Here is a 57,671-nt window from a genome sequence, read left to right on the forward strand (position 1 = left end):
GGCTGAAACCTGTTTCGTCCGCACCAACCACCATGGCTTCAGTTCGGACGGCAATGCCGAGATTTTCGAGCTGGCGTGCGGCGGCCGAGGAGACGGCTTCCGGGAAGGCCGGAAGGATACGCGGGCCGGTTTCGATCAGCACAGCGTTCAGCAGGGATTTGCGAACGGAGGGGCCGAGACCGCGGGCGTCGTCAATAGACTTGCACAGTTCGGCAATGAGCTGCACGCCAGTTGCACCGCCGCCAACGATGCCGATGGAGAGCTTTTCGCCTGCCGTCCGGGCTTTCTGGACGGCCTCGCGGAAGGTCGCGAACAGGGTGTCGGCGTCGTTCAGATTGTCGATGAACATGCAGTGATCGACGATTCCGGGAATGCCGAAATCATTCGCGCGCGAACCAAGCGCCACCACCAGATAGTCGTAGGGCAGCGTGGCACCGGTATCGAGCGAGACCGTCTTGTTGTCGCGGTTGACCGTCGTGGGGCTACCCTGAACGAAGGTGAAGCCGAATTTGGCTGCCGTCTCGGTGAAGGGGATGCAGTTGCCCTGATGCTGCATGGTGCCTGCAGCGAATTCGTGAAGGGCAGGCTTCCAGTAATGGACGGGGCTGCGATCAACGAGTGTCAGGGAAATATTCTGGTGACGGCCCAGAGCCGCAGCGGCTTCAAGCCCACCGACGCCACCGCCAAGAACAAGCACGCGAGCTGCAGCAGACATGGACATTTTCCTTATATCAGGTGCGAAACGGCACCCGGTTTTGCGAGCGCCTGAAGGAGATCAACGACAGATTTTGCTATCGACAGAGGCGGGGTCGCACAAGCCCCGCTCTCGCTGACGTGTTGGGAGCGTCTAGCTGCGGTAGGAGCCGTTGATGTCGATGTAGCCATGCGTCAGATCGCAGGTCCAGACGCGGGCCTCGCCGTCACCGAGGCCGAGATCGACGACGATTTCGATTTCCTGACCCTTCATATGGGCCACAACCGGGGCTTCGTCGTAATTTTCGACAACGCCACCCTCTTTGGCGATCCACGTTCCGCCGATGGCGACGGAAAGCCGGTCGCGGTCCGCAGGTTCGCCGCTTTTTCCAACGGCCATGACCACACGGCCCCAGTTGGCGTCCTCACCCGCGATGGCAGTTTTCACGAGGGGGGAATTGGCGATGCAGAGCGCAATGCGATGGGCGGAAAGATTGCTTTCAGCCCCCGTAACGCCGATGCGGACGAGCTTCGTCGCGCCCTCACCGTCGCGAACCACCATGAGCGCGAGCTCCAGCAGGAGGTCGTTCAGCGCAAGGGTAAACTCGGCGAGAGCGGGGTCGTTGATATCGTCGATCTCGGGATTGTCAGCCAGTCCGGTGGCGAACAGCATCAGCATGTCCGACGTGGAGGTGTCCGAATCGACGGTGATGGCGTTGAAACTCTGGGAACAGCCCGAGGACAGCAGAGACTGAAGAATGTTCTGCGGCAGCTTCGCGTCGGTTGCGACATAGGCCAGCATTGTAGCCATGTCGGGGGCGACCATGCCCGATCCTTTGGCGATGCCCTGAATGCGGACAGGCGTTCCGGCAATTTTTACATCGCGGCGTGCGGCCTTGGGGAAGGTGTCCGTCGTCATGATGGCGCGGGCGGCATCGGCCCAGCCGTTTTCGTCCAGACCAGCCTTGGCAGCGGGGAGGGCGCCGATAATGCGATCCTGAGGCAGTTTTTCGCCAATCACGCCTGTGGACGCGAGAAAGACATCCTGCGGGGGGCAGTCCAGAAGCTGTGCGGTGGCGTCAGCGCAGTCGGAACATGCCTGTATTCCGGCGCGACCGGTAAAGACGTTCGCGTTGCCTGCATTGACGAGCAGGGCGCGGGCATAAGGTGTTGTCAGAGCGGTCCGGCACCAGAGGACCGGAGCGCCGGGACAGGCGTTTTTAGTGTAGACGCCTGCCGCGACCGTACCGGGGACGAACTCCGCCAGCATCAGGTCCGTACGGCCCTGATAGCGGATGCCCGCGGCGACGGCGGAAAGCCGCACGCCCGCAATCGTTGCAAGGTCCGGCAGCGGACGAGCGAGCGGAGAGACGGGGAGCGGCTTTGCCATGGTAGTCTTACTTCTTTGCAGGTGCGGCAGCCGGAGCTGCGTCCGGGATAACCTTGCCCTGTGAGTCGTAGTGAACGACCTTCACCTGGGATTCGGCGTTCTGAACGATGTCACGGACCTTGTCGCGGATCAGCTCCTGACGGACCTGGTCGTGGACCTGATCGAAGGTCGGAATCGGGGCCGTGCGGGTCGCGAGAACCTGAATCACATGCCAGCCGTACTGGGTGTGAACCGGCGTCTGGGAGATCGTGTTCGGCTTCATGGCGAAGGCGGCAGCAGAGAAGGCCGGCAGCATGTCAGCCTTCTTGAACCAGCCGAGATCGCCGCCATTTGCGCCAGCGGAGCCCTTGTCCTTGGAAAGCTGTGCGGCGAGCTTGCCGAAATCAGCACCCTTGTTGAGCTGGGCAATGATGTCCTTGGCCTGCGCTTCGCTGTCCACGAGGATGTGGCGGGCGTGGATCTCTTCTTCCGGCTTCTTGTTCGCATAATGCGTCTGATAGAAGTCGTGCAGCGTGGAATCGGTGACCAGCGGGCCGACCTTTTCTTCCAGATAGGCGTTCTGCAGGGCGTTCGCAGAGGCAGCGTCCATGGCGGCCTTCACGTCCGGCTTGCGGCTCAGGCCTTCCTTATCGGCGGCGATCTGAACGGCCTTCTGGTCAACGAGCTGGTTGACGATCAGCGGGATCAGAACGGACGGCTGGATCTGGCGGGCCTGCGGCGGGAGGTTGCCAGCAGCGCGCTGCACGTCACCGAGCGTGATCTTCGAACCGTTGACGGTCGCGATCAGCATGTCCGGGTTGGCGGCGGGGGCTGCTGCAGGAGCCGTTGCGGCCGGGGCCGCTGCGGGAGCGGCAGCAGGAGCGGCGAAAGCCGTCGATGCCGTAACCGATGTGCCGGCCATGAGGACTGCGAGAGCGAAAGTGGAGCGGGAAAGCCGCATGTGGGACTACCTCGGATGTAACCTGAGAATAAGGATGGTCTGCACCATGACAAAGGCTGGTCCGCCCTGCAAGGGTGCGGTCCGTTACCATTCCTTCACGAGGGTGTCGGATGGGTGCGGTCTACGGGTTTGATGTGACACCGCGATGACAATCAGGACATTTCCTCAAGGTTCTCTGCGGCCTCTCCATTGACCCTACGCGGCCCCGGTCCTATTTCCAGCAGACGTGAAAATCCTGACGGCACGGTGTGCGGGTCTTTCCGCTTCTGGAAAGATCTGGCGTTCCGGGTCTTCGGCATCTCAAGGTTCAGCATGTTCGCACGCCTCGCCCGCGCCCTTTTCGGTTCTGCCAACGATCGCACGCTCAAGGCGTATCAGCGCCGTGTGCCCGAGATCAATGCACTGGAGCCTGCGGTCCAGGCACTCTCTGACGAACAGCTGCGGCACAAGACAGTCGAGTTCAGGGAGCGGCTTGAGAAGGGCGAAACCCTCGATGGCCTGCTGGCGGAAGCCTTTGCGGTCTGCCGCGAAGCATCGCGCCGGGTTCTGGGCAAGCGTCATTTCGATGTGCAGCTCATTGGCGGCATGGTTCTTCATGGCGGCCGGATCGCGGAGATGCGGACCGGCGAGGGCAAGACTCTTGTAGCAACGCTTGCAGTCTATCTGAATGCGCTGAGTGGCAAGGGTGTACATGTCGTCACGGTGAACGACTATCTTGCGCGACGTGATGCCGAGGAAATGTCCGTTCTGTACAGCTTTCTTGGGCTGACGACGGGTGTGATCATCCCGAACCTGTCTGATGGCGAGCGTCGTGACGCCTATGCGGCGGACATCACCTACGGCACGAACAATGAGTTCGGTTTCGACTATCTGCGCGACAATATGAAATATTCGCTCGCCGATATGGTGCAGCGTCCATTCAACCACGCGATCGTGGATGAGGTGGACAGCATCCTGATCGACGAGGCCCGGACGCCGCTCATTATTTCCGGCCCTGCGGATGACAGCTCCGACCTGTATCGCTCTGTCGATGATGTGGTCGTGAAGCTCGTTCAGGAGCCGGATGTTTACGACAAGGACGAGAAGCTGCGTTCGGTTACGCTGACCGAAGAAGGTTCGCACCGCGTCGAGGAACTTCTGGCGCAGGCCGGGGTGCTTCAGGAAGGTGGCCTTTACGACATTCACAACGTGGCTGTCGTTCATCACGTCCAGCAGTCCCTGCGGGCGCATACGCTGTTTACGCGGGATGTGGATTATATCGTGCGTGAGGGCAAGGTCGTCATTATCGACGAGTTTACCGGTCGTATGATGGATGGGCGCCGCTATTCGGATGGTCTGCATCAGGCGCTGGAAGCCAAGGAGCATGTGGAGATCCAGCAGGAGAACCAGACGCTCGCTTCCATCACCTTCCAGAATTATTTCCGTCTCTACCCGAAGCTTTCGGGCATGACCGGAACGGCCATGACCGAGGCCGACGAGTTCGCCGAAATCTATCATCTCGATGTGGTGGAAATCCCGACGAACCTGCCCGTCCAGCGGATCGACACGGATGACGAGGTCTATCTGACGGCTGCGGAAAAGTTCAATGCCGTGGCCGATCTGATCCGCGATATCCACAAGACGGGTCAGCCCATTCTCGTGGGCACGACGTCCATCGAGAAGAGCGAATATCTCTCCCATATCCTGACGCAGCGCGGCATTCCGCATAACGTGCTCAATGCCCGGCAGCATGAAAAGGAAGCCATCATCGTCGCGCAGGCGGGTGCGCCGGGTGCGATCACGATTGCGACCAACATGGCGGGCCGCGGAACCGACATCAAACTGGGCGGCAATATCGAGATGCTGGTGAAGGCTAGCATCGAGAACGTCGAAGACGAGGCGCAGCGCGAGGCTGTCGAGCAGGACATCCGGGCAAGCGTCGAGGAGCATCACGAGGAAGTTCATAACGCAGGCGGTCTGTATGTGATTGGCACGGAACGCCATGAAAGCCGCCGTGTGGACAACCAGTTGCGCGGCCGTTCTGGCCGTCAGGGCGATCCGGGAAATTCGCGTTTCTTCCTGTCGCTTGAAGACGATCTGATCCGCATTTTCGCCAGCGACCGCATGGGCGCGATGATGCAGAAAATGGGCCTGAAGGAAGGCGAAGCGATCGTTCATCCGTGGCTGAACAAGGCTCTGGAAAAGGCGCAGAAGCGGGTTGAAGCGCGCAATTTCGACATGCGCAAGAACACGCTCAAATATGACGACGTCATGAATGACCAGCGCAAGGAGGTTTACGCCCAACGCCGCGAGTACATGGCGACGGAAGACCTTTCGGGTGTGATCGCCGAACTGCGCGAACACACGATCGAAGATCTGGTCCATGCCCATATTCCCGAAAAATCCTTTGCTGAAGCGTGGGATACGGAAGGGCTGACCCGCGAGGTTTCCCGTATTCTGAACCTGGATCTTCCGATCGCAGACTGGGCGAAGGAAGACGGCATGGATTCTGAAAGCGTGATTGAGCGCATTCAGGCCGAAGCCGCGAAGGCGCAGGCGGCGCGGACGGCCAATATGGGCCCCGAACTGATGCGCCTGATTGAAAAGCAGGTCGTGCTGACGACGTTCGATGCCGTCTGGAAAGAGCATCTGCACGGGCTGGATCAGCTTCGTCAGGGTATTGGTCTGCGGGCGTATGGTCAGCGTGATCCGCTGAACGAGTATAAGCAGGAAGCCTTCCAGATGTTCACGGCGATGCTGGATGACATGCGGGTCCGCGTGACGGAGACGATGTGCCGCATTCAGGCTGTCTCCGAGCCGCCGCCGTTCCCTGTCATCAATACCGAGACGTCCGGCCCATCTGAGGAACCCGCGGGTCTGTTCGCGCAGGGTACGACGGGGTCGGAAATTCCAACGCCGGGTCCGGTGGCGTCTTTCTCGCCTGCAATGCCGTTTACGCCGCGCCCGCAGCCTGTTTCGGCAGGGCAGGAGCCTGATGCCGAGACGCTTCAGCGCTGGAATGCCGAGACGCCGCGTAATGCCCTTTGCCCGTGCGGGTCGGGTTTGAAGTTCAAACACTGTCATGGCAGGCTCGTCTGAGCCTCTGACACGACGATAGAGGAAGGAGCGACCGATGGCCGGTCATTCACAGTTCAAGAACATCATGCACCGCAAGGGTGCGCAGGATGCCAAGCGGGCCAAGCAGTTCGCCAAGGTTCTGCGTGAAATCACGGTTGCCGTGCGTTCGGGTCTGCCCGAAGCTGCGTCCAACCCGCGTCTGCGTGCGGCGCTGTCCATGGCGCGCGAAGTCAACATGCCCAAGGACAATGTCGAGCGCGCTATCAAGAAGGCATCCGGCACCGCGGGTGGCGACGATTACGTCGAAGTCCGTTACGAGGGCTATGGTCCGGCTGGCGTTGCGATCATCGTTGAAGGCCTGACGGATAACCGCAACCGCACGGCGGGCGAAGTGCGCGCAGCCTTCTCCAAGCATGGCGGGTCGATGGGTGAGACGAACTCCGTCTCGTTCATGTTCCAGCGTCTGGGCGTCATCAGCTATCCGCTCGATGTGGCGTCCGAAGACGAGATGCTGGAAGCCGCGATTGAAGCCGGGGCGGACAATGCCGTGACCACCGAAGACGGTCATGAAGTCACCTGCGAGATGGAAAATTTCTTCGCTGTCCGCGATGCGCTCGAAAGCCGTTTTGGCGAGCCGAAGTCGTCCAAGCTCGACTGGCGTCCGGAAAACAGCGTGACGCTGGACGAGGACAAGGCGCGTTCGGTCATGAAGCTGATCGACGTGCTGGAAGACAATGACGACGTTCAGGCCGTCTACGCGAACTTCGACATTCCTGACGACGTGGCCGAGGCGCTGGCTGCTTGATCCGTCTGATGGGCATTGACCCCGGCCTGCGTTTCATGGGCTGGGGCATCATCGACGTGGACGGCAATCACCTGAAGCATGTGGCGTCGGGTGTCATCGGGACCGATGGGTCCGAATCCGTGCCGCTGCGCCTGTGCGAGCTGCACGGGGCGCTGAAGAAGCTGATCCGCGAATATGCGCCAGCGGAAGCCGCCGTTGAAGAAACCTACGTCAACCGTAATGGCTCCTCGACGCTCAAGCTCGGTTATGCGCGTGGTGTGGCGCTGCTGACGCCTGCCTATGAAGGGCTGCCGGTTGCGGAATATGGTGCGATGACGGTCAAGAAATCCGTGGTCGGGACCGGGTCTGCGACCAAGGAACAGGTGACGATGATGGTGAAACGGCTGTTGCCGGGCGCGGAAATCCGCAAGGCCGATGCGTCCGATGCGCTGGCCGTTGCGATCTGTCATGCCCATCACCGGGCCAGTGCGGCGCATGTCGTGGCCGGAAAGCGCATGGCATGATCGGGCAACTGACTGGACTTGTCGGGCAAATCGAGGGCGAGCGCTGCATCGTGGATGTCAATGGCGTGGGCTATGTGGTGTCGGCCTCGACCCGCACGCTGGCGACATTGCCGCAGCCGCCTTCTGTGGCGCGCGTGTTGATCGAGACGATCGTGCGCGAGGATGCGATCCAGCTCTTCGGCTTTGCAACGACGGATGAGCGGGACTGGTTCCGTCTGCTGACGACCGTGCAGGGCGTGGGCGCGAAAGTGGCGCTGGCGATCCTGTCGGCCAACAGTCCGGGCGAGCTTCTGCTGGCCATCAATGCCGGGGACAAAGGCTCGCTGACGCGGGCTGCGGGTGTGGGGCCGCGTCTGGCGGATCGGATTTTGAGTGAGCTTCGCAACAAGGTTGCGAAAATGCCGGGTGGCGGCGGGACTGTGTCTGCGCCGGGGATCGTCTCCGGGCCGAGTGTTGAGAACGATGCGCTCCTGGCGCTTGCAGGGCTTGGCTTCCGACGGGCCGAAGCGTGGCCGGTTCTGAGCAAAGTTCTGGCCGAGAACGAGAATGCGACGCTTGATCTGGCAATCCGTCTGAGCCTGAAGGATCTTGCGCGATGAGTGACATCTATCGCGAAACCGATCCGGCCCGTCAGCCTGAGGATACGGGCGAGGGCGGTTTGCGTCCTGAGACGCTTGCGGATTTTACGGGCCAGAAAGCAAGCCGGGAAAACCTTGCCATCTTCATCGAGGCCGCGCGGGCTCGTGGTGAGGCGCTGGATCATGTCCTGCTGCACGGACCGCCGGGTCTGGGCAAGACGACGCTGGCGCAGATCGTTGCGCGGGAACTGGGCGTGGGATTCCGGGCAACGTCCGGGCCGGTCATTCAGCGGGCGGGCGATCTGGCGGCGATCCTGACGAATCTCCAGCCGCGCGATGTGCTGTTCATTGACGAAATCCATCGTCTTCAGCCCGCGATCGAGGAAGTCCTCTATCCGGCGATGGAAGATTTTCAGCTCGATCTGATCATTGGCGAAGGTCCTGCCGCGCGCTCCGTGCGGATTGATCTGGCGCCGTTCACGCTTGTGGCCGCGACCACACGGGCGGGATTGCTGGCGACCCCTCTGCGGGACCGGTTCGGGATTCCGCTGCGGCTGGTATTTTATACGCCGGAAGAACTGCGGGCGATCGTCTCGCGCGGTGCCGTAAAGCTCGGGATGCGCCTGACGGACGATGGTGCCGAAGAAATTGCCCGCCGTTCGCGCGGTACGCCTCGAATTGCCGGGCGTCTATTGCGCCGCGTGCGGGATTTTGCGCTCGTCTCGAAACAGGCCGTTGTGGATCGTGCGCTGGCTGATGCGGCCTTGGGGCGGCTTGAGGTTGACGGGCGCGGGCTGGATGCGATGGATCGGCGCTATCTGAAGCGGATTGCCGAGCATCATCACGGCGGCCCGGTCGGTGTGGAAACACTGGCGGCAGGGCTTGCCGAAGCACGCGATACGCTGGAAGACGTTATCGAGCCTTATCTCATTCAGGAAGGGCTCGTTCTGAGAACGGCGCGCGGGCGGATGCTGGGTGAGGCTGGATGGCGTCATCTCGGTCTTACGCCACCAGCGAGCCAGGTGGACCTGCTCTCCTCGTTGGAGCAGGACGATTCCGCGCCCTGAATGATCCTGAACGCGGTTCGGGGGATGGGCGCACCATGACTGGAGAGACAGTATGGCCACGCACAAGATCAGGTTCCGGGTTTATTACGAAGACACCGATGCGGGTGGCATCGTCTATCACGCGCGCTATCTGGGTTTTGCCGAGCGCGCGCGGAGCGAGGCGATGCGCGATGCGGATGCGTCCGTGACGGAGCTTCTGAACGATTTTGGACTGGTCTTCGTCGTACGTCAGGCTGCGATCCGGTACCGCTCGCCGCTCCGACTCGATGATGAAATGGAAATCGAGACGGCGCTGGACGCCATGACCCCGACGCGGCTCAAACTTTGTCAGACCGTTCGGAATTATTCCGGGGGTGGCGAAACGGCTACGGTTATCGACGTGGAACTGGCCTGTCTGAGTGCCGTTGACATGAAACCTGCCAAAATTCCGCCTCGCTGGCGTGATGCAGTGAGAAAACTGGAGGCAGGAGAGGTCTGACCCACTTTCCTGTTTCCGCGTGAAGTGCAATGGAGAGTCCTGACCCGCAAGGGACAGGATCTGTACAGGAGAGAACAGTGGATCATGAGGTAAGTTCGAGTGCGCTTGGGGCGGTCGGTGCGACCGGTCTTTCGCCTCTGGACCTGTTCCTGCACGCCTCCATCGTTGTAAAGCTGGTGATGCTGGGTCTGCTGCTGTGCAGCGCTGGCGTATGGGCGATCATTGCGGAAAAAATCATTCTCATCCGTCGCGTCAACCGCGAGGCGACGGAATTCGAGGACCGTTTCTGGTCAGGTGGATCGCTCGACGATCTTTACGAATCCGACGGTGCGCGCCCGACGCATCCGATGGCGGCCGTCTTCGGCGCGGCCATGGGCGAGTGGCGCCGTTCCGCCCGAATTGGCGGCATCGACCTGTCGCGGGGTGGCGTGCGCGAGCGCGTGGACCGCGCCATCGACATCACCATCATGCGTGAGAACGATCGTCTGACGCGCCGCCTGATCTTCCTCGCGACGATCGGCCCGGTGGCGCCGTTTGTCGGTCTTTTCGGAACGGTCTGGGGCATCATGCATTCGTTCGCGTCCATCGCGCAGATGCACAACACGAATCTTTCCGTTGTGGCGCCGGGTATTTCCGAAGCCCTGTTCGCAACAGCCATTGGTCTCGTGACGGCTATTCCGGCCTATATTGCCTATAACGGTCTGAGCAACTCGTTCGAGAAGTTCACGGATCGCATGGAAGCCTTCGGCACCGAGTTCGCGGCCATTCTGTCGCGTCAGTCCGAGGAACGTGCGGACGATACGACCGGCGGGAAGGCCTGAACCATGGGGATGTCTGCGGGAGGACGGGCTGGAGGAGGCGGACGCCGCAAACGTCGGCCCGCCTCGGAAATCAACGTCACGCCACTGGTGGACGTCATGCTGGTGCTGCTCATCATTTTCATGGTGACGGCGCCGATGCTGACCAGTGGCGTCAATGTCGATCTGCCGAAGACGGATGCCAGCCCGGTCAATTCGGATTCCAAGCCGATCACGGTCTCTCTGAAAACGGATGGTTCGCTGTATCTGGGAGACCAGCCGGTGACGTCCGACCAGTTGATCGAGCAGCTCAAGGCGCAGTCGCAGAACGATCCGACCCATCGCATCTTTGTTCGTGCTGATGCCCATATCGACTACGGACAGGTGATGCAGGTCATGGGCCAGATCACGTCGGGTGGTTTCACGCATGTTGCGCTTCTCGCGCAGCAGCCCCAGAGCGGCCAGTAAGAGGCGCCTGCCGTGGTCCGTCCACGCCGCTCTGACAACAGGCGCTTTCGTCATGCGCTTTACGGATCAGTCGCCATTCATCTGGGGCTGATCGCGTATCTGATTGTTCAAATCCCACCGGAAAAGCCGCCCGAACCGCCTGAACCACCCACGGTGCAGATGGAGTTCGAGCAGGCAGGTCCGCCGACCCACCCGGTCAAGGCCGATCATCCGGCTCCTGCGCCCGCTCCGGCTCCAGCGCCTGTGAAGAACGAGGCCCCTCCGTCTCCGACGCCTCCTCTGAAAGCGCCGACGGAAGAACCGCCTCCGCCTCCTCCGCCGCCCCAGCCTGTGCCGCCTCCGCCGGAGACGCCGCCGCAAAAGCTGCCGGACATCAAGCTTCCGCCGAAAATGACGGATGAGTCTCCGCAGCCTGTGCCAGCGTCACCGCCCACGCCATCACCGCCGTCGAAATCGACGATGGTTGCGCCGCCGAGCCCGCAGACACAGAAAGCCGACAAGCTGCCGGATATGCCGAAATTCTCGCATATGACGCAGCCGAACGCGGCCAAGAAAACGGAAGCGGACAGTCATTCGCTGCTGGCAACGCTGGATAATTTCCGCGCCGATCAGAAGCAGACCCATGCGCCGACCGCGAAAGCCAATCCGCCGCAGGGTGGTGCGCCGAACGGTGGTGGTGTGCCGAACGGCGACATTACGAAGTCGCTGTCCATGGCGGATCAGAAAGCCATCGGCGGTTCCGTGCGCCGTTGTTACACGGAAGATACCGAAGCACGGAACTATGCGAGCTTTGTCGCGCATATGGTCGTGACCGTCGATGCGACCGGTGAGGCGCGGATTGTCAAATTTGCGCCTGATACGGCTGCGAAAATGGCCTCCGACCCGTCTTATCGTGTTCTGGCGGAGCGGGCGCGGGATGCGGTGCTGAGCCCCACCTGTGCCCATCTTCCCATTCCCTCCAAGATGCTTGGTCAGACGCATGAGCTGCGTTTTGTCTTCAGGCCGTAATCCACGAGGAAGTCTCATGTCCTTCATTCCCGATACCGACGCCGAGGCCCTGAGCGCGCTGTTTTCGCGCCGCTCCGTTCTGGGAGCCACCGCTGCTGGTGGTCTTCTGGCAACGCCTCTGGCCGCTTTTGCCCAGTCCGCAGCTGCCTCTGGCCCCGGTGAGGCTGAAATTACTGTCGATCAGGCCCGTCAGGAGCCGATCCCCATCGTCATCCCGAATTTCGGGGCGGGTCTGGGGGAGCAGATTTCCGGTGTCATCACGTCCGACCTGAACGGCACCGGCCTGTTCAAGGTCATGAGCGGCGACGTGCCGCCCGGCTCTACGCCCGATTTCAGTGCGCTCAAGGCGCAGGGCGCCCGTGCGGCTGTGTCCGGACAGGCGATCGGTTCGGGCAGTGTGCGTGTTGAGATGCGTCTGTGGAACGTGCTGTCCGGCCAGCAGCTTCAGGGCACGGCTTACACGGCCTCGACGTCCAACTGGCGTCGCATCGCGCATATTATCGCGGATGTGATTTATGAGCGGATGCTGGGCGAGAAGGGCTATTTCGACACCCGCATCGCCTATATCGCCCGCACCGGCCCGCGTCATCATCAGATCACACGTCTGGCCCTGATGGATCAGGATGGTGCCAACGAACGGATGCTGACGAACGGCGAATGGCTGACGCTGACGCCGCGCTTCAACCCGGTGCGCGACCAGATTGCGTTCATGTCCTACGCCAACAATCGTCCGCGCGTGTACCTGTTCGATCTGGCATCCGGTCGTCAGCAGATTCTGGGTGAGTTCGCGGGCATTTCCTTTGCCCCGCGCTTTTCGCCGACCGGCGGTTCCGTCGTGCTGTCCGCTACGCGTGGCAGCGGGTCGGATATTTTCATTGTAGATCTGGCCTCGCGTGCAAAGCGTCAGATTACCAATTCCAATGGCGCAATCGACACCAGCCCGTGCTTCAGCCCGGATGGCAGCCAGATCGTGTTCAACTCGGATCGCGGTGGCAGCCCGCAGCTCTATATCATGAGTGCGTCGGGTGGTCCGGCGAAGCGGATTTCCTATGGTACCGGCCAGTATGGTTCGCCGGTCTGGTCCCCGCGTGGAGACCTGATCGCCTTTACGCGCATCGGCGGCGGCGGATTCTCGCTCGGGGTGATGAACCCGGATGGCAGCGGTGAGCGTATTCTGACGCAGGGCTTTACCGTTGATAGCGCGACGTTCTGCCCCAATGGTCGTGTGCTGGCGTTCTGCCGCCAGAGTGCAGCCGGTGCGGGCGGTGCGGGCTTTGCATCAGGAATTGGGACGATCGATATTACGGGCTTTAACGAGCGTCCGATCCGGACCTCGACGGGTGCGTCCGATCCGGCCTGGTCGCCGCGCAACGGCTGAGGCTGTGTTCCGCGCTTCCGGTCCGGGGGCGCGGATTTGCAATAGGGTGGGGAACCCTTTTTTCTGTAAGGCGTCGCAAAGACTGCTTGAACAGGAGAATTCCCCATGTCCCTTCAGGAGACACGGCAGTGGCGTCCGCTGCTGCATTATGCCCCGGCCCGGAACTGGATGAATGATCCGAATGGGCCGATCCTGATTGATGGTGTGTATCACCTCTTTTACCAGCACAATCCGGTCGAGCCCGTCATGGGCTATATTTCCTGGGGGCATGCGACCAGTCGGGATCTGCTGCATTGGGAAGAGCAACCGATTGCGCTGCCGTCCACACCTCAGGAGCAGATCTATTCCGGCACGGTGATTTATGACCGAGACAATCGCAGCAGTCTGGGAACAGACGAAAATCCTCCGCTTCTGGCGCTCTACACCAGCGTATTCCGCGACATGCCGGGCGAGCAGGAAGACGGCACACAGGCGGTTTCGGTTGCGGTCAGTCTGGATCATGGCGCGACTTGGACGCGCTACGTTCACAATCCGGTTCTGACGCTTGATCCGGTATCCCGGAATTTTCGGGACCCGGCATTGTGCTGGTATGAAGAGGGTGGATACTGGGTGCTGACGGCGGTCGAGGCCGAACAGCAGGTGGTTAAACTCTTCCGTTCCACAGATTTTCTGCACTGGGAGTTCCTCAGTGACTTCCGTCCGCCCGGTTACCATACGCCGGACATGTTGTGGGAAGTGCCGGTTCTGGCGCGGCTCCCGATTGAGGGGGAGGCCGGGGCTTCCGGCTGGGTGATGATCGTCAGCGTCAATCCCGGTGGTCTGACAGGTGGATCTGGGACGTTCTATTACGTCGGAGAGTTCGACGGCACGATCTTCACGCCCGCAGAGCAGCCAACGGCCACAGATGATCCCTGGCAGTATCGTTGGATGGATTATGGACCGGACAATTATGCGATTGTCTGCTTCGCCGGAACGCCCACACCCGTCAGTATCGGCTGGATGGGCAACTGGAACTACGCCAACCAGACGCCGACTGTTCCATGGCGCGGCCAGATGACGCTTCCGGCGCATCTGTCCCTTGTGCGGCAGGAGGACGGTACGCTTTTGATGAAGCAAAACCCAGCCAGTCTTGGCGCTCCGGTCGAGGTCTTTGTGGCCAGCGACATCCGCCCGGAAGCAGAAGTGGTCTGGAAGCTGCCCGATAGCGTTGCGGACTGTACGGATTTCGCGGATGCGGTGCTTGAACTCCAACTGATTATTGAGCCTGACGGAGACGTGGCGGTGCTGACTGTGGCGGCGACGGAGGATGGCATGTTTGGCACCGAGATCCTCTACGACCCCACACGTCGGGAACTGGTCGTGGATCGCAGTCGGTCAGGGGTTTTGGTACCGGACACGACCTTTACGACGCGCCATGTGGCACCCCTTTCTCCACAGGATGGGGGTGTTCGTCTGAGAGTTATTGTGGACCGGAGTTCGGTCGAGATTTTCGCTGCTGACGGACTCGTCAGGATGACAGAGGTGATCTTTCCCCCTCCGCGTGCTACGACTGTAACGCTGGGCAGCTACGCAGGCAGCGCATGTTTCAGGAGCGTGAAAGCACGCTGGTTTCGATGATGTGGCAGAATTCTGCCACATTCTTCAGAATAGCTGTGACATTTATGCCGAAATTTCTGGTTCCGATTATGAATCGAACTTTTCACATTTAACCGGCGTTAACACGGCACTTGACCGGTGATTCGAGTCATGAGTATGGGCGCTTATGGCCACTGATTTTCAAGGTTGGCATGCAGGGATCGGAACCGATTCCTGTCTGTTCCGAACAGGAAAGAGGTGGTCCGGAATAACGCGGCATTTTCCGCATTCGGTTCCCGCTGTGGGGCCGTTCTCAGGATTGAGACACATGAAGTTCAAGGTATTTGGCGCGCTTGGTCTGGCGCTTGTTCTCGCAGCCTGTTCCAACGGCAACACCAACAAGGGTGACAGCAATGGCGCAGGCGCCGTCGCTCAGGAAGCTGGCCCGACGCCCGGCAGCGAAGCCGATCTGGTTGCCAATGTCGGCGACCGCGTCTTCTACGAGCTGAACCAGTCCCAGCTCTCTGAAGAAGCCCGCGCTACGCTGGACAAGCAGGCTGCATGGCTCGCAAAGTACCCGCAGGTCAGCATCCAGGTCGCTGGTAACTGCGATGACCGTGGCACGGAAGAGTACAATATTGCTCTCGGCCAGCGTCGTGCAAACGCAGCCCGCGACTATCTGGTCGCCAAGGGCGTGAGCGCTTCGCGCATCACCACGATCTCCTACGGCAAGGATCGTCCGACCGCTGATGGCGACGACGAGCAGGCCTGGGCACAGAACCGTAACGCCATCACGTCTGTTCGCTGAACAGACGTTTCAGGCCTGACGGACTGGGATGATGAGCGGCCGGGGGATTATCCCCCGGCCGTTTCTGTTTTATGACTGGGCGCATGTTGTGCGCATGACCTGCCTGCGTGCCCGTGAGTGCGAGTTTGTCTCAGGAGATCCGTTATGGTGCTGTCCCGTTCCCTGCGTGCCGTCTTTCTGGGCACGGCTTTTTCCGTCCTTTCGCCTGTCCTCCCGGCCGTGGCACAGGATGCGCCGGATAGCGGGGAAATTTCCTCACGCGAGGCGATTGCTTTGCAGGATCAAATTGCCTCCCTGCGCCAGCAACTCTCACAGGTTCAGAATGGCGGCGGTCTGAGTGCTCCCAGTGCGACGGCAGCGGCTCCGGTTTCGGCGGGTGACGGCAACCTGACGGCGCAGCTTCTGGAGCGCGTTTCGGCTCTGGAAGAACAGAACCGCCAGATGCGTGGCGAACTGGATCAGCTCAGCAACTCCGTCCGCGACAATCAGGCCAATGTGTCCAAGCAGATTTCGGACATGCAGTTTGCTTCCCAAAATGGCGGAGGCGGGGCTTCGACACCTGCTCCAGCTAAAACTCCGGCAGCAGCCGAGGACAAAGCCTCCGCTGCTACTCCGGACGCCGCCGAGCAGCCGAAAACCGCTCTGGATGCGTTGAAGGTTGGAAATGCGTCTCTTAGATCCGGGAACTATACGGATGCGGAGAGCAATGCGCGTTTTGCCGTGAAAACAGCCCATAGTCTGTCTGGTAAAGTGGATGCACAGTTCCTTCTGGCCCAGTCTCTGGCAGGACAGAAGCAGTATCGCCAGTCTGCGGTCGCTTATTATGACGCCTATACGAAGGCTCCGAAGTCCCAGAAGGCGCAGGATTCCCTGTTGGGTGTGGCCGCTTCGATGCTGGCGCTGGGTGACAAGAACTCGGCGTGTCAGGCTCTTGATAAGCTGAAATCGGAATTTCCAACCCCTGCGCCGCGAGTGAAGAGCGCCGAGACGACATTCCGGAGCCGTGCGGCCTGTCACTGAAACCCGCGTTGTTGGAAGCAGGACCCGATCATCCGGTCGGGGAATGCGAATTTCAAGACTTGATGTCAGGTCTCGGCCCTTGGCCACCTGATATCCCGGACGCGCCAGTCGCCCTTGCCGTTTCGGGGGGCGCCGACTCCATGGCGCTCGCGTTTCTGGCTCGGCGCTGGCGACGCAATGTCGTGGCCTTCGTGGTGGATCATGCCCTGCGGCCTGAATCGGCTGCCGAAGCACGACTGACGGTTGAACGGCTTGCCGTCATGGATGTACCCGCCCGCCTCCTGACGCTCGCGCCGTTTCCGAAAGGGCGGTTGCAGGAAAGGGCGCGCGAGGCACGGTTCGAGGCGCTGGAGGCGGCCTGCGTTGCAGCAGGATGTCTAGATCTTCTTGTGGCGCATCATGCGGGCGATCAGGACGAAACCGTCTGGATGCGGAGCCTGCGCTCGAGCGGCCCTCTGGGGTTGGTCGGTATTCAACCGAGTGCCGTGCGGGGGCGTATCCGGGTGTATCGCCCGCTTTTAACGCTTGACCCATCGCGCCTGAGACTGACTTTGAAAGCCGCGGGTCTGCCATGGATCGAGGACCCATCGAACGCCAACAGGCGGTTTGAGCGGGTGCGGTGGCGACAGGATCTGACGCCCGAGCAAAGGCGCGATATCCAGATGCTTCATCTGACGGCAGGGCAGGAAAACCGGAGTCGTGAGGCGGTACTGGCCGAAAATCTTGCATCCCATGCCGTCTGGCATCCCGAAGGATGGGTTTTTTTGGAACAGGCCGGGATGAACGCAGAGACCCTGTCCGCTCTGATCCGGTTGGTCTCAGGAGGTGCGTACCGTCCCGCGAGAGAAGCTGTAAGGTCGCTGCTGGAAAAAGGAAGCGGCACGCTGTCTGGAGTTCAGCTTCAATCGGCCGGGCGTTTTGGCAACGGCGTGATCTTCGTGCGAGAGGAACGCGCTCTTGCTGCCCCGCTTGCGACAAGAGATGGGTGTGTCTGGGACGGGCGCTGGCGTCTGCTGACGCATGATATTCCGGCAGACAGTGTGATCGGACCTTTGGGTGACGCCGTGCATGGGCTGGATCTGCGCAGGCTGGGTATTCCCTATGCCGCTGCCCGCTGTCTTCCGGGTGTGTGGCACCAGGATCGACTGATCCAGTGGCCACGAATAGGGCAAATGCCCGGTGAGGCCGATTTTGTCTGGGCTGTCGCGGTTCCCGTGACGGGAGAAAATCACCTCACAACATAAAAAGATCCTCAAAAACGCAAGAAATGCGTTTTCCTGCCCTTGATGGGGTAGGATCGTGGACGCGGAGGCTTATGTTATGGAGTCAACGCAGAATGTGACCGGTCGGCCAGTTGTGAGGGGTGATCCCGTACTGCATCTGACGGAACAGTCTGAAGGACGACAGAGAGCGAGATGAACAATTTAGGCCGTAACGTCGCGATCTGGGCGGTCATCATCGTGGTCGGAATGGCAGTGCTGACAGCCTTCCAGCCCGGTGGCGGACAGCATGCAGCCCAGCAGATCGCCTATTCCGATTTCATTCACGATGTGGACCAGCATCAGGTGCGTTCGGTTGTGATTCAGGAGCAGAATGTCTCCGGAACCCTGACGAACGGCACGTCTTTCGAGACCTATGCCCCACTTGACCCGAGCCTTCCGGGCCGTCTGACTTCTGCTGGCGTCGAAGTGACCGCCAAGCCGATGGACAGCGGAGAAAGCCCGATTCTGCGTTATGCCAGCGCTTACCTGCCGGTTCTTCTGCTGGTGGGTCTGTGCTTCATGGTTTTCCGCCAGATGCAGGGCGGTGGTGGCCGGGCCATGGGCTTTGGCAAATCCCGTGCCAAGCTGCTGACGGAAAAGACCGGCCGTGTGACGTTTGAAGACGTTGCGGGCATTGACGAAGCGAAATCCGAGCTTCAGGAAATCGTCGAGTTCCTGCGCGACCCGCAGAAATTCACCCGTCTGGGCGGTAAGATCCCCAAAGGTGCGCTGCTGGTCGGCCCTCCGGGTACGGGTAAGACGCTTCTGGCGCGCGCCATTGCGGGCGAGGCCAATGTTCCGTTCTTCACGATTTCCGGTTCGGACTTTGTGGAAATGTTCGTCGGTGTCGGCGCGTCGCGTGTGCGTGACATGTTCGAGCAGGGCAAGAAGTCCGCGCCTTGCATCATCTTTATCGACGAAATCGACGCCGTAGGCCGCCATCGTGGTGCGGGACTTGGGGGCGGTAACGACGAACGCGAGCAGACTCTCAACCAGATGCTGGTCGAGATGGACGGTTTCGAGAGCAACGAAGGCGTGATCCTGATTGCTGCGACGAACCGTCCGGATGTTCTGGACCCGGCTCTGCTGCGTCCGGGTCGTTTCGACCGTCAGGTCGTGGTGCCGAACCCCGATGTGGCCGGTCGTGAAAAGATCCTGCGCGTTCACATGAAGAAAGTGCCCCTGTCTTCGGATGTGGACCCGAAGGTGATTGCGCGGGGAACGCCGGGCTTCTCGGGTGCGGATCTGTCCAATCTCGTGAATGAGGGGGCCCTGATGGCCGCCCGTCAGGGGCGCCGGACCGTGGGTATGGCACAGTTCGAGGAAGCCAAGGACAAGGTCATGATGGGGGCGGAGCGCCGTTCCATGGTCATGACCGAAGACGAAAAGCGCTCGACGGCATATCACGAAGCTGGCCACGCCATCTGCGCGATCTTTACTCCGGGTAGCGATCCGATCCACAAGGCGACGATCGTCCCCCGTGGGCGGGCTCTGGGTCTGGTCATGACTCTGCCGGAGAAGGACAACATTTCCTATAGCCGCAAATGGTGTCTGGCCCGTCTGGTCATCGCCATGGGTGGCCGCGTTGCCGAAGAAATCATCTTCGGACGCGAGGAAGTCAGCGCCGGGGCATCGGGCGACATCAAGAGTGCGACAGATCTCGCACGGCGCATGGTGACCGAATGGGGCATGAGCGACACGCTGGGCATGATCGCCTATGGCGATAACGGTCAGGAAGTGTTCCTTGGTCATTCCGTGACGCAGAACAAGAATATTTCCGAAGAAACCGCGCGAGAGATCGACAAGGAAGTCAAAGCTCTGATCGATACGGCCTATAAACAGGCCCATGATCTGCTGACGACGCGCCTTGATGATCTGCACCGCCTGACCGCAGCTCTTCTGGAATATGAGACGCTGACGGGTGACGATGTCGGTCGTATCATGCGCGGCGAGGCTATCGAGCGGACTGCGGATGACGAGCAGGTGCCTGACAACCGTCGTGCATCCGTTCCGACCACACGTCCCGGCGCGTTTGATCCGGCGCCTCAAGCGGGTTAATCAGGCAACCAATCGCACCAACGGGCGCGTCATCGAGGAAATTATCCCCGGTGCCGCGCCTTTTTTATTTCTGGCAGACAGGCAGGATTTTTCATTATGGCCACCAAGAGGTCTCTGTTCGGTACTGACGGCATTCGGGGGACGGCCAATACCGCGCCCATGACGGTGGAAATCGCGCAGAGACTGGGGCAGGCGGCGGGTCTGTATTTCATGCGAAGCCAGAACCGCCGACACAGCGTCGTTCTGGGCAAGGATACGCGCCTTTCCGGTTATATGCTGGAATGTGCGCTGGTTGCGGGTTTCCTGTCGGCAGGGATGGACGTCATTCTGGTTGGTCCGCTGCCCACGCCTGCGATCGCCATGCTGACCCGTTCTCTCCGGGCCGATCTTGGAGTCATGGTCTCAGCATCACACAATCCTTTTACGGATAATGGGATCAAGCTGTTCGGGCCGGATGGTTTCAAACTTTCGGACGAAGTTGAAGGCGAAATCGAAGACCTGATGGCTCAGGATCTTTCCGCCCGACTGGCTTCTCCTGAACGGATTGGACGTGCTTCCCGTCTGACGGATGCGGCTGGTCGTTACATCGAGAACGCAAAGGCGTCGTTCCCACGAGGGTTGCGTCTGGATGGCCTGAAGATCGTCATTGATTGTGCCAATGGCTCTGCTTACCGCGTGGCACCCAAAGCATTGTGGGAGTTGGGGGCAGAGGTCATCAAGATCGGTTGTGAGCCCGATGGCCTGAACATCAACGACGGCGTGGGATCGACCCATCCGGAAACCCTGTGCGCGGCGGTGCGGGAACATGGTGCGGATTTCGGCATTGCCCTAGATGGCGATGCGGACCGGGTTCTGATCGCAGATGAAAATGGTGATCTCGTTGATGGAGACCAGATCATCGGTTTGATCGCTTCCTTCTGGAAGCAACATGAACGGTTGCGCGGCAACACTGTGGTTACGACCGTGATGTCCAATATGGGGCTGGAAAAAGCTCTGGCGGAAAAAGGGCTTGAGCTTCAGCGGACATCGGTTGGTGATCGGTATGTCGTGGAGCGGATGCGCGAGATTGGGGCCAATCTCGGAGGTGAGCAGTCCGGACATATGGTGTTGTCGGATTATGCCACGACGGGAGATGGCCTGATCGCCGCCCTGCAGGTTCTGGCCGTGTCTGTCGAAACCAAGCGATCGGCCAGTGAAATCTGCCGTTTTTTCACGCCGTATCCGCAGCTCCTGAAAAACGTCCGTTACTCAGGAGCCAGTCCGATGGGCAGTCCGGACCTTGCTGCTGCAAAGGCTTGGGCGGATGAACGCCTGGCCGGAAGTGGTCGTCTTGTTCTGCGCGCCAGCGGAACGGAACCGCTGATTCGCGTTATGGTAGAAGCGGAAGACAAGGCGCTCGTGCATGAAGTGGTTGATCATGTTTGCGATATCATTCGCGCCATTGCTCATGTCTGAAAGCGCCTGACATCACCCGTTATGCGTGTCAGGCCAGTCGTCTGATCTCAAAAGATCAGACGACTGCTTCGACGATGGGTGCGGTGACTGCTGGAGGCAGGCTGGCGAGCGCAGCCGTCTCTGCGACATCGTCTTCCCGGAGGATGTAGCCACGTCCCCAGACGGTGGCGATCAGGTTGCCCGCACCGACATTCTGCAGTTTCCGGCGTAGCTTGCAGATGAAGACGTCAATGATCTTCATTTCCGGTTCATCAATGCCGCCATAAAGGTGATTGAGGAACGCGTCCTTGGTCAGGACGGACCCTTTGCGGATCACCAGAAGCTCCAGAATGGCGTATTCCTTACCTGTCAGGTGCAATGCTGCGCCATCGACGGTAACATTCTTGCCGTTCAGATCCAGCTCCAGATTGCCGACGCGCAGTTTCGGCTCGGCAAAGCCCCGGGAACGCCGCATGACGGCCTGAAGACGTGCGACCAGTTCGCCTGCGTCATAAGGCTTCGTCATGTAATCATCAGCGCCCATGGAAAAAGCCCGGATCTTGGCCTGGGAGCGAAGCAGCGCCGAAAGGACGAGGATCGGCGTCGTGATCCGTGCTGCCCGAACGCGCCGGATGACTTCATAACCTTCCAGATCGTTCAGCATCAGTTCGAGCACAACCACGTCATAATCGTAGTGGCGCAGCATCTCGATGGCCTCTTCGCCAGAGGGCGTATGATCGACGGTAAAGGTCGCGTTACGCAGTGTCTGGGACAATGTGGCGGCGGCGGACTGATCGCTATCGACAAGAAGGATACGCATGTTTCAACTCCCGGCTTGGTGAACCAATGGTTACTACCCAAGGTTGTGTCTGTCGATAGACATGGATCAAAAATCGTAAAATTGTCATTATTATTCTCGTTAAAGGGGAACATTAAGCTCCTCTTAACGATAGGGTTGTAGGGTCGGGAAGTCGGAATAATCCGCAGGAAACGGTCGAAAACTGCCTTTATGAGCGATTACGCCAAGCTGCTTGAAATGCTCACGAACTTCACCTGCGACTGGGTTGAAGGAAGTGTGAAAGACGTTGTGGGTCTTTGCATGACGGTGATCGGACTCGATGGATTCATCACGATTGGGGATCGAGTCGCGGTTAAGGCGCGTGACGGGCGGATTGTACAATCTGAGGTTGTGGGATTTCAGGGAGACGTTGCGCGCTTAATGTCGTTTGGTACGCTGGATGGAATTGGCCCAGGTTGTGAGGCCAGAATTCCCCTCAGCCGTCGTGACGGTGGCCTGAGAGTTAATTCAAGCTGGCTGGGGCGGGTGGTGGATCCGCTGGGGCAGCCGATTGATGGAAAAGGACCTTTGTTCCCTGCGATCAAGAGTCAGGCGATCCAGTGTCCGCCCCCTAACGCGGCCAGTCGGGCACGCCTGGGAGAACGGATTGATCTCGGAGTGCGCGCTCTTGATGCGTTCACGACCTGTCGTCGCGGTCAGAGGCTTGGGCTTTTCGCCGGGTCGGGTGTTGGGAAATCGACCCTGCTCTCCATGCTGGCGCGGGGGGCGGAATGTGATGTCGCCGTGATTTCGCTTGTGGGTGAGCGCGGGCGAGAAGTTCGAGAATTTATTGAGGACGATCTTGGGCCCGAAGGGTTGGCCCGGAGCGTTCTGGTAATTGCAACATCGGATTCACCCCCACTGATGCGTCGTGAAGCAGCGCTGTCTGCCATGGCGATTGCGGAATATTTCCGGGATCAGGGTAAGTCGGTTCTGCTTTTGATGGATAGCGTGACGCGGTTTTGCATGGCGCTGCGTGAAATTGGTCTTTCTGCAGGGGAGCCCCCTGCGACGCGTGGTTACCCGCCTTCCGTGTTCGCCGAACTGCCCCGCCTTCTGGAACGCGCAGGTCCGGGATATCCCGATCAGGGGATGATTACGGCTCTCTTTACTGTGCTGGTGGAGGGGGATGACCAGAACGAGCCAGTTGCGGACGCGGTGCGCGGTATTCTGGATGGTCATATCATTCTGGATCGCAAGATTGGTGAACAGGGACGCTATCCCGCCATTGATGTCCTGCGCTCCCTGTCCCGTGCGGTTCCGGGGTGCAATTCTCTTGAGGAAAACGCCCTTACTCAACGTGCGCGCGCAGCGATGGCGACCTATCAGCGTATGGCAGATATGATCCGTCTTGGCGCTTACAAGTCAGGCACTGATCGTGAGGTTGACGAGGCCATCACGTTGATGCCCAAGCTGAACCAGTTCCTGTCTCAGGGGCGGAACGAGCGGTCGACGCGTGCGGAGGCTTTTGAACAACTGGCCCAGATTATGCAGACAATTCCGCAAACCACTCCTTTAAATGCGGCGTAAAGGACCCTTCAGGATGGAATATTCACCTCTCGACACCCTCATTACCCTGCGTGAGCAGGAGCTTGATCTGGTTGAAAGAAGTTTTGCGGAGGCCGTTGCGCGTGAGACGGCTGCGGAAGAAAAGCTGTCGGCGGCTCAGGAAGAAATCCTGAGCGAGCAGCGGATCGCCTCCAGTCCAACAGCGGGGGATGGTGCTGTGGAAGCCTTCAGCCGCTGGCTTCCTGCCGGGCGGCAGGCTGTTGCCGAAGCGCAGGCACGCTGCCGCGAAGCCGCGCTGGATCGTGAAACCGTGCGGTCGGCACTGATTATCGCGAGAGCTGCCATGGAAGCCGTCAAAACTCTGAAGGAAGAACGGCAGGAAGAAGAGCGGCAGGCGAAGCTCAAAAAAGAACAGAATGCGCTGGATGAACTGGCCATTCGCCAGTTCAGTCAGTCCTGAGCAGCGTCCCGACCACGGAGTGCTGCCTCAATCTGCGTGGTTGTGCCAATCAGGGCGCAGGCTACGGGATGGGTGCTGTCCCGGACAAAGGCCAAGACGAGATCGGGATCGCTGGGAAACAGATCGCTTTGCAGCGTGGTGACAGGCGTCATTTCGCCCATCTGCGACGCGTTCTGGGCTGCGTGAGTCAGAATACGGGCGACGGCTTTTTCGAGTGCCGGAAGAAGCACACTGTGGGGAGCATTGTGGTTTGCGGCATGTGTCGCAGCGAGTTCGTCCCAGCCCGCACGGGTGACGAAGGCGGGAATACCATCTGATGGCGTCTCCCGCTCGGCACGAAGAAGGGCGCCGGACTGGGCCATGCCGAGGATATCCAGGGCAGGGAGGAGTGCGGGGTCGAGTTTAATGGGCATTCGGATCTTTTTCGGAGACTGAAGCGGCCATGTCATCTTGCGGGAGACATGGCCGCGGTTTCGTATTCAGTGGGGTGGGTTGCCCATGGCCTGCATCAAGGCCGTAACCTGCTGGGGTTGGGCTTTGAAAAGCGCGACATTGGCGGGATTGGGGCTTGGCATTCCGGCTGGAAGCTGGCCGTTGCTGGCGGCAAGGGTCATGCCGAAGGTCGTCATGCCCATCACGAAGCTTTCGGGCGTGAAGCCGTGGCTTTGCAGGACGGGCGCAAGTCCGGGGATCTGGCTGATGCGGCTGATTGTCTCGGCCAGTCCCGCGCCGTGCGAGTTGGGAGGCTGGATGTTGCGGGCCTGAAGCTCGGCGATCGTTGCCGCCGCACGGGTCATGAAGTCCGGCGGCAGGGGGTATTGCATGGCATGCTCCATATCGGCACGGACCTGCGGCGGAATCTGAGGAGTCTGCTGCGGTGTTCCCTGAAGCGGCACACTTCCGTCGATCTGGGTCTGGCTTGTGGTGGCCCGCTGAGCAGGATAGCCGGCTTGCGGATAAGACTGTGCCTGTGCGGCCAGAGGCAGCATCGCGACAGAAGCGAAAAGGCCGGTAAGGCCTGTCATGCGGAAAAGCGTCATACCTGCACCCATTCTCCAGCGCGCATCAGCGGCACGCGGTTGCCGTTCTTGAGGCCATCAAGATCGATTTTGTCCGAACCGATCATCCAGTCGATATGAATAAGGGAGTCGTTGACGCCCCGTTCCAGAAGTTCGTCCGGCGTCAGACCTTCGATATCGACCATGCACTTCGTGTAGGCTTGGCCGAGTGCGATATGGCTGGACGCATTCTCATCGAACAGCGTGTTGCGATACAGGATCTTGCTGGCCGATATGGGGGAGGAGTGCGGTACGAGGGCGACTTCGCCAATCCGTGCCGCGCCTTCATCAGTATCGAGTATCCGTTTGAGCACGTCTTCGCCCTGACTGGCGGTTGCTTCGACAATACGGCCGTTTTCAAAGCGCACCGAGATTTCGTCGATCAGAGTTCCCTGATGGAACAGCGGCTTGGTGCTGCTGACGCGGCCGTTGACCTTGCTGCGATGCGGGGTCGTGAAGATTTCCTCGGTCGGGATGTTCGGGTTGCAGACGATGCCATTGCCGGATTTTTCCGAGCCACCCGCCCAAAGATGTCCGTCCGCAAGGCCGACCGTCAGGTCCGTCCCGGGGCCGCTGAAATGCAGGGCATCGAAGCGGCTGTCGTTCATGAATTTCGCCCGGGCATGCAGGGCAGCGTTATGGGCTTTCCACTCGGCGACGGGATCGGCCACGTCCACGCGAGATGCTTTGAAGATACCGTCCCACAGGGCCGCGAGCGCCTCTTCAGGGTGCAAATCCGGGAAGACCTGTTCGGCCCAGGCCGGTGTGGCGCAGGCGATGATGTTCCAGTTCACGGCGAACTGGGTGATGATTTCCATCGCCGGGCGGTTTGCCTTGGAACTGGCGCGGTTGGCGCGTGCGATGCGTTCGGGGTCCTGCCCTTTGAGAAGCGTCGGGTTGGCGCCGGTGATGGCCATGCGGGCTGCACCTTCGCGGAACGCGCGCGCCATACCCTCAGCCAGCCATGTGGGGGCGACGTCGAAGGCGTCGTCCGGGGCGTGGATGAAGCGAGCGAGCGTGGTCTCATCATCCGCGTACAGGGTCGTGACGAGTGAAGCTCCGGCTTTGTATGCGTGTTCCGTGACACGTCGGACCAGTGCGACAGCCGTGAGTGGTGCGGTAATGAGGAGCTGCTGGCCCGGCGAGATGTTCAGGCCAACGCGGACGGCGACCTCGCCCAGACGGTCGAGCAGCTGTTCGTGCGAAAAGGTAGAGGGAGCGGACACGTTGGACTCTTTCGCAGTGATCATTCTGACCCTCATGGTGTGCCCTGTCGCGTTGAAGTGCAAGAGAGCAGCGCGTGAGGTGACAGGGCTTTGAGGGCGCAGTATCGTGCCGGACATGAAACCCGGACTTCATATTTTCGCTGATCCAGGCACGCCCGACCAGCGCCCTTTCGATGTGGCGGTTGTCATGCCAAGCCTTCTGAGGCCTACCATTGTCCGGGCGGTCCAGTCTGTTTTTCAGCAGACGGGAAATCTGCGGGTTCAGATCATGATTGGTTTGGACCGCCCTCCGGGTGACAGTGCCGACGATCTGATTCAACGCGCGATCGAAGGGCGGCCACCGAGTTGGGCCGTCGAAGTGCTCTGGCCCGGCTATTCCACATCACAGCGTCATGGAGGGTTCGGGCGGGCAAGGGACGGCGGCGTATTGCGCAGCGTGCTCAGCCAGCTTTCGAATGCTCCACGCATTGCTTATCTCGACGATGATAACTGGTGGGCGCCAGACCATCTGTCCTCTCTGTTGGCGGCGATTGAAGGACAGGACTGGGCGTGGGCAGGGCGCTGGTTCGTGCATCCGCGGACACTGAAACCAGTCTGTGAGGATCAGTGGGAGTCGGTCGGGATCGGAGGGGGGATTTTCCGCGAAAGCTACGGCGGGTTCGTGGATCCGAACTGCCTGATGATTGACCGGGCACGGGCGCCTGAAGCGCTGGAAATGTGGAATCAGCCCCTGGTCGGGGATAGAACGCAGATGACGGCGGACCGCAATGTTTTCAAAGCATTGATGGATCGTCCGGGAAAACCGACCGGGGAATATACCGCGTATTACGTTCTGACCGAGACGGACGGCCTGCACCCTACGAGGCTACGTTTGATGGGGGCGGCATGGGACCGGGCGTCAGAGACACACGGGGACGTTGTTCAGGCATCTTGAAACAGAGAGGCTGGTACGGAGCAAATTTCCTGTACCAGCCTCTCTGCCGCATTCGTTACATGGAACGGATCGTGTTACGGCGCGGCGGACGGCGCTGGCGGTCGGACTGGGCGTCCGGGTTTGCGGCCTTCGCGGCTTTTTCGCGCGCGATGGTGCGCAGTTCGGTTTCCAGCTCACGAATGCGGCGCTGAATGCTTTCCTTCAGCGTCAGAGACGTGTGGGACTTCATGGAAGCGATCGTTTCCTTGAGGTCCCGAAGCTGCTTTTCCTTTTCGGCCTGATTACGGCGAATAGGCTGGTTGTCGGACATCTGTCCCTGAAATGCACGCATGTATTCGGTCTTTCCGCATGAAACATTCATGGGCCTCCCGTTCATCCGGAAGATGACGGAATGGAGGGCGCAGAAACGCGCCCGTCTGGCCCTGTCTGGCTCATGATTATGGGGGACGGAGCATTACCGTCCGGTTAATTCAGGATCGGGAGGAGAGGATGTCCCGCAAAACGTCAGTCAGGCGGGTGCAGGCGTCGTCCGTTCCGATCGAGATACGCAGCCAGTCCTGGATGCGCGGGGTGGAGAGGTGCCGGACAAGGATCGCACGCTCGCGCAGGGCTGCGGCGATGGCTCCGGCCTTGTGCTCCGGGTGGTGCACAAGAATGAAATTGGCACAGGATGGCAGGACTTGGAAGCCAAGATTTTGCAGTTGCGGAACCAGCCGGTCGCGGCTCGCAACGAGGCGGGCCGTGATGTCTGCGAGCCATTCGGTATCCTGGATCGCGGCGATGGCCCCGGCCTGTGCCGGGCGGGAGAGGGGATAGGAATTGAAACTGTCCTTGACGCGGATAAGACCCTCGATCAGTTCCGGAGAGCCGATCGCAAAGCCCACACGCAGTCCTGCCAGAGCGTAGGACTTTGAGAGCGTCTGGACGACCAGAAGATTGTCATGACGATGTGTCAGTTCAATGGCGGACTGGGCACCGAAATCGACATAGGCCTCGTCAATGATGACGGTCCGGTCCGGATGGCGCTTGAGGAGCGTTTCGATCTGCTCGAGCGACAGGGCGATTCCCGTATTGGCATTCGGGTTGGCGACGGCGATTCCGCCGCAGTCGCCAGTGTAGGAGTCGATGTCGATCGTGAAATCGTCGTTGAGCGGGATGTGGCGGAAAGGCTGGTCGAACAGGCCGCAATAAACCGGATAAAAACCGTAGGTCACATCCGAGAACAGGACCGGCGCATCGTCGTGGAACAGCGCGCGGAAGGCATGGGCCAGAACTTCGTCGGAGCCATTGCCGACGAAAACGCGATCGGCGGTGGTGCCGAACCGGGTCGCAATCGTCTCCCGCAGGTCTGCCGCTGTCGGGTCCGGATAAAGGCGCAGGTCGTCAGACGCCACGTCCCGGATGGCTTGAAGCACTTTTGGGCTCGGGCCGTAGGGAGACTCGTTCGTATTGAGCTTCAGCAGGTCCGCGAGTCTGGGCTGTTCGCCCGGTACATAGGGGTGCAGATCCTGAACGCGGCGGTTCCAGAAACGACTCATGCGGACGCTCCGGCGAACAGGCCGGTCATGAGCTGGCGTTCGGCCAGATCACGGGCGGAAACGCCGTCCGCGTCCTTCAGGTCCGGGTTTGCTCCGGCGGCAAGAAGCTTTCTCGCCATGTCTTCGCGGTTGAACATGATGGAAAACATCAGCGGTGTGCGACCGGCATGATTGGCGTGATCCACTTCGGCGCCATGATCGAGCAGAAGTGTTGCGATCTCGGTCAGGCCCTTGAACGCGACGCCCGAAAGTGCGGTGGCTCCCTTGAGATCGGTGGCTTCCGTGTCAGCCCCGCGGTCCAGCAGCAGGCGCGTGGCGTCCGTATGGCCGTTGTAGGTGGCGACGATCAGGGCGGTATAGCCACGGCTGTCCGGTGTATCGATGGCCATGCCGGCATCCAGAAACTGGGTCAGGAGGTCGGTATCGCCTTCACGGGCCGCGTCGATGAACAGGGCGGTGATCTGGTCTGACGTGAAAGTGACGTTCTGGGCGTTCATGACGGTTTCCACATGGCGGTGTCCCCGATGACAGAAAATCCGGGGAAGGGATGTCGGAGGGCAGTTTAGCTTTTTGTGTCAACTGACGGAAGAGTGAGGCTGTCACCGTTTTCCAGCGCCCGGAAAGGACGGCCAGCGGGTCGGCAGGCGAACTCCAGACGGGTGGGCGGCTCCAGAATGGCCTCGTCGGTGAGTTGGAACGTGCCGAAATGGATCGGCAGGCCTCGTTTCGCTTTGAGCGTATCGAACGCCATGAGCGCCTCTTCGGGGGACATGTGAACGCGGCGCATCAGGTTGCGCGGCTCGTAGGCTCCGATGGGAAGGATGGCGAGGTCGATCTGCGGCCAGCGACGGTGGATCGCGTCGAAATGTTTGCCCCAGGCCGTGTCGCCCGCGAAAAAGACAGTGTGGCCATCCGCTTCTATCGTGAAACCGCCCCAGAGCGCGCGGTTGGAATCGAACGGCGTGCGTGCGCTTCCGTGCAGCGCGGGCGTGGCTGTGATGCGGGCGTCGTCATCGGTCGTGCCGTCCCACCAGTCCAGTTCGACGATGCGCGGAAGAGCGGCCTTTTTCAAATGGCGACGGTTGCCCGGAAGAGAAATGCAGAGCGGATCGTCACGTCCGGCCAGTGCCCGCAGGCTCGGCAGGTCCATGTGGTCGTAATGGCAGTGCGAGACGAGGATGATGTCGATGCGGGGAAGGGCATCCAGCGCGATGCCGGGCGGGCAGACGCGGCGGGGACCGAAACTGCGGAAGGGGGAGCAGCGTTCGGAAAAGACCGGATCTGTGATGATCCGCAGAGGCGCGCGTCCTGCACGGCCAAACTGGAGCAGAACGGTCGCATGACCGACAAACGTGACACAGCATTCCCCCGGAGCAGGCGTGACCTGATCGTAGGTTTTCTGCGGGGGAAGGGCATCCGGCCAGCGTGGCCTGAGGCCCATCTGCCAGCGGAAGATGTTCCCGATCCGCTGCGAAGGGCTGCGGGCCGTTCGCGCCTCGTTTGGGCGCCATTCTTCGGGGTTTCGGTAATGACGACCGTCGAAGTGTGGCAGGTTGTCTTCAAGCACAAGAGCGTGTTTCACAATATGGTTTACCGATCAGCCATTGCGTCTGTCGCGACTTCGCGTCATGCCGTGGCAGCAGAAGGTATGGAAGATATCGTTGCGTTTCTTCCTGTCAGTCACAAGCCGGAGATCCCATTCCGATGAGTACGCTTCCTCAGCTCACCATCAATACGATCCGCACTCTTTCGATGGAAGGTGTCGAGCGCGCCAATTCCGGCCATCCCGGCACGGCCATGGCTCTCGCCCCCGCGATGTATGCGGTCTGGCAGCATGATCTGAAATACGATCCGGCCGATCCGTGCTGGCCTGCCCGTGACCGTTTCGTGCTTTCGGTCGGTCACGCGTCGATGCTGCTGTACTCCACCCTGTTCCTCACAGGCGTGAAGGATATTCAGGATGGCAAGGTCGTTGATGCGCCGTCCCTCACTGTCGAGGATCTCTCGCAGTTCCGTCAGCTGAACTCCAAGACGCCGGGTCATCCGGAATACCGCTTTACCGCTGGTGTAGAAACCACGACCGGCCCGCTCGGACAGGGTTGCGGCAATTCCGTCGGTATGGCGATCGCGCAGAAATGGATGTCCGCGCGCTATGATCGCCCGGGCTTCAAACTGTTCGACTATCACGTCACGGTGTTCTGTGGCGATGGCGACATGATGGAAGGTGTAGCTTCGGAAGCCGCATCCACCGCTGGCCATCTCGCACTTGGGAACCTGACCTGGATCTATGATTCAAACCAGATTTCCATCGAGGGGTCGACGGATCTGGCCTTCACGGAAAATGTGGGCAAGCGTTTTGAAGCCTATGGCTGGCATGTCCAGACGCTGCCGGACGGCAACGATGTCGAGGCCATTCTCGCAGCCCTCAAAGCTGCGCGTGCGGTGACGGATCGCCCGAGCATGATCGTGCTCAAGACGGTCATCGGCTATGGCGCGCCCAAGAAGGCCGGTACGGCTTCGGCACATGGCGAGCCTCTGGGCGCTGAAGAAATCAAGGGTGCGAAGGCCGCTTATGGCTGGCCGGAAGACGCTCCGGACTTCTATGTCCCGGACGGTGTGAAGGAGCATTTCGCCGAAGGTCTCGGCAAGCGTGGCGCGGAAGCCAATGCAGAATGGCGCGAGTTGTTCTCGGCCTATCGTGAAGCCCATCCGGACCTTGCGGCTGAAATCGACTGCATCATCGAACATCGTCTGCCGGAAGGCTGGGACAAGGACATCCCGACTTTCGAAGCCGATGCCAAAGGCGTTGCCTCGCGTGCCAGCTCGGGTCAGGTTCTGAATGCTGTTGCGAAGAACCTTCCCTGGATGATCGGCGGCTCTGCTGACCTGACGCCCTCCACCAAGACGGACATCAAGGGCGGCGGCTCCTTCCAGCCGGAGAAATGGAACGGCACCTATGGTGGCCGGAACCTGCATTTCGGTGTGCGCGAACATGCGATGGGTTCCATCTGTAACGGTATCGCGCTCTCCGGCATCCGCTCTTACGGTTCGGGCTTCCTGATCTTCTCCGATTACATGAAGGCGCCGATCCGTTTGTCGGCCATCATGGAACTGCCGGTTCTGTATATCTTTACGCATGACTCCATCGGCGTGGGTGAAGACGGGCCGACGCATCAGCCGATCGAGCAGCTCGCACAGCTTCGTGCCACGCCGGGCATCATGACGATCCGCCCGTCCGACGCCAACGAAGTGTCCGAAGCCTGGCGGACGCTGATCCCGATGACGCACAAGCCTGCTGTGCTCGCTCTGAGCCGTCAGAACCTGCCGACGATCGATCGTACGAAATATGCGTCCGCCGCCGGTCTGGCGAAGGGTGCCTATGTTCTGGCGAGCTGTGACGGCAAGCCTGACGTGATCCTCATCGCTTCGGGTTCGGAAGTCAGCCTCGTGGTGACGGCTTACGAAAAGCTGACAGAAGAGGGCATCAAGGCCCGCGTCGTCTCCATGCCGAGCTTCGATCTCTTTGAAGAGCAGAGCCAGGAATACCGCGATTCCGTCCTGCCGCCGGATGTCATCGGTCGCGTTGCGGTCGAACAGGCCGCAGCGTTCGGCTGGGATCGGTATGTCGGCATCGGCGGTGCGATCATCGCGATGAACACGTTCGGTGCGTCGGCTCCGGCCTCCGCACTTCTCACGAAATTCGGTTTCACGCCTGAAGCAGTTCTTGACGCAGCAAAGCGTCAGGCCCTGCGCGGCAAGTAAGGGAGAGATCCTGTGGCAGACACAATCTCCAATACCGGTCTGAACGAAGTCGGCAGCGTGCTGCGCGAGCTTGAGAAATACGGCCAGTCCCCCTGGCTGGATTTCATCCAGCGCAGCTTCACGGAGGACGGAAGCCTCCGCAAGCTGGTGGACGAAGACGGCCTGCGGGGCGTCACGTCCAACCCGGCCATCTTCGAAAAGGCCATCGGACACGGCACCGAATACGACCCGCAGATCCGCAAGCTCCTGGAAGGCGAAGGCCTGCCCCCCGGCGATCTGTACGAACATCTCGCCATCGACGACATCCGGTCCGCCTGCGCGGTTCTGTATCCGGTGTTCGAAAAGACCAAGGGGCTGGACGGCTATGTCAGCCTCGAAGTCTCGCCCTATCTGGCGTTCGACACACACGGGACAATCACGGAAGCCCGCCGCCTGTGGAAGGCTGTCGGGCGTGAAAACCTGATGATCAAGATCCCCGGGACGTCTGAAGGCACGGGCGCCATTCGTGACGCCATTGCGGACGGCATCAATGTCAATGTGACGTTGCTGTTCTCGCTCGATGCCTACAAGGCGGTGCTGGAAGCCTATATTGCCGGTCTTGAAGATCGCGCGGCCCGTGGCGAAGACATCTCACGTCTTGCCAGTGTGGCGTCGTTCTTCGTCAGCCGTATCGACGCCAAGATCGACGGGGAAATCGACCGTCGCATTGCGGCTGGCGATGCGGAGGCCGAGGCTCTGAAGGCCATTCGCGGCAAGGTTGCAATCGCCAACGCCAAGCTGGCCTACCAGTATTATCTCGAAGTCCGTAACAGCCCGCGCTGGAAGGCACTGGCCGAGAAGGGCGCCAACCCGCAACGTCTGCTCTGGGCCAGCACCGGCACCAAGGACAAGGCCTATTCCGACGTCCTGTATGTCGAAGAGCTGATCGGCCCCGAGACGGTCAACACCATTCCGCCTGCAACGTTCGATGCGTTCCGCGATCACGGCAAGGCGCGCGCCAGCCTGACTGAGAATGTCGAACAGGCGCGGCATGTTCTGTCTGAGGCCGAGCGTCTTGGTCTGGATCTGGATGGCGTGACCACAAAGCTCGTCAAGGAAGGGTGTGCAGCATTCAGCGTGTCGTTCGACACTCTGCTGACGGCTGTGGCAACCAAGCGCGAGGCCGTCATCGGCAAGCGTCTGCTGCGTGTCAGCGCCGACCTGCCGCCGGAACTGCGCGACGATGTCGCCGGTGCGGAAAAGGACTGGAGCCAGAGCGGCGGTCTGCGCCGGATCTGGCAGAAAGATCCGTCGGTCTGGACGAATGGCCCGGAAGCCGACTGGCTGAACTGGCTGACAATCGTACAGGACCGTCTGTGGAACGTCGAAGAGCTGGAAGTTCTGGCCCGCGATGTCCGCAGTCGCGGCTTCAAGGATATCCTGCTTCTGGGTATGGGAGGTTCGAGCCTCGGTCCCGAGGTTCTGGCCGAGACGTTCGGACAGCGCGAAGGCTGGCCGAAGCTGCATGTTCTCGACAGTACGGACCCGCAGCAGGTCACGGCGTTCGAGAAAGCCATCGACCCGAAGAACACGCTGTTCATCGTGGCCAGCAAATCCGGCGGTACGCTGGAGCCGAACATCCTGTTCGCGCATTTCTGGCAGGTGGCCGGTCAGGCTCTGGGCAAGAAGCCGGGTGACAGCTTCATCGCCATCACCGATCCGGGCTCGCACATGCAGAAAGTGGCCGAGGAAAACGGCTTCTGGCGCGTTTTCTACGGCGATCCGAAAATCGGCGGCCGGTACTCTGTCCTGTCCAATTTCGGTCTCGTACCGGCGGCAGCAAGCGGCATTGACGTTCGCAAGCTGCTGACGGTCACGCGCCTGATGGTGGAATCCTGTGACGGAAGCGCGCCTCCGGCTGCCAATCCGGGTGCAGTTCTGGGCCTGATCCTCGGTCATGCCGCGCATTGCTTTGGCCGCGACAAGGTGACGATTCTCGCCTCTGACGGCATTGCGTCGCTGGGCGCATGGCTGGAACAGCTCATCGCCGAAAGCACCGGCAAGAAGGGCCTCGGCCTCATCCCCATCGACGAGGAAGAACTCGGCGCGCCGGATGTCTATGGGACGGACCGCATTTTCGTGGACCTTCTGCTGGGCGACGACGTTCCCGACAGCCGCCTCGGCGCTCTGCGGGCCGCTGGTGCGCCGGTCGTCACCATCCGTCTGGCCGATGCGTCCCAGATCGGACAGGCGTTCTTCCTGTTCGAATTCGCAACGGCTGTAGCCGGTGCGGTTCTCGGGATTGATCCGTTCGATCAGCCCGACGTTGAGTTCAGCAAGCTCGAAACGCGCAAGCTGACCTCAGCCTATGCCGAAACGGGCTCGCTGCCGCCGGAAACGCCGTTCGCGAAGGATGGTCCGCTATCCTTCTACGCGGATGCGAAGAACACGGAAGCTGCTGGCAGCAAAAGCGATGCGGTCTCCATTCTCAAGACCCTTTTTGATCGTGTGAAGTCGGGCGACTATGTCGGTCTGCTCGCCTATATCCGTCGCGATCAGCAGACGCGCGACTGGGCACAGTCCGTTCGTATGGAACTGCGGGATACGCTGAAAGTGGCGACAGCCGCCGAATTCGGACCCCGCTTCCTGCATTCGACGGGTCAGGCCTACAAAGGCGGACCCGACAGCGGCGTGTTCCTTCAGGTCACGGCGACGGATGCGGCGGATGTGCCGGTTCCGGGTCATGGTTTCAGCTTCAGCGTTGTCAAGGCGGCGCAGGCACGAGGCGATTTCGAAGTGCTCGCGGCCCGTGGCCGTCGCGCCCTTCGCGTTCATATCGATGGACCGCTGGAAGACGGGCTGAAAGCTCTGGAAACGGCAATCCACGAAGCACTGGCAGGAGCATAAGTCATGCGGATCGGAATCATCGGACTGGGACGGATGGGCGGCAATATTGCCGTCCGTCTGACGCGCCACGGACATGATGTCGTCGTGCACGACCGCACGCCGGAAGTGACGGCTTCGGTCGCCGGACGCTGCGAAGCGGGGCGTGCGACCCCCGCCGGTTCTGTCGCCGAGATGGCGAAGCTGCTCGAAGGTGACGAACACCGCGTGGTGTGGGTCATGCTTCCGGCAGGTGCCATCACCGAGGCCTGTGTGCAGGAACTTGGCGGCCTTCTGGGGCGTGGGGATGTCATCATCGACGGTGGCAACACTTACTATAAGGACGACGTCCGTCGCTCGGCCGAGCTGGCTGAAAAGGGCATCTCCTATGTGGATGTCGGCACCTCAGGCGGTGTCTGGGGTCTGGAACGCGGTTACTGCATGATGTTCGGCGGTACGAAAGAGACCGCCGAATATATTGATCCGATCCTCAGCGCGCTGGCGCCGGGCATCGGGGACGTGCCGCGCACACCGGGCCGTGGCGAAAAAGGCCATGATCCGCGGGCCGAGCAGGGCTATCTGCACTGTGGGCCTGCCGGTTCGGGACACTTCGTGAAGATGGTCCATAACGGCATCGAATACGGCATGATGCAGGCCTTTGCCGAAGGTTTCGACATCATGAAAAGCAAGAACTCCCCCGTTCTTGCGGAAAAAGACCGGTTCGAACTCAACATGGGCGATATCGCCGAAGTGTGGCGTCGCGGCAGTGTCGTGTCGTCCTGGCTGCTCGATCTGACGGCTGAGGCCCTGACCCGTTCGGAAACTCTCAACGAGTTCTCTGGCGAAGTCGCGGACTCTGGTGAAGGTCGCTGGACGATCGAGGCCGCTATTGAGGAAGACGTCCCGGCTCCGGTCATGACGGCCGCGCTGTTCACGCGCTTCCGTTCGCGGTCCGGCAACAACTTTGCCGAGAAAGTGCTCTCGGCACAGCGTTTCGGTTTCGGCGGACACGTCGAGAAGAAATAAGACTACCGCCCCTCATGGGCAATGACTGGCTGGCAGGGTATGGTTTTTGCCATTGCTGACCAGCCAGCCCCCGCAAAGACTCTGACGGGGGTTTTTACAGGGGCTTTTATGTCCGTTGACCTCGACGCCATCCACGCGGATCTGCCACCGTTGCCAAAAACCATCCGGATGGTTGTGTCCGACATGGATGGCACGCTCCTGACGCCAGACAAGACCATTGCGCCGTCCACGCTGGCGATGGCGAAAACACTTCAGAAGCGGGGGATTCCCCTGTGCCTCGCCAGTGCGCGGCCACCCGCCGCCATGGTGCCCTATATCGAGCAGCTTGGTCTGACCGGGCAGAATGCCGGTTTCAATGGCGGTATCATTTTCAAGCCCGACGGGACCACGAGCGTCAGCCGCGTTCTCACCCCGAATGTGTTGTCGATCGTGTATGACATGCTGCATCTGCATGGGATCGAAACATGGTTCCTGCGGCAGTCCTACTGGATGGTTCAGGATGCCCATACGCCGTTCGTCCAGCATGAGCATGGCATCACCGGCCTGACGCCGCATCAGGTTCCCGATCTGCGCAAGGAATTCGAGGGCATCGGCAAGGTGATGGGCGTGAGCAGCAACACCAGCCTGTTACAGGACGTCGAGACCGAACTCGGCGTGATGCTTCAGGGAGAAGCGAGTGTGCGCCGCTCTTCCGATATTCTTCTCGACGTGACGCCGGCCCTTGCCAACAAGGGCGAGGCGATCCGCGAACTGGCGCTTGCCCACGGTATTGCGCCGCATGAGGTGGCCTGCCTTGGCGATGCCCATAATGACCTGCCGATGTTTTCGGTCGCAGGACTGGGGATTGCCATGGGGCAGGCCGAAGAGGACGTGAAAGCCGCCGCTCAGGTTTTCACGGACACCAACGAGCGCGATGGCTGGGCCAAGGCTGTCGAGCGCTACATTCTGCCGAGGGTTCCCCATTCATGACGACCGATATTCGCACAGCCACTTTGGAAACCCTCCCTGATTCGGAAGCCGTCGCCCTGCGGATGGCCGATCTCTTCATCGAAGGCGTTCTTGCCAAGGCGGACGGCCTGTTCCGGGTGGCACTTTCCGGAGGCTCCACGCCCAAGCGCCTGTTCGAGATCCTCGCAACGCCATCACGGGCAAAGCTGGTTCCGTGGGAGCGGGTCGAGATTTTCTATGGCGACGAGCGCCACGTGCCCGAAGGCCATGCGGACAGCAACCATACGGTCGGGCAGTCCGTCCTATTGTCGCATGTCCCGGTGCCCGCGCAGAACGTCCATGCCATTCCGACCGGTGACACGGTCGAGGCAGACGCACAGGCTTACGAAAAAACCCTCCAGACCTCTTATGGCGCCACGGAACTTGATCCGAAGCGTCCGCTGTTCGACCTGGTCATGCTGGGCCTCGGCACGGATGGTCATACGGCATCGCTGTTTCCGGGACAGCCTGTCCTGAAGGAGCGCAAAGCGTGGGTTGGAACGGCCGTACCGTCCACCGCGCCTTATGAACGCATCACGTTGACCTACCCCGCCATTCAGTCCAGCGCGCTGGTCGTGTTCCTCGTGACAGGAGCGTCCAAGGTCGAAATGCTGGAGCGTCTGGTCGAAGGCGACAGTTCCATTCCATCCGCCCGCGTGACGAGCGAAGGCCGGATCGTCATTCTTGCAGATCGCGCTGCGGTCGGAGAAGACGCATGAGCGGCACGGATATGAGCGTTCACAAGCGCACCGCTGCGCGTGAAGCCGCTGATATGGTCAAGAGCGGCATGGTTGTGGGGCTCGGAACGGGCAGCACGGCCGCCTATATGATCGAACGTCTGGGCGAGCGTGTTGCGGAAGGGCTGGAAATTTTCGGCATTCCGACCTCCGATGACAGTGAGGACAAGGCGATCAAGGCTGGAATTCCCCTGACGGATTTCAGCGCGCATCGTCGGATTGACATTGCGATTGATGGTGCGGACGAGGTCCAGCGTGGTTCGCTGAACCTCATCAAAGGTTTGGGTGGCGCGCTCCTTCGCGAAAAGATCGTGGCACAGGCCGCGAAGCGTTTCGTGGTGATCGTGGACGGCACCAAGCCCGTCGATCTGCTGGGAGAGCGGGCGCCTGTGCCTGTTGAGGTCATTTCCTTCGGCTGGGAATGCACGGCTGAGCGCCTTGCGGCCTGTGGCGCGCGTGGTGTGAAGCCGAGGGCCGATCGCGCCGGATCGCTGTTCGTGACGGATACCGGCAACATGATTCTGGACTGCCATTTCGGACCGATTGAAAACCCCGAAGATCTGGCAGGGAAAATCGACCGGATCGTCGGTGTGGTGGAACATGGCATGTTCCTCAACATGGCTTCGGACGTTCTGGTCGCCACGATAGAAGGCGTGGAGCGGTGGGAGCCATGACGGCTTCGGCAGCACGGGTGAAAATGGGTCTGGAGCCGCGTTTTCTCGTGGTCATGGGCGTCTCCGGAACAGGCAAGACGACGATTGCAATGGGCCTCGCGACGCGGCTTGGCTGGCATTTTCAGGAGGGCGATGCCCTGCATCCGCCTGCGAATGTCGAGAAAATGAGCACCGGCCAGCCGTTGACCGATGCAGATCGCGCGCCTTGGCTTGCACTGTGTCATGACTGGCTGCGGGCACAGGTCGAAGCTGGCCACGGTGCTGTTCTGACATGCTCCGCGCTCAAACGCGCCTATCGTGAACAGCTTCGTGCCAACGGATTGCCGATCGAGTTCGTTCATATCGACACGTCCGCTACTGAACTTGCGGCGCGGTTGGAGCGGCGGGAAGGGCATTTCATGCCTGCCAGCCTGCTGCCAAGTCAGCTCGCGACGCTTGAAGTGCCGGGTGACGACGAGCCTGTAATCCGCGTGTCTGGCGAAAAGCACCCGGACGTGGTGCTGGAGGAACTGATCCGTCACTTCCAGACGGAAGGCTGACCGATGGCGGACACGACCCGACTTCTGGTGGATGCCGATGCCTGTCCGGTGAAGGACGAGATCTATCGCGTCGGGGCGCGCTATGGCCTGAAAACGGTCATCGTTGCCAATAGCTGGATGAACGTCCCACAGTCTCCGCTCATCGAACGCGTTGTGGTGCCTGAAGGGCCGGACGTGGCGGATGACTGGATTGCGGAGCAGGTGACGGCTTCCGACATCGTCATTACCAGCGATATTCCGCTGGCCGTGCGGTGTCTTGCCAAGAAAGGTTCGGTTCTGCGTCCGAACGGTGAGGAAATCGACGAGCGCTCCATCGGTATGGTGTCGGCGATGCGGGATCTGATGCAGGGTCTGCGCGAGACGGGGGCGGTGACGACCTATAATCCGTCTTTCAGCAAAAATGACCGGAGCCGGTTTTTGTCCGCGCTCGATACACTCATCGTGCGACTCCGCAGAAAAGCTGCTCTGGCGCAATCGCTCCCCAGTTCTTCAGAAACAATCCACAGGGCCTTCCCCGGAGATGTTCCCTGATTCTGGGGATATCTTTTGCCCCAACAGACGCTCGGTGTTGAAAAGATTTGGCCCTGTATGGGATGCAGTATCGCCACAGCGCTGGACAGTCTGCGTGAGAAAGGGGGCCTATTTTCACATCTTGATTCCCTGAGTGGACGTTCCTCTACTTCATCTGGCGTGATGCCGGATTGAACGATCCTTCCCGGAAATTGGCGCTTTATCGCTCTTGATTGCAAAAGAATGTCACTTTCGTGCCCTCATTGAGTGAACTGCTGGCGTCCTGATGCGTCTGTTTGAAGACAGGGCGCAAGTCGTCACACAGGAATGCAGGAAACTCCATGACTGAGAAAAGCACTCTTTTCATCAATGGAAGCTGGGTCTCACCGAAAGGCGGTGAATGGATCACGGTTGAAAATCCGGCCACGAAAGCAGTGATTGGCGAAGTCGCCAAAGGCGGAGAAGCGGATGTGGATGTCGCTGTCTCGGCTGCCAAATCGGCGTTTGTCGGCTGGAGCCAGCGTACGGCGACCGAACGGGCTGACTACATTCATGTCTTGAAGGATCTGGTGAAGCGGGACCGCGAAAAGCTGGCCGCTCTCATTACCGCAGAAATGGGCAAACCGCTGAAGGAGGCCCGCATTGAGGTCGATTTTGCGATTGGTCTGCTGCGGTTTGCTGCGGAGAATGTGCTGCGCCTTCAGGGCGAAATCATTCCGGGAAGTTCGCCGAACGAGAAAATCCTGATCGATCGCGTGCCGCTGGGCGTGATCGGGGCCATTACGGCCTGGAATTTTCCGCTGGCACTCTGTGCAAGAAAGATCGGCCCCGCTGTGGCGGCGGGAAACACCATCGTTCTCAAACCGCATGAACTGACGCCGCTGACCTGCCTGCATCTGGCGAAGCTGGTCAGGGAAGCCAAGATTCCTCATGGCGTCATCAATATCGTGACGGGAGATGGCAAGGATGTCGGTGTACCGCTGGTGGCGCATAAAGACGTCCGGCTCATTACGATGACGGGCTCGACCCCGGCAGGCAAGAAGATCATGGCGGCCGCCTCTGAAACACTGAAGGAAGTCCGCCTCGAACTTGGCGGCAAAGCACCGTTCATGGTGATGGAAGACGCCGATCTGGATAAGGCTGCGGATGCTGCCGTGGCCGCACGGTTCGGCAATGGCGGTCAGGTTTGCACGTCCAACGAGCGTACCTATATCCATGAAGCCATCTACGATCGGTTTGTTCAGAAAATTCGCGAGAAGATCGAGGCGCTGAAGGTCGGACTGCCAACGGACCCGGACACGGATATGGGCCCGAAAGTCAGCGAGGACGAACTCAACAAGGTCCATGCCATGGTCGAAAATGCCATCAGGCAGGGTGCGCGTCTGGCCATGGGCGGCAAACGCCTGAGAGGGGGCGTCTATGATCAGGGATATTTCTATGCCCCGACGCTGCTGACCGATGTCACACAGGACATGGACGTCGTTCATAACGAGGTGTTCGGACCGGTCATGTCGCTGATCCGGGTCAAGGACTTCGATCAGGCCATCGCTTGGGCCAATGACTGCCGTTATGGTCTATCAGCCTATCTCTTCACCAACGATCTGAGCCGGGTCCTTCGCATGACCCGCGAGCTTGAATTTGGCGAGGTCTATGTGAACCGTCCGGGCGGTGAGGCACCGCAGGGCTTCCATCATGGCTATAAGGAGAGTGGTCTGGGAGGCGAGGACGGGCAGCACGGCATGGAAGCCTATGTCCAGACCAAGACCATTTACCTTAACGCATGAACGCATTGGCGGGGGGGCACACGACGGTAGCCCGCTTTTTTCCTGAAGGAGGGGATCGGCATCATGGTAAAAGTCGCTGTACTGGCCACGGATGGCCTTGAGGAAATCGAATTGACCGCATCCCGGGCCGCTCTGGAAAATGCCGGGGCGACTGTCATGATCATTTCTCTCAAGGGCGGGGAATTTCAGGCCGTTAATAACGGTATCTATCCCTCGCATGGGATCCGGGCCGATCTGGCGATCGCTGATGCCAAGGCAGGAGATTACGACGCCCTGTTTCTTCCGGGTGGTCCGGTTTCGTCAGATGCGTTGCGTCTGAACAGGGACGTGGTGGCGTTTGCCAAGGCGTTCGTGAAAGCGAACAAGCCGATTGCAGCCATCTGCCATGGTGTGCAGACGCTGATTGAGGTGAATGAGCTTAAAGGACGAACCGTCACATCTTGGCCAGCCATTCGCCGTGATCTGGAGAATTCAGGGGCGATCTGGGTGGACAATGCGGTTGTCGTTGACGGGCCTTATGTCTTTTCCCGCTGCCCCGCCGATATCCCGGCTTTTAACAAGGCCATGCTCCGGCACTTCAGGCTCAGCTGACATCTCATGAAAACTACAAAAAAGGAGGCTCCCGGAAAGAGAGCCTCCTCTTTTGTGGTGGTGATCTGACTGGTGTCAGATCGTGCCATCGACGGCTTTGCGCCCCAGAGCGGGATCGTCGGTGAAGAAGCCGTCGATGCCCATGTCCAGATAGCGGCGCAGTTCCGCGATCATGCCCTCGGGGTTGCGGGCGGCGTCGCCTGCAGTGTTGCGAAGCTGCGCGGGGAGGAAATGATTTTCCGGCCGTGCCGTGTAGGAATGGACCAGAAGTCCGGCCTGATGGGCATCCGTAACGAGGCTGGATGGCTCCATCCAGGCCCCCTTGCTGTCACGCGGAATCAGGTCCGTGTTGGACGGTCCGATCACGTCGGCATAGCCTCGGACCTCCTTGAGGCCCTCAGGCGTCATGAGATCGCCGAAAGTCGTGGTCTTGCCTGCTGCCAGCAGGTCCGGCGGTACATCCTTGCGCTCACCCATCAGCAGCATCAGCCGTGCCTGCGGGTTGATGGACAGGACATCAGCGCGGATGCGCCCGAGGTTGCCGGTTTCGAAGGACTGGAGTTCCAGCGGGGCCTGTCGGGTATAGTCGTGTGCAGCGATGGTCTGGAGAAACGCGGCTTCGGGATTGAGGCCGAGGCTGTTGAAATAGGTGGAATGCTTGATTTCCGGCACCAGACCGAAAACTTTTCCCGTTGCCGCCGATTGTGCTGCGACCTGTTCGATGACTTCTTCGAAAGTTGGGATTTCGAAGTGATCGTCGTAGCGCGTATTATGGACGCGGATTGTGGAGAGGCGTTCGCGGGCGCGGAGGGTCTTGAGTTCGGCGAGCGTAAAGTCCGTAGTGAACCAGCCGGTCTCAACCCGTCCGTCAATTTTGAGGGATCGGTGGCGGGAGGCGAATTCCGGGCGTTCCGAAACATCCGTCGTCCCGACAATATTGCTTTCATGTCGGACGACCAGATGGCCGTCGCGCGTCATGACAAGATCTGGCTCGATGAAATCCGCGCCATCCATCATGGCGCGGGCATAGGAGGCCAGTGTGTGTTCGGGGCGCAGGGCCGAAGCCCCGCGATGGGCGAACACGAGCGGCTTCGGCGCCAGTGAGGGCGCGGCTTTCGCCCGCAGGTGCAGGGCGGGAAGCCCTGCCGCGAGCAGGCCGAGGCTCTGGCGACGTGTCAGCATAAGGCAGTGTTCCTTACAGGGCGGCGCTCAGGCTCAGGAAGAACATGCGCGGCGCGATGGGATAGGCCGAGAACTGACCCGCGGTCTGGGTCGCGTTGATCGTGGACCATCCCTTCGTGTTTGTCAGGTTGGTAATGTTGCCCTGAACCTTCAGCGATGCCAGATGCGGGATGTTGTGGAACGTATAACCCGCATTCAGGTTGAACTGGGCGTAGGGTGCGGCCCACATATCGTTGGTATAGGTCGCATAACGCTTGCCGATCACGTCGCCAGTGAACTGGCCGTAGGCATTGCCCCAGTTGGTTGTGAAGACGAACTTCTCCGACCAGTCCGGCATGCCCACAACGTTCTTTCCAGCCGTGTGGATGATGCTCGAACCCGTGCTGTAGTTATCGTTATAGGTGGACTTGTTGTAGGACAGCGCGTTGTAAAGCGAGAAATGCGGACCGAAATGGGTGGTGAAGGAGAAATCCATACCATCTGTTGTGACCGAACCCACGTTCGCAAGCGTGGTCGCCGAGCCGATGATGGACGACAGGGTCTGCGTCGTTGCCACGGCCAGCAGGCGGTTCGAGAAGTGAACGTGATAGTATTCGACCTGACCTTCGATCGCCGTCAGCGGACCAAGGTGGATCTGGCGGTGCTCACGCAGACCGGTTTCGTAGGTCCATGAGGTTTCCGGCTTGCCGTTCTTCTTGAACTCTTCGAAAGCGGCCTGGCTGGTCGCACCCCACGGGGTGGCATTGCCATAGCCCGCATCCTGGAAGGAGCGCATGTTCTCCTGAATGTTGGCGAACCACTGCTCATGCTTCGTGATGTCCCACACCGCGCCGAAAGCGGGCAGGAACGGCTTGGCAGCGTCGATTTCGCCCCCCGGTGCCGTCACGGCATAGGACGGGGAGAGCGAACCCGGCTTCGCGGCCACGGGGAGCGTGCCGTTGGTATAGACCAGCTCCGACTTGAAGCCCGCCATCAGCGAGAAGTTCTTCGAGATCTGCCAGTTGTCCTGCAGATGCGTCACGAACGTGTTGGTATAGAAATTGTTGGTGTACTGGTCGATCAGGGCGTTCTGCTGGCGCTCGTAAGGCGTGGTCGGGTTGTTGGCGTTCAGCGGATACCAGCGACGGGCCTGCGTGTTGTTGTTGCGCTCATACCAGCCGCCAAGTTCGATCGAGTGCTTGCCGAGATGGTAGCGCAGCGTGGACATCAGACCACCGCGATTGTCCCAGTATTCGGTTGTACGGGTTGCATAGCCAGAGCCACCGAAGACGGTATTCAGATCCTGCCCCGGATAATAGGCGGCGAACAGCGTCGGCAGACCGGCGGCCGAGATCGGACCGGCAACGACACCTTCACCCAGATCATGATGATAATAGATGCTGTTGTCCCAGTGCAGGTTTTCGCTGAAGTCATGCGTCCACTTGGAATAGGCCAGGAAGTCTTCGCGCTGGGCCGCAGAGTAGTAATTGCGATAGTTCAGACCGACCGCATTGGCGTTGGCCTTGGCGTAATTGAAATTGGGATAAGTGAACGGACGGACATAGAGACCGTAACCCTGCGGCAGCGTGATACTGTCTTCATTGGGTTCGACCTTCTGGGACCAGTCGAAGAATGTCGAGAAATGGTCATGTTCGCTGTTGTGGACGAACTTCGCGTTGACCTGATAGCCGCCCTGATGACCGGCAAAATCCCAGGCACGGGCGTCCTGACGGACGAAAGAGACATAAGCCGAGTTGCCGTTGCCGAACTCACCCGTATCGAGGCGGGCGAAGGTACGGAACGTGGACCAGCTTCCGAAAACCTGTTCAATCTGCGCGCCGCGCTTGTGAAGCGGGTCCTGCGTCGTGAACTGGAGCGTACCGCCGAGATTGGACGTCGACGCCGTACCAAGCGCACCCGCACCGGATGACACTGAGGCCGATCCGACGTTCTCGCTGATGACTGCGCGCTGCGGAGAGAGGCCGTTGTAGTTGCCGTAAGCCTGATCACCGAGCGGAATGCCGTCGAGCGTGTAGCCAAGCTGGTTCTGGTTGAAGCCGTGAACGTAGAGCGAGGAGTTCTGCTCGTTGTTGCCCCAGGGGTCGGCATTGTTGAACACGACGCCCGGCAGCATTTCTAGCGCCTTGACCGGGTTGATGCCCGGAAGAATGCGCTGGATCTGCACGTGGCTCAGCCCCTGTTCGGAACGGGTGCGGCGTGCCGTGATGACGAGCTGTTCCGTACCACCAGCGACGGCATCCACTTTGGCCTTGTGCTTGGCGCTGCTTTTCGCAGCATGTTTGGCTGGCGTGGCTTTTCTGGTTTCGGTCGCAGCGGCACTGGAAGAGTGCGGAAGAGCGGCAGCCAGCGCAAATGGCGAGCAGAAAACGGTCAGGAGCAGGCGGGAACGCAGCAGGTTGCGCGGCATCGAAGATCTTTCCGGAGCAAGAAGGGTTCGGACGCGGCGGACCCTAATCTTTCCGTAAAGAACTGCGTGTGAAGCTCCTGTGAACGTCCGATGACAGAATTATGACAGTCAGTCCGACAGTCAGGCTGTCTGCCAGCCCAGCCCGACGATCGCCACCCGCCGCCCCAGCGGCGTATCCTGAAGAACGATGACTTCCCGCTCTTCCAGATAGTTGAGCTGACGGCGCGCGCGGCCCAAAGAATGCGTCCCATAGGCGCGGGCCAGTGCATCATCGTCCGGGCAGGTTTCCGCATCCAGCGCTGTCCGGGCCAGCAGCAGAAAAACCCCCTGCACGTCTTCCGGCAGGGTTGCGGCGACTGTCTGGGCCTGCTTCCACTCCTCGCTGTCGGAGCGCTCCCGGTCCATCCCGGCGCGGATCGTGGCCAGCATCCGGTTGAAAGACCCCAGTTCCAGCACATTGCGCGACAGGCCCTGAATGCGCGCCCGAAGCTGGAAGTCCTGATACAACGTCGCCAGCGGTTTGTAGTCCGAACCTTCTCCGGCCACGACTTCGGCGACCAGTGACCAGAGCTGATCGGGATCGGCCTCGACGCTCACGGCTGCGGGGACGGGTTCCTCGGCCTCGCGCTCGGCACCATAGGCATCGAGTTGAGCGAGGAGATCCGGCGGAGGAGGGCGGGTTTCCCGACGGGCGCGGGGCGTGAACTCATGAACGGGTTCGAGAATGATGTCCCGCAGGTCTTCGGCGGAAACAGGCTCAAGCGGCACGAGAACCGGGCCGGTAGCGTGGCTTGCGGTCGTTACGGGGCCGATGGCCACGAGTTTTGGCCGTCGGCTCAGGGCCGGGCCGAGTGCCATGAACTGACCGCGCGCCAGATCGCGGAAGGATTCTGCCGCCCGACGCTCCATACCCAGAAGATCGGCTGCTCGCGCCATATCAATATCAAGGAAGGTCCGGCCCATCAGGAAGTTGGACGCTTCTGCCGCAACGTTTTTCGCCAGCTTTGCCAGACGCTGAGTGGCGATCACGCCCGCCAGACCGCGTTTTCGGCCACGGCACATGAGGTTCGTCATGGCGCCAAGCGACAGACGGCGTGCTTCGTCCGATGTGTCGCCGCTGGCCACGGGTGCGAAAAGCTGGGCTTCGTCCACCACGACGAGGGCCGGATACCAATGCGCGCGCGGGGCTTCGAACATGCCGTTGAGGAATGCGCCAGCCGCCCGAAGCTGCATTTCGGCTTCGACCTGCTCAAGGTTCAGCACCACAGAGGCCCGATGCGCCCGCACGCGTTCCCCAGCGGCGCGAAGACTGGCTTCGGACTGGTCTTCGACGTCGATCACCAGATGGCCGTAATGGTCGGCAAGGGTGACGAAATCGCCTTCCGGATCGATCATCACCTGCTGGACGAGGGTTGCCGTCTGCTCCAGCAGGCGCCGCAGAAGATGCGATTTCCCCGAGCCGGAATTGCCCTGAACCAACAGGCGCGTGGCCAGGAGTTCCGGCAGATCAATGCAGGTGTCGGAGCCGTCGCGGCCCTGTCCGAGAACGATGGATGTCATGGCGTCAGGCGATAGCCGAACTAGACGATTCTAGCCACCCAAGGACGCCATTTGCCGCCGCATAAGCGGTGGAAAAACACCCCTGAAGCAGATAGCCGCCCGTCGGCGCTTCCCAGTCCAGCATTTCTCCGGCCACAAACACACCGGGGCGGGATATCTGCATGAAGCGTGTATCTACCACGTCCTGCCGCACGCCGCCTGCGGTCGAAATGGCGCGATCCAGCGCGTCCATGCCGATCAGCGGCAGGGGAAGGGCTTTGAGGGTCCGGGCAAGCTGAAGCGGAGTGGCGTTTTTCGAGGTTGCAAGCCTGAGAAGCTCCCGGGAGGGAGCATCGAGGGCCAGTGCCTTGCGCAGACGGTTGGTCTGGCTTTCGCGTTCGCGCTGGCCCAGCAGACGTTTCAGCACGTCCCCATCCGAAAGTGTCGGACGAAGATCAAGCGTGAGAACCGCTTGCCCGTCGCGCTGGATCGTGTCCCGCAACGCAGCCGAAAGGGCATAAAGTGCTGACCCTTCAAGCCCTCGGGTGGTGATGGTCAGGTCGCCTCGGCTCTGTTGTTCGTCAAAAGACAGGCCGACCGAATGCAGGATACTGCCGTCATACCGTGCTGCGAAATCGGCTGGCCAGTCCGGCACGAAGCCGCAGTTTGCGGGGGCGAAAGGCGCGGTGTCCTCCGGCAGAAGCTCTGCCCAGAGACCGTCCGATCCCAGACGGGACCAGCTTGCGCCGCCCATTGTCAGGAGGGTCGCATCGGCGTGAATCGAAATCCGGCCGTCAGGAGTATCGAAAACAAGGTCCGACCCCGCCCAGCCGACGAAACGATGTCGGGTCCGGATCGCTACGCCCTGCTGCGCCAGACGCTCAAGCCATGCCCGCAGGAGTGGAGAAGCTTTCATGGCTTTGGGAAACACCCGCCCTGAAGAGCCGGAAAAACATGGCTGCCCGAGGCCTTCCGCCCATTGCCGCAGCGCTTCTGGAGGAAAGGCGCGAATAGTGGGTTCGAGCCAGTCGTGCGCGTTACCATAACGCTTCAGAAATCTGTCCAGTGGCTCCGAATGCGTCAGGTTCAGCCCGCTGCGCCCGGCCATGAGCAGCTTGCGCCCCACGCTCGGCATCCGGTCGAAGACCTGCACCCTGCATCCTCGTGCAGACAGGACTTCGGCTGCGAACAGCCCTGCCGGACCGGCTCCGATGATGGCGATGGAGGGGCCGAGGAATGGGGAAGGGGACGCAGCACTCATAGGCGCCTGATTGCCATGTGCGGCAGGGTTTGTCAGGTTCCGCACGACTGGTTCTGGCCGGAAAGGACACACAGATGCAGGTTTTTGAGACAATCGCGGCGTTTCGGACCGCCCGGAAAGCCTATGCAACGCTCGGCTTCGTTCCGACGATGGGCTTCCTGCACGAAGGCCATCTGAGCCTCGTCCGCAGGGCCAAGGCCGAAAACGGTGCGGTGGCCGTCAGCATTTTCGTCAACCCGACGCAGTTCGGACCGAACGAAGACTACGCTTCCTATCCGCGCGATCCGGACCGGGATCTGGCGCTTCTGAAAGATGCCGGAGCCGATCTTGTGTTTCTGCCAACGCCGGACGTGCTTTATCCGAAGGGTTTTGCAACTCGCATTGAAGTCGGCGGCGTTGCGGACGAACTCGAAGGCCAGTCCCGCCCCGGACATTTCTCCGGCGTGGCGACGGTCGTGACGAAGCTGTTCAATATCGTCCAGCCGCAGCGGGCCTATTTCGGACAGAAAGATGCCCAGCAATGCGCGGTCGTCCGGCGTTTTGTGGCGGATCTGGATATCCCGGTCGAAATCTTGGTCTGTGACATCGCGCGCGAAAACGATGGTCTCGCGCGGTCCAGCCGCAATGTGCGTCTGACGCCCGAAAACCGAGAGAAAGCTCCGGCGCTGTATCAGGCCTTGCAGGAAGTCGAGCGGCTGTTCCGCAGCGGTGAACGCAATACGGACGTTCTAGAGGGCGCCTTGCGGGTTAGCCTGATAAAAGCCGGCTTGCCGGACATCGACTATGCCACGGTGGTGAATCCGGACACTTTCCGCCGCGAAGGTCCCTGTTCCGAAAACGCACTGGCGCTTCTGGCTGTGCAGGCAGGGGTGGTCCGGCTGATCGACAATATGCCGCTTTGAGATCCACCTCCTTCGTGCGGTATAAGCATGAACTGCTGACGGACGGAGGATTTCAGACATGCAGAAAACCATCATGCGCCGGGTGGCTCAGGGGCAGGGACGCGAGCCTGCCGATCTGGTTATCCGCAATGTCCGGCTGTTCGATCTGGTTACGGGGGATCTTGTTCCCACCGATATCGCCATCTGCGGCGACCGGATCGTCGGCACTTATGGCGACTATGACGGTCTGCGGACGATTGACGGCGCGGGCCGGATTGCCGTGCCCGGCTTCATTGACACGCATCTGCATGTTGAATCCTCGCTGGTCACGCCGTTCGAGTTCGACCGCTGCGTCCTGCCGCATGGTGTGACGACCGCTATCTGCGATCCGCACGAAATGGCCAATGTGCTGGGCCGCGCTGCATTCGATTATTTTCTGGCGGCCGCCGAGCGGACCATCATGGACTTGCGGGTCAATCTCTCAAGTTGCGTTCCGGCAACGTCGATGGAGACGTCGGGAGCGATCCTGAATGTCGATGATCTTCTGCCTTATCAGGACCATCCGAAAGTGATCGGCCTGGCCGAATTCATGAATATCCCAGGCGTTCTGAACGGCGATCCGGGCTGCATGGACAAGCTCGCGGCCTTTGCGGACGGCTATATCGATGGCCATGCGCCCCTCATGCGCGGCAAGGCCCTCAACGGCTATCTGTCAGCCGGGATTTCGACCGATCACGAGGCGACAGCAGCCGAAGAAGCGCTGGAGAAAGTGCGGAAAGGCATGACAGTTCTGATCCGCGAAGGCTCTGTCTGCAAGGATCTGGAAGCACTGGTTCCGCTACTAAACGTCGCCACATCGCCGTTCTTTGCGTTCTGCACGGATGACCGTAACCCGCTCGAAATTGCTCATGAAGGCCATCTGGATTTTCTCATTCGTCGGGCGATTGAACTGGGCGTGGAGCCTCTGGCTGCATACCGCGCGGCTTCGCTCTCGGCCGCCACCGCCTTTGGTCTGAAAGATCGCGGGCAGATCGCGCCCGGCAAGCGCGCGGATATCGTCCTGCTTGACGATCTGGAACGCTGTCAGGTGTCGGATGTCATTTCCGCAGGTCGTCTGGTGAACGACGCGCTGTTTGCAGAGCGCGAAATCGTAGCGCCCGTTGGGTTGGACAGTGTGCAACTGCCAAGCCCGGTGAGCGCGCGGGATATGCGGATTGAAGGCAGCAGAACAGATCGTCCGGTCATGGGGATCATTCCGGGACAGATCATTACCGAATTCCTGCGTCTGGATCTTCCGGAAGACGATGGTGCCGTTCTGCCTGACCCCGCGCAGGATATCGCAAAGGTCTGCGTCGTGGCGCGGCACGGGCATAACGACAATATCGGGCGCGGTTTTGTCCGCGGCTTCGGCCTCGGACACGGAGCACTGGCATCCTCAGTCGGACACGACAGCCATAATATCTGTGTCGTCGGAACCAGTGACGCCGATATGGCCTGCGCGGTGAACCATCTGGAAAAGACCGGCGGCGGTTTCGTGGCCGTCCGTGATGGACAGGTGCTTGCGGAGCTGCGTCTCCCCGTCGCGGGGTTGATGAGCGATGCACCTTATGAACAGGTGCGTGATGATCTGATCGTGTTGCGACAGGCCGCGAAAGAGATGGGCGTGGTCCTGGAAGAGCCGTTCCTGCAACTGGCGTTCCTGCCCCTCCCGGTCATTCCTCATCTCAAGATTACGGATTTCGGAATGATCGACGTTCGGACCATGAGTCTGGTCTGACATTTTGGCTGCCTTCGTGGCAGCCATGAATACTATGTCTGCAATTCAGTGTTTTGGAAATTATTTCTATACACCGTAGCAAAGATTCTTGGAGAGCATGTTGAGAAAAATATTAACTAAACAGTTATAAAATAATATGGCATCCTCAATAGAAAGTCTGACGCTGTTGTGACGAGAGAGGATCCTGTTTTGGGCCAAAAAACTGCAATTATCTTTGTTGCGGATAGAAATTTTCTGGTGCCCAGCATCCTCGCGATGCTTCAGACCAGTCGCCAGAAAGATACGATGAATGTCGCGGATCTATTCCTGTTCACGACAGATCTTGATGATACGGATTTCCGCACGATCACCGATCTCGTCACATCTCACGGAATTACGACGATCAGTCTTGATCTTGATAAAGTATTGAGTGAACAGGAAACGCTCTCGTTCAGAAAAACACATATTTCCATTTCAGCTCTGGGCCGTTTCTTTACCGGATCTTACATAGATTCCAAATATGAAAACATCCTCTATATTGATGGAGATGTTCAGGTTGTTGGATCAATTTTTGATTTGGCAAATGCTGATATTCCGGATGACAAGATACTCGGTGTCATTGACCGACAGTTCCTTAAAGCAAAGGAGCGTGATAAATCCGGAGAAAAAACACGCGAATACCTCAAAAAGCTTGGAATCCTGCATGAGGTAGATTATTTCAATTCAGGTGTTCTGGCCGCAAAGCGTGAAACGTGGATCAATCTTTGTAAAGAAGCATTCGATTATTTTGTAAAACATTCCGAAGATTGCATGTTTCACGATCAGAGTGCTTTGAACGCTGTCTGCGCCGGCAGAAGACTGCCCATGTCACCCAAATATAATTTCACGACAATGTTCGCCGAAAACAACCTCCTGAACATTGTTAAGCCGTCGATCATTCATTTTACAGGTGCTGAAAAGCCATGGTTTTCAAAAGCACGTCCTTGGCAGGGACGTTTCATGGCATCCTATGCTGAACTTTTAAAACAGTTCCCGCAGTTGGAGGCTTTCTATTCGCTCAGAGAATACTTTCATTCGTCAGGACAGTCCGGTCTGAACAAAATAGACCGTCACGCGAACAGAATGTGGCTTCTGACCCGAATCCTGACGCCTTGGCGTGTTATCCTGCGACGCCGCAAACTCCTGAACTATCTAGAAACAACGCGATTTTTTATCTGAAGGTCGCTTTGAGGGCCGGGGTGGGCAATAACGTCTTGGCTCCCCTTCCAGCAGGAATTGAGGTTAACCAAAAACCCTAAACGCCTCAAAATCTGGGGAGCATGGTGGACCTGACGCGATTCGAACGCGTGACCTTTGCCTTCGGAGGGCAACGCTCTATCCAGCTGAGCTACAGGTCCATGTGGGTTCAGATAACTGCTTCGGCGGAAGATTGCCAGCCCTCTTTTTTAAAGTTCTGTTGTTCAGACCTGTGATCGGGTGGTGATCATGGAAAACTCTGTGTCTGGGCCGTGGCCTGCCATGCGGCAGCGGCGATATCACCGCCGGAGGGCAGAAAATGCTCCGGTTCGGTCAGCCATGACACGGCATCCTGTGCAGCCCCTCTGCGATCACGGCTGAGAAGATGATGCGCGCCCGGCAGTTCGTCCAGTCGAGTACCAGCAGGCAATCTGCGAAGAAGTCGTGCCGTGAAGGGCGGCAGGACGAACTGGTCCCGGCCTCCAAAAATGATGAGCAGCGGGGTCCGTGTTTTTGGAGCCGCTTCGTAGGCGCTGTGCATTAACAATGTCAGGCCATAAAGCGGATGAATCGTCGAATTATGCAGGGTGAGGGGATCGAAATACATCCGGCGCAGCGCCTGAATATTGTCACTGGCGACGCGATGACCCGGCACTGCCGAGCCGTCCAGTTTCCAGTGTGGGGCAAGAAAATCCATCCCGCCAAGAACTGCTTCCCAAGGTTGGCCGATATTCAGGGCCGCTGGGGCAAGCAGAATTGTACTGCTGATTTGCGGCGTGTCGGTGGTCGCCAGCAGGAGGGCGATGGCACCCCCCATGCTTTCTCCCATGACGTGAATCGGGACGTGCGGATAACGGGCGTGCAGCCAGAGCACCTGCTCGCGGGCGTCCTGCACCAGTCTCGCCGTACTGCTCCATCCGCCACGGTTCGGGGTCTGTCCGAAGCCGCGGATGTCCGGGGCGGCGAGTGTAAAGCCTGCGGAGGTGAAGGTTGGCGCCGCGAATTCCCAGGCGTCCCGGCTGTCGCCATATCCGTGCAGTGCGAGGATGATGCCACGTGGCTCTGATGTGGTGGCGGGATAAAGACGCAGCGGAACACGGGCGCCGTCCGACATGTCGAGCATTAGTGTTGGGGGGATCAGGGCTGTCTCCCGTGCCGTCGGATGCAGGTCCGGCATATGCGGCGTTGTGCACGCCTGTAACGCCAGAAGGCTAATCAGCCCGCAGGAAAGACGTGTGAGGCGGTTTGAAACGGAAAGGAATGGGCCTATCATCGCGCGGATTTTAGAACGTCCGCTCCTTCGGGGCGAGAAGGGAGACATTCGTGCCGTTAGAAAAACCTGATCTGGAAAAGCCTGATTCGGGAAAGCCCCATCTGGTCCTGATCGACGGATCTGGTTTCATCTTCCGCGCCTTCCACGCCCTGCCGCCGATGAGCAGCCCGCAGGGCGTGCCGGTCAATGCGGTTTATGGTTTTACGAACATGCTGACGCGCCTGTTGCGGGATCATGTGGGCACGCATCTGGCCGTGATTTTCGACGCTGGCCGCGTGACGTTCCGTAACGAGATTTATCCGCAATACAAGGCGCACCGGCCGGAAGCGCCGGAAGATTTGCGCCCGCAGTTCGGCCTGATCCGCGATGCCACGGCGGCTTTCAATGTGCCGGCGATCGAGCTTGAGGGCTGGGAAGCGGACGATCTGCTCGCCGCTTATGCAAAAGCAGCCGTGGAAGAAGGCGGATGCTGCACCATCATCTCGTCTGACAAGGATCTGATGCAGCTCGTGCGCCCCGGCGTCGAACTGATGGATCCGATGAAGCAGAAGCCAATCCGGGAAGCCGAGGTCGAGGCCAAGTTTGGCGTGCGCCCCGATCAGGTCGTGGACGTTCAGGCGCTGATGGGGGATTCGACGGACAACGTGCCCGGCGTTCCCGGGATTGGTCCGAAAGGGGCAGCGCAACTCGTCAACGAATATGGCACGCTGGAGCAGATCCTCGCGGCTGCTCCGGGTATGAAAGCGTCCAAGCGGCGCGACAATCTGATCGAACATGCCGAGGCCGCGCGCATGTCCCGCAAGCTGGTGCTGCTGGACGAGAACGCGCCGATGCCGCAGCCGATCAGTGAATTGGGATGCCGCGAGCCGGTTCGCGAAACGCTGCGGGACTGGCTGGAGGAGATGGGTTTCCATTCCACCATCCAGCGCATGGGCCTTGGTCTGGCGGCCAAGCCACGCCCCTTCACGCGCCAGATCGTTCGGCCCGAAGACAAGGCTGCTGAACGCGACGAAGCTGCGGCCGTCACGATCCCCGACGCGCCTTATGGCCCCTACGAAACCGTCACGGATCTGGAGACGCTGGACCGCTGGATCGCCGAGGCCCGGACGGCGGGTGTGGTGGCTGTCGATACCGAGACGGACAGCCTGAATGCGCGTCAGGCCAATATGGTTGGGCTGTCGCTGTCGGTTGCGCCGGGAAAAGCCTGTTATGTGCCGTTCCTGCACGAGACCGTCCGCGACCTTCTGGAAGAAGACTCGACTGGTGAAGCCGCCGTCCGCCAGTTGGACCGTACTGAGGCGCTAGAGCGTCTGAAGCCTCTTTTACAGGATGCGTCTGTCCTGAAGGTGTTCCAGAACGCGAAATATGATCTGACTGTCTTTCGGGGCGCTGGCATTCCCGAAATCACGCCGATCGACGACACGATGCTGATTTCCTATGCCCAGTCCGCCGGTGAGCACGGGCAGGGGATGGACGAACTTTCCGAACTGCATCTGGGGCACACGCCTGTTCCCTATGATTCCGTGACGGGAACAGGACGCAAGCGCATTCCGTTCGCACAGGTCGCGATCGAGGCAGCGACGGCCTATGCCGCCGAGGATGCTGATGTCACGCTTCGTCTGTGGCAGGTGCTGCGTCCGCAGTTGCGGACCCGTCAGGCACTGGCGTTGTATGAAGAAATCGAACGTCCGCTGATCCAGATCCTGACGGATATGGAGGATGTCGGCATCAAGGTAGACGCCACCGAACTGCGCCGCATGTCCGTTGATTTCGCCGAACGCATGGGCACCATCGAGCAGGAGATCCACGAGCAGGTGGGGCGGAGCTTCAATGTCGGTTCCCCCAAGCAGCTTGGCGAAATCCTGTTCGACGAAATGAGTCTCCCCGGCGGCAAACGAACGAAAAGCGGAAACTGGGGCACCGATTCTGGCGTGCTGGAAACGCTGGCCGAGCAGGGACACGACTTGCCGCGCAAGATTCTGGACTGGCGGCAACTGGCCAAGCTAAAATCGACCTATGCCGATGCGCTGGTCCAGCAGATGGATCAGGATACGCAGCGGGTTCACACGTCCTTCCAGATGGCCATCACCACGACGGGCCGTCTGTCGTCCAACGAGCCGAACCTTCAGAATATCCCCATCCGTACCGAAGAAGGCGCACGCATTCGCAAGGCGTTCGTTGCCGCTCCCGACTGCGTTCTGTTGTCGGCGGATTACAGCCAGATCGAGCTGCGCCTTCTGGCTCATGTCGCACAGATCGAGCCGCTGCTTGAGGCGTTCCGTCTGGGGCAAGATATTCATGCCCGCACAGCGTCTGAAGTGTTCGGTATTCCGCTTGAAGGTATGGACCCGCTGACCCGTCGCCGGGCCAAGGCCATCAATTTCGGCATTATTTACGGTATCTCGGCCTTCGGTCTTGCGCAGCAGCTCCAGATTTCGCCGGGCGAAGCGCGGTCCTATATCGACGCCTATTTTGCCCGCTATCCCGGCATCCGCGCCTATATGGAACGGACCAAGGAAGAGGCGAAAAAGCACGGCTATGTCACCACGCCGTTTGGGCGTCGCTGCTATGTGCCGGGCATCGCCGAAAAGAATGGTGCCCGTCGCGCCTATGCGGAGCGTCAGGCTATCAACGCCCCGCTTCAGGGCGGTGCTGCGGATATCATCAAGCGCGCCATGGTCCATCTGGCGCGACGCCTGCCCGAGACGGGCCTGAAGGCGAAAATGGTTCTTCAGGTGCACGATGAACTGCTCTTCGAAGTCGAGGAGCAGGACGCGAAGGCACTGGCGGCGTTTGTCCGCACGGAAATGGAAGGGGCCGCCACACTCGACGTGGCCCTTGAAGTCGAAACCGGTATCGGCCCAAGCTGGGCTGACGCACATTAAAGACAGGAAGGTCATGCAGACCAATCACGAACGCCGCAAGCGGGTCGGCAATCGCATCATCTGGGGCGTTCTCGCTGTGGCGGCCGTTCTGGGATATGTCGGCTTCCACTTTGCGTCCAATGGTGGGCCGGGTCTTCTGGTCCAATCCAACGGGAATGAGGTCGGCGGCAGCTTCCGTCTGGACTCGCTGGGTGAAAGTACCGTCACCGAAGGCGATTTCCACAATACCTGGATGCTGGTCTGGTTCTTCGATGCCAACTGCCCCGAAGATAAGTGCCAGCCGGTGCTCAAGAGCATGGAGCAGGCACTGGTGACGCTCCGCAAAGACGGCATCCGTGTCTCGCCGCTTGCGGTATCGCTCAATCCGTTCGACGAGGCTGATCCGCTTCGGGAATATGTCCTGCCCGTCGCGCCCCATGTCATGCCCTTCACCGGCACCCCGAACATGATCAAGGCCATGACGGAAGAATATCATGCGCCGCTCCAGAAGGAGGGAGACCATTTCGTTCCTGCGCCACAGATCGTCATCATGGACCCGAACGCCCGCTATGCCGGAACAATCCCGGCAGATGGCAACGCGGATGCGCTGATCGCGCGCCTGCGTGAACTTGCGAAGCGCTGAATGATACGGCGGGGGGCTACGCTTCTTGCGGCTGGTCTGTTTCTGGGGCTGGGGGCTTTTCAGGCCCGTGCACAGGACGAGACCCCGCCGGACTGGAACGGCATCACGCTCGGCAGCCCCCATCGTGGCGGCACACTGCATCTGACGGCTGATGGTCCGGGCGGTACGCTGGACCCGCAGATCAATTACGGCACGCAGTACATGCAGGTGTTCCTCAACATGTACGATCCGCTCCTGACGTTTCGTCTGGCGCGCGGAACGGCGGGCCTGGAGGT

51 protein-coding genes and 1 tRNA gene (2 of these 52 running past the window's edge) are annotated in these 57,671 nt (G+C 60.1%); 35 read left to right on the plus strand and 17 right to left on the minus strand.

The window, feature by feature from the left end:
- The 3 genes from JK208_RS01070 to JK208_RS01080 all read right to left on the minus strand — a co-directional run.
- Positions 1-715 carry the 5' portion of an NAD(P)/FAD-dependent oxidoreductase gene (locus JK208_RS01070; RefSeq protein ID WP_211574021.1) on the minus strand. Its footprint begins 515 nt before the window's first position, so only the first 715 of its 1,230 coding nucleotides appear in the window; it begins with the start codon at positions 713-715; its stop codon lies off the left edge, out of view.
- Positions 716-847: 132 nt separating this feature from the next.
- Entirely contained in the window at positions 848-2,083 is a 1,236-nt protein-coding gene (gene argJ, locus JK208_RS01075) for a bifunctional glutamate N-acetyltransferase/amino-acid acetyltransferase ArgJ (RefSeq protein ID WP_194266670.1), read from the minus strand.
- 7 nt (positions 2,084-2,090) lie between these two features.
- Positions 2,091-3,023: a peptidylprolyl isomerase gene (locus JK208_RS01080; protein WP_194266669.1), complete on the minus strand. Its 933-nt coding sequence runs from the start codon at positions 3,021-3,023 to the stop codon at positions 2,091-2,093.
- A gap of 312 nt (positions 3,024-3,335) precedes the next feature.
- Here JK208_RS01080 and secA point away from each other — a divergent pair, with 312 nt between their 5' ends.
- The 16 genes from secA to glmM all read left to right on the plus strand — a co-directional run bounded on the left by secA (position 3,336) and on the right by glmM (position 21,340).
- Positions 3,336-6,101 (plus strand): preprotein translocase subunit SecA, encoded by a 2,766-nt coding sequence (secA, locus tag JK208_RS01085; RefSeq protein WP_211574022.1) that lies wholly within the window; start codon positions 3,336-3,338, stop codon positions 6,099-6,101.
- Positions 6,102-6,135: 34 nt separating this feature from the next.
- Entirely contained in the window at positions 6,136-6,885 is a 750-nt protein-coding gene (locus JK208_RS01090) for a YebC/PmpR family DNA-binding transcriptional regulator (RefSeq protein WP_062029168.1), read from the plus strand.
- A complete protein-coding gene (ruvC, locus tag JK208_RS01095; protein ID WP_041111979.1) occupies positions 6,882-7,388 on the plus strand; it encodes a crossover junction endodeoxyribonuclease RuvC in 507 nt (168 codons plus the stop codon). The genes JK208_RS01090 and ruvC overlap by 4 nt, the downstream gene beginning before the upstream one ends.
- Complete coding sequence (gene ruvA / locus JK208_RS01100) at positions 7,385-7,987, plus strand: Holliday junction branch migration protein RuvA (protein ID WP_141349661.1); 603 nt, start codon at positions 7,385-7,387, stop codon at positions 7,985-7,987. Before ruvC ends, ruvA begins: the two co-directional genes overlap by 4 nt.
- Positions 7,984-9,033, plus strand: coding sequence for a Holliday junction branch migration DNA helicase RuvB (gene ruvB, locus JK208_RS01105; protein WP_211574023.1), 1,050 nt, complete (start codon positions 7,984-7,986; stop codon positions 9,031-9,033). Before ruvA ends, ruvB begins: the two co-directional genes overlap by 4 nt.
- 52 nt (positions 9,034-9,085) lie before the next feature.
- The gene (gene ybgC / locus JK208_RS01110; RefSeq protein WP_062029163.1) at positions 9,086-9,511 is read left to right on the plus strand and encodes a tol-pal system-associated acyl-CoA thioesterase; all 426 of its coding nucleotides are present in this window, start codon (positions 9,086-9,088) and stop codon (positions 9,509-9,511) included.
- A gap of 29 nt (positions 9,512-9,540) precedes the next feature.
- A complete protein-coding gene (gene tolQ, locus JK208_RS01115; RefSeq protein WP_194261901.1) occupies positions 9,541-10,332 on the plus strand; it encodes a protein TolQ in 792 nt (263 codons plus the stop codon).
- 3 nt (positions 10,333-10,335) lie between these two features.
- Positions 10,336-10,776, plus strand: a complete 441-nt coding sequence (gene tolR, locus JK208_RS01120; protein ID WP_194266666.1) for a protein TolR — start codon at positions 10,336-10,338, stop codon at positions 10,774-10,776.
- Between the two features lie 12 nt (positions 10,777-10,788).
- Entirely contained in the window at positions 10,789-11,784 is a 996-nt protein-coding gene (locus JK208_RS01125) for an energy transducer TonB (protein ID WP_099285462.1), read from the plus strand.
- 16 nt (positions 11,785-11,800) lie between these two features.
- Positions 11,801-13,162: a Tol-Pal system beta propeller repeat protein TolB gene (gene tolB, locus JK208_RS01130; RefSeq protein WP_194261903.1), complete on the plus strand. Its 1,362-nt coding sequence runs from the start codon at positions 11,801-11,803 to the stop codon at positions 13,160-13,162.
- A 105-nt stretch (positions 13,163-13,267) separates the two neighbouring features.
- A complete protein-coding gene (locus JK208_RS01135; RefSeq protein ID WP_211574024.1) occupies positions 13,268-14,779 on the plus strand; it encodes a glycoside hydrolase family 32 protein in 1,512 nt (503 codons plus the stop codon).
- A gap of 286 nt (positions 14,780-15,065) precedes the next feature.
- Entirely contained in the window at positions 15,066-15,545 is a 480-nt protein-coding gene (gene pal, locus JK208_RS01140; RefSeq protein WP_062029150.1) for a peptidoglycan-associated lipoprotein Pal, read from the plus strand.
- Positions 15,546-15,689: 144 nt separating this feature from the next.
- Positions 15,690-16,565, plus strand: coding sequence for a tol-pal system YbgF family protein (locus JK208_RS01145; RefSeq protein ID WP_194266664.1), 876 nt, complete (start codon positions 15,690-15,692; stop codon positions 16,563-16,565).
- Between the two features lie 62 nt (positions 16,566-16,627).
- Entirely contained in the window at positions 16,628-17,809 is a 1,182-nt protein-coding gene (tilS, locus tag JK208_RS01150; RefSeq protein ID WP_211574025.1) for a tRNA lysidine(34) synthetase TilS, read from the plus strand.
- A gap of 171 nt (positions 17,810-17,980) precedes the next feature.
- Positions 17,981-19,885: an ATP-dependent zinc metalloprotease FtsH gene (gene ftsH / locus JK208_RS01155; protein ID WP_099285457.1), complete on the plus strand. Its 1,905-nt coding sequence runs from the start codon at positions 17,981-17,983 to the stop codon at positions 19,883-19,885.
- 96 nt (positions 19,886-19,981) lie between these two features.
- Positions 19,982-21,340 carry a phosphoglucosamine mutase gene (gene glmM, locus JK208_RS01160; protein ID WP_211574026.1) on the plus strand — a complete coding sequence of 453 codons (1,359 nt, stop codon included), beginning with the start codon at positions 19,982-19,984 and terminating at the stop codon, positions 21,338-21,340.
- Between the two features lie 55 nt (positions 21,341-21,395).
- On the opposite strand, the gene JK208_RS01165 is transcribed toward glmM, so the two are convergent.
- Entirely contained in the window at positions 21,396-22,139 is a 744-nt protein-coding gene (locus JK208_RS01165; RefSeq protein WP_211574027.1) for a response regulator transcription factor, read from the minus strand.
- A 189-nt stretch (positions 22,140-22,328) separates the two neighbouring features.
- Between JK208_RS01165 and fliI the strand changes: the two genes are divergently transcribed.
- Together fliI and fliJ are read left to right on the plus strand one after the other, a co-directional pair.
- On the plus strand, positions 22,329-23,687 hold the full coding sequence (gene fliI, locus JK208_RS01170; RefSeq protein ID WP_211574028.1) for a flagellar protein export ATPase FliI: 1,359 nt from the start codon (positions 22,329-22,331) through the stop codon (positions 23,685-23,687).
- 13 nt (positions 23,688-23,700) lie between these two features.
- On the plus strand, positions 23,701-24,126 hold the full coding sequence (gene fliJ, locus JK208_RS01175; protein WP_211574029.1) for a flagellar export protein FliJ: 426 nt from the start codon (positions 23,701-23,703) through the stop codon (positions 24,124-24,126).
- Here fliJ and JK208_RS01180 read toward each other — a convergent pair.
- The 3 genes from JK208_RS01180 to JK208_RS01190 all read right to left on the minus strand — a co-directional run bounded on the left by JK208_RS01180 (position 24,117) and on the right by JK208_RS01190 (position 26,446).
- The gene (locus JK208_RS01180) at positions 24,117-24,539 is read right to left on the minus strand and encodes a hypothetical protein (protein ID WP_211574030.1); all 423 of its coding nucleotides are present in this window, start codon (positions 24,537-24,539) and stop codon (positions 24,117-24,119) included. The genes fliJ and JK208_RS01180 overlap by 10 nt on opposite strands.
- A gap of 66 nt (positions 24,540-24,605) precedes the next feature.
- Positions 24,606-25,166, minus strand: coding sequence for a hypothetical protein (locus tag JK208_RS01185; protein ID WP_211574031.1), 561 nt, complete (start codon positions 25,164-25,166; stop codon positions 24,606-24,608).
- The gene (locus JK208_RS01190) at positions 25,163-26,446 is read right to left on the minus strand and encodes an aminopeptidase (protein ID WP_211574032.1); all 1,284 of its coding nucleotides are present in this window, start codon (positions 26,444-26,446) and stop codon (positions 25,163-25,165) included. Before JK208_RS01190 ends, JK208_RS01185 begins: the two co-directional genes overlap by 4 nt.
- A 79-nt stretch (positions 26,447-26,525) precedes the next feature.
- Here JK208_RS01190 and JK208_RS01195 point away from each other — a divergent pair, with 79 nt between their 5' ends.
- On the plus strand, positions 26,526-27,344 hold the full coding sequence (locus JK208_RS01195) for a glycosyltransferase family 2 protein (RefSeq protein WP_211574315.1): 819 nt from the start codon (positions 26,526-26,528) through the stop codon (positions 27,342-27,344).
- A gap of 55 nt (positions 27,345-27,399) precedes the next feature.
- On the opposite strand, the gene JK208_RS01200 is transcribed toward JK208_RS01195, so the two are convergent.
- The 4 genes from JK208_RS01200 to JK208_RS01215 all read right to left on the minus strand — a co-directional run bounded on the left by JK208_RS01200 (position 27,400) and on the right by JK208_RS01215 (position 30,449).
- Positions 27,400-27,675 carry a hypothetical protein gene (locus JK208_RS01200; protein WP_211574033.1) on the minus strand — a complete coding sequence of 92 codons (276 nt, stop codon included), beginning with the start codon at positions 27,673-27,675 and terminating at the stop codon, positions 27,400-27,402.
- A gap of 139 nt (positions 27,676-27,814) precedes the next feature.
- Positions 27,815-28,882, minus strand: coding sequence for a histidinol-phosphate transaminase (hisC, locus tag JK208_RS01205; RefSeq protein WP_211574034.1), 1,068 nt, complete (start codon positions 28,880-28,882; stop codon positions 27,815-27,817).
- Positions 28,879-29,379 (minus strand): ankyrin repeat domain-containing protein, encoded by a 501-nt coding sequence (locus tag JK208_RS01210; RefSeq protein ID WP_249201863.1) that lies wholly within the window; start codon positions 29,377-29,379, stop codon positions 28,879-28,881. The genes hisC and JK208_RS01210 overlap by 4 nt, the downstream gene beginning before the upstream one ends.
- A gap of 65 nt (positions 29,380-29,444) precedes the next feature.
- On the minus strand, positions 29,445-30,449 hold the full coding sequence (locus JK208_RS01215) for an MBL fold metallo-hydrolase (RefSeq protein ID WP_211574316.1): 1,005 nt from the start codon (positions 30,447-30,449) through the stop codon (positions 29,445-29,447).
- 137 nt (positions 30,450-30,586) lie between these two features.
- On the opposite strand from JK208_RS01215, the gene tkt reads away from it, so the two are divergent.
- The 10 genes from tkt to JK208_RS01265 all read left to right on the plus strand — a co-directional run bounded on the left by tkt (position 30,587) and on the right by JK208_RS01265 (position 42,354).
- Positions 30,587-32,644 (plus strand): transketolase, encoded by a 2,058-nt coding sequence (tkt, locus tag JK208_RS01220; RefSeq protein ID WP_211574036.1) that lies wholly within the window; start codon positions 30,587-30,589, stop codon positions 32,642-32,644.
- Between the two features lie 12 nt (positions 32,645-32,656).
- Entirely contained in the window at positions 32,657-35,530 is a 2,874-nt protein-coding gene (locus JK208_RS01225) for a bifunctional transaldolase/phosoglucose isomerase (RefSeq protein ID WP_211574037.1), read from the plus strand.
- Between the two features lie 3 nt (positions 35,531-35,533).
- Entirely contained in the window at positions 35,534-36,532 is a 999-nt protein-coding gene (gene gnd, locus JK208_RS01230; protein ID WP_194261918.1) for a phosphogluconate dehydrogenase (NAD(+)-dependent, decarboxylating), read from the plus strand.
- A gap of 108 nt (positions 36,533-36,640) precedes the next feature.
- Positions 36,641-37,501: a Cof-type HAD-IIB family hydrolase gene (locus JK208_RS01235; RefSeq protein ID WP_211574038.1), complete on the plus strand. Its 861-nt coding sequence runs from the start codon at positions 36,641-36,643 to the stop codon at positions 37,499-37,501.
- Positions 37,498-38,238, plus strand: a complete 741-nt coding sequence (gene pgl / locus JK208_RS01240) for a 6-phosphogluconolactonase (RefSeq protein WP_211574039.1) — start codon at positions 37,498-37,500, stop codon at positions 38,236-38,238. The genes JK208_RS01235 and pgl overlap by 4 nt, the downstream gene beginning before the upstream one ends.
- Positions 38,235-38,930: a ribose-5-phosphate isomerase RpiA gene (gene rpiA, locus JK208_RS01245; RefSeq protein ID WP_211574040.1), complete on the plus strand. Its 696-nt coding sequence runs from the start codon at positions 38,235-38,237 to the stop codon at positions 38,928-38,930. Before pgl ends, rpiA begins: the two co-directional genes overlap by 4 nt.
- Positions 38,927-39,469, plus strand: a complete 543-nt coding sequence (locus JK208_RS01250; protein WP_211574041.1) for a gluconokinase — start codon at positions 38,927-38,929, stop codon at positions 39,467-39,469. The genes rpiA and JK208_RS01250 overlap by 4 nt, the downstream gene beginning before the upstream one ends.
- Before the next feature lie 3 nt (positions 39,470-39,472).
- Complete coding sequence (locus tag JK208_RS01255) at positions 39,473-40,000, plus strand: YaiI/YqxD family protein (RefSeq protein WP_211574042.1); 528 nt, start codon at positions 39,473-39,475, stop codon at positions 39,998-40,000.
- 320 nt (positions 40,001-40,320) lie between these two features.
- Positions 40,321-41,763 (plus strand): aldehyde dehydrogenase, encoded by a 1,443-nt coding sequence (gene aldA, locus JK208_RS01260; protein ID WP_211574043.1) that lies wholly within the window; start codon positions 40,321-40,323, stop codon positions 41,761-41,763.
- Positions 41,764-41,826: 63 nt separating this feature from the next.
- On the plus strand, positions 41,827-42,354 hold the full coding sequence (locus JK208_RS01265) for a type 1 glutamine amidotransferase domain-containing protein (RefSeq protein ID WP_194261925.1): 528 nt from the start codon (positions 41,827-41,829) through the stop codon (positions 42,352-42,354).
- Positions 42,355-42,429: 75 nt separating this feature from the next.
- On the opposite strand, the gene JK208_RS01270 is transcribed toward JK208_RS01265, so the two are convergent.
- From JK208_RS01270 to JK208_RS01285, 4 genes are all read right to left on the minus strand, one after another.
- Entirely contained in the window at positions 42,430-43,536 is a 1,107-nt protein-coding gene (locus JK208_RS01270; protein ID WP_211574044.1) for a glycerophosphodiester phosphodiesterase family protein, read from the minus strand.
- A gap of 13 nt (positions 43,537-43,549) precedes the next feature.
- On the minus strand, positions 43,550-45,943 hold the full coding sequence (locus tag JK208_RS01275) for a TonB-dependent receptor (RefSeq protein WP_211574045.1): 2,394 nt from the start codon (positions 45,941-45,943) through the stop codon (positions 43,550-43,552).
- Between the two features lie 120 nt (positions 45,944-46,063).
- The gene (locus JK208_RS01280; protein ID WP_211574046.1) at positions 46,064-47,503 is read right to left on the minus strand and encodes an ATP-binding protein; all 1,440 of its coding nucleotides are present in this window, start codon (positions 47,501-47,503) and stop codon (positions 46,064-46,066) included.
- A gap of 4 nt (positions 47,504-47,507) precedes the next feature.
- Positions 47,508-48,743: a TIGR03862 family flavoprotein gene (locus JK208_RS01285; RefSeq protein WP_211574317.1), complete on the minus strand. Its 1,236-nt coding sequence runs from the start codon at positions 48,741-48,743 to the stop codon at positions 47,508-47,510.
- Positions 48,744-48,817: 74 nt separating this feature from the next.
- Between JK208_RS01285 and panC the strand changes: the two genes are divergently transcribed.
- The 3 genes from panC to JK208_RS01300 all read left to right on the plus strand — a co-directional run bounded on the left by panC (position 48,818) and on the right by JK208_RS01300 (position 52,598).
- On the plus strand, positions 48,818-49,645 hold the full coding sequence (gene panC / locus JK208_RS01290) for a pantoate--beta-alanine ligase (RefSeq protein WP_211574047.1): 828 nt from the start codon (positions 48,818-48,820) through the stop codon (positions 49,643-49,645).
- Between the two features lie 58 nt (positions 49,646-49,703).
- Positions 49,704-51,401 carry an adenine deaminase gene (ade, locus tag JK208_RS01295; protein WP_211574048.1) on the plus strand — a complete coding sequence of 566 codons (1,698 nt, stop codon included), beginning with the start codon at positions 49,704-49,706 and terminating at the stop codon, positions 51,399-51,401.
- Between the two features lie 189 nt (positions 51,402-51,590).
- Positions 51,591-52,598, plus strand: coding sequence for a glycosyltransferase (locus tag JK208_RS01300; protein WP_211574049.1), 1,008 nt, complete (start codon positions 51,591-51,593; stop codon positions 52,596-52,598).
- Positions 52,599-52,700: 102 nt separating this feature from the next.
- Here JK208_RS01300 and JK208_RS01305 read toward each other — a convergent pair.
- Both JK208_RS01305 and JK208_RS01310 read right to left on the minus strand, forming a co-directional pair.
- Positions 52,701-52,777, minus strand: a tRNA-Arg gene (locus tag JK208_RS01305).
- A gap of 86 nt (positions 52,778-52,863) precedes the next feature.
- The gene (locus JK208_RS01310; RefSeq protein ID WP_249201864.1) at positions 52,864-53,793 is read right to left on the minus strand and encodes an alpha/beta hydrolase; all 930 of its coding nucleotides are present in this window, start codon (positions 53,791-53,793) and stop codon (positions 52,864-52,866) included.
- Positions 53,794-53,939: 146 nt separating this feature from the next.
- On the opposite strand from JK208_RS01310, the gene polA reads away from it, so the two are divergent.
- The 3 genes in view from polA to JK208_RS01325 are tightly spaced (at most 13 nt apart) and all read left to right on the plus strand, a layout consistent with a single transcriptional unit that may run on beyond the window.
- A complete protein-coding gene (gene polA, locus JK208_RS01315; RefSeq protein ID WP_211574051.1) occupies positions 53,940-56,774 on the plus strand; it encodes a DNA polymerase I in 2,835 nt (944 codons plus the stop codon).
- Between the two features lie 13 nt (positions 56,775-56,787).
- Positions 56,788-57,396 carry an SCO family protein gene (locus JK208_RS01320; protein ID WP_211574052.1) on the plus strand — a complete coding sequence of 203 codons (609 nt, stop codon included), beginning with the start codon at positions 56,788-56,790 and terminating at the stop codon, positions 57,394-57,396.
- Positions 57,397-57,671, plus strand: partial view of an ABC transporter substrate-binding protein gene (locus JK208_RS01325; protein ID WP_249201865.1) — the start only. Its footprint extends 1,384 nt past the window's final position; 275 of the gene's 1,659 nt are visible here — the first part of the coding sequence; the start codon lies at positions 57,397-57,399; its stop codon lies off the right edge, out of view.

The sequence above is a fragment of the Gluconobacter sp. Dm-74 genome (assembly GCF_018256135.1).
GTDB classification, from domain to species: domain Bacteria; phylum Pseudomonadota; class Alphaproteobacteria; order Acetobacterales; family Acetobacteraceae; genus Gluconobacter; species Gluconobacter cadivus.

Coding starts and splice junctions, on each gene's coding strand:
- rpiA (WP_211574040.1), top strand. CDS start 38,235: ATGAGCGGCACGGATATGAGCGTTCACAAGCGCACCGCTGCGCGTGAA.
- argJ (WP_194266670.1), bottom strand. CDS start 2,083: ATGGCAAAGCCGCTCCCCGTCTCTCCGCTCGCTCGTCCGCTGCCGGAC.
- tolB (WP_194261903.1), top strand. CDS start 11,801: ATGTCCTTCATTCCCGATACCGACGCCGAGGCCCTGAGCGCGCTGTTT.
- JK208_RS01165 (WP_211574027.1), bottom strand. CDS start 22,139: ATGCGTATCCTTCTTGTCGATAGCGATCAGTCCGCCGCCGCCACATTG.
- JK208_RS01210 (WP_249201863.1), bottom strand. CDS start 29,379: ATGAACGCCCAGAACGTCACTTTCACGTCAGACCAGATCACCGCCCTG.
- JK208_RS01255 (WP_211574042.1), top strand. CDS start 39,473: ATGGCGGACACGACCCGACTTCTGGTGGATGCCGATGCCTGTCCGGTG.
- JK208_RS01265 (WP_194261925.1), top strand. CDS start 41,827: ATGGTAAAAGTCGCTGTACTGGCCACGGATGGCCTTGAGGAAATCGAA.
- ftsH (WP_099285457.1), top strand. CDS start 17,981: ATGAACAATTTAGGCCGTAACGTCGCGATCTGGGCGGTCATCATCGTG.
- JK208_RS01270 (WP_211574044.1), bottom strand. CDS start 43,536: ATGCTGACACGTCGCCAGAGCCTCGGCCTGCTCGCGGCAGGGCTTCCC.
- JK208_RS01200 (WP_211574033.1), bottom strand. CDS start 27,675: ATGCGTGCATTTCAGGGACAGATGTCCGACAACCAGCCTATTCGCCGT.
- JK208_RS01320 (WP_211574052.1), top strand. CDS start 56,788: ATGCAGACCAATCACGAACGCCGCAAGCGGGTCGGCAATCGCATCATC.
- tilS (WP_211574025.1), top strand. CDS start 16,628: ATGTCAGGTCTCGGCCCTTGGCCACCTGATATCCCGGACGCGCCAGTC.
- JK208_RS01080 (WP_194266669.1), bottom strand. CDS start 3,023: ATGCGGCTTTCCCGCTCCACTTTCGCTCTCGCAGTCCTCATGGCCGGC.
- ybgC (WP_062029163.1), top strand. CDS start 9,086: ATGGCCACGCACAAGATCAGGTTCCGGGTTTATTACGAAGACACCGAT.
- JK208_RS01185 (WP_211574031.1), bottom strand. CDS start 25,166: ATGACGCTTTTCCGCATGACAGGCCTTACCGGCCTTTTCGCTTCTGTC.
- JK208_RS01190 (WP_211574032.1), bottom strand. CDS start 26,446: ATGAGGGTCAGAATGATCACTGCGAAAGAGTCCAACGTGTCCGCTCCC.
- gnd (WP_194261918.1), top strand. CDS start 35,534: ATGCGGATCGGAATCATCGGACTGGGACGGATGGGCGGCAATATTGCC.
- tkt (WP_211574036.1), top strand. CDS start 30,587: ATGAGTACGCTTCCTCAGCTCACCATCAATACGATCCGCACTCTTTCG.
- JK208_RS01195 (WP_211574315.1), top strand. CDS start 26,526: ATGAAACCCGGACTTCATATTTTCGCTGATCCAGGCACGCCCGACCAG.
- JK208_RS01135 (WP_211574024.1), top strand. CDS start 13,268: ATGTCCCTTCAGGAGACACGGCAGTGGCGTCCGCTGCTGCATTATGCC.
- JK208_RS01090 (WP_062029168.1), top strand. CDS start 6,136: ATGGCCGGTCATTCACAGTTCAAGAACATCATGCACCGCAAGGGTGCG.
- ruvA (WP_141349661.1), top strand. CDS start 7,385: ATGATCGGGCAACTGACTGGACTTGTCGGGCAAATCGAGGGCGAGCGC.
- secA (WP_211574022.1), top strand. CDS start 3,336: ATGTTCGCACGCCTCGCCCGCGCCCTTTTCGGTTCTGCCAACGATCGC.
- tolQ (WP_194261901.1), top strand. CDS start 9,541: ATGGAGAGTCCTGACCCGCAAGGGACAGGATCTGTACAGGAGAGAACA.
- JK208_RS01145 (WP_194266664.1), top strand. CDS start 15,690: ATGGTGCTGTCCCGTTCCCTGCGTGCCGTCTTTCTGGGCACGGCTTTT.
- JK208_RS01275 (WP_211574045.1), bottom strand. CDS start 45,943: ATGCCGCGCAACCTGCTGCGTTCCCGCCTGCTCCTGACCGTTTTCTGC.
- JK208_RS01280 (WP_211574046.1), bottom strand. CDS start 47,503: ATGACATCCATCGTTCTCGGACAGGGCCGCGACGGCTCCGACACCTGC.
- JK208_RS01250 (WP_211574041.1), top strand. CDS start 38,927: ATGACGGCTTCGGCAGCACGGGTGAAAATGGGTCTGGAGCCGCGTTTT.
- hisC (WP_211574034.1), bottom strand. CDS start 28,882: ATGAGTCGTTTCTGGAACCGCCGCGTTCAGGATCTGCACCCCTATGTA.
- JK208_RS01180 (WP_211574030.1), bottom strand. CDS start 24,539: ATGCCCATTAAACTCGACCCCGCACTCCTCCCTGCCCTGGATATCCTC.
- glmM (WP_211574026.1), top strand. CDS start 19,982: ATGGCCACCAAGAGGTCTCTGTTCGGTACTGACGGCATTCGGGGGACG.
- pgl (WP_211574039.1), top strand. CDS start 37,498: ATGACGACCGATATTCGCACAGCCACTTTGGAAACCCTCCCTGATTCG.
- ade (WP_211574048.1), top strand. CDS start 49,704: ATGCAGAAAACCATCATGCGCCGGGTGGCTCAGGGGCAGGGACGCGAG.
- JK208_RS01235 (WP_211574038.1), top strand. CDS start 36,641: ATGTCCGTTGACCTCGACGCCATCCACGCGGATCTGCCACCGTTGCCA.
- panC (WP_211574047.1), top strand. CDS start 48,818: ATGCAGGTTTTTGAGACAATCGCGGCGTTTCGGACCGCCCGGAAAGCC.
- aldA (WP_211574043.1), top strand. CDS start 40,321: ATGACTGAGAAAAGCACTCTTTTCATCAATGGAAGCTGGGTCTCACCG.
- fliJ (WP_211574029.1), top strand. CDS start 23,701: ATGGAATATTCACCTCTCGACACCCTCATTACCCTGCGTGAGCAGGAG.
- JK208_RS01285 (WP_211574317.1), bottom strand. CDS start 48,743: ATGAGTGCTGCGTCCCCTTCCCCATTCCTCGGCCCCTCCATCGCCATC.
- pal (WP_062029150.1), top strand. CDS start 15,066: ATGAAGTTCAAGGTATTTGGCGCGCTTGGTCTGGCGCTTGTTCTCGCA.
- tolR (WP_194266666.1), top strand. CDS start 10,336: ATGGGGATGTCTGCGGGAGGACGGGCTGGAGGAGGCGGACGCCGCAAA.
- fliI (WP_211574028.1), top strand. CDS start 22,329: ATGAGCGATTACGCCAAGCTGCTTGAAATGCTCACGAACTTCACCTGC.
- ruvB (WP_211574023.1), top strand. CDS start 7,984: ATGAGTGACATCTATCGCGAAACCGATCCGGCCCGTCAGCCTGAGGAT.
- JK208_RS01310 (WP_249201864.1), bottom strand. CDS start 53,793: ATGCCGGACCTGCATCCGACGGCACGGGAGACAGCCCTGATCCCCCCA.